This is a genomic window from Marinimicrobium hydrolyticum (assembly GCF_030848505.1).
Lineage (GTDB): Bacteria > Pseudomonadota > Gammaproteobacteria > Pseudomonadales > Cellvibrionaceae > JAVDDU01.
Window position 1 is genome coordinate 1 of the sequence record NZ_JAVDDU010000013.1, and the last position, 57,671, is coordinate 57,671.

Below are 57,671 nucleotides of genomic sequence, written 5' to 3' on the forward strand. Positions count from 1 at the left end.
CAAAAACCCTGGATCCCCGCTTTCGCGGGGATGACGAAGGATGACGAAGGATGACGTCACCCGCCTTACCCCGATATTCTCCCGCCCTGTCATTCCCGCGAACGCGGGAATCCATCTTGAGCAAGCGCTCCATTCGGACCCTGAGCCCCAAAAACCTCGATCCCCGCTTTCGCGAGGATGACGTCACTCGCCTTACCCTCCCATTCCCGTCATTCCCGCTATCTTCCGTCATTCCCGCGAAAGCGGGAATCCATAGCCCCACCGGGGGCGTTTCTCGCCATAGAAATTCCCATGCCTTCCCTATATCATAGCCGCCTCAACGTATAACCCCCTTAACAAGGACAAGCCCAGCGATGAAAGTAACGGTTTTTGGCACCGGCTATGTAGGCCTGGTACAGGGCGCCATATTGGCGGAAGTAGGACACAACGTAATTTGCGTGGACGTGGATGAGGCCAAAGTCGAGCGTCTCAAAAAAGGCGAAATCCCCATTTACGAGCCCGGCCTGGAACCGTTGGTCAAAGAAAACTTTGAAGCTGGCCGCCTGCAATTCACCACCGATGCCGCTGAAGGCGTCAAACACGGTGACGTACAGTTCATCGCCGTGGGCACCCCGCCGGACGAAGACGGCTCCGCCGACCTTAAATACGTCCTGGCCGTCGCGGGCACCATTGCCGAACACATGGACCGCCGTCAGATCATCATCGACAAATCCACCGTGCCCGTGGGTACCGCCGACAAAGTCACCGCCAAAGTCGCCTCAGTGCTCGAAGCGCGTGGCCGCAGCGACCTGGAATTTGACGTGGTCTCCAACCCCGAATTCCTCAAAGAAGGCTCCGCCGTCGCGGATTGCATGAAGCCCGATCGCATCATCATCGGCACCTCCAGCGCCTACGCCGAAGACGTAGTGCGCGAACTCTACGGCCCCTTCAACCGCAACCACGACAAAGTCATGGTCATGGACGTGCGCAGCGCCGAGCTGACCAAATACGCCGCCAACTGCATGCTGGCCACCAAAATCAGCTTTATGAACGAAATCGCCAACTTGGCGGAACTGCTGGGTGCAGACATCGAAGCTGTGCGCCAAGGCATCGGTAGCGACCCGCGCATCGGTTACCACTTTATCTACCCAGGCGTGGGCTACGGCGGCTCCTGCTTCCCCAAAGATGTGCAAGCACTGATTCAAGCGGCAGACCTGGTGGATTTTGACGCGAAAGTGCTCAAATCCGTGGAAGAGCGCAACCACCTCCAGAAGACCACCTTGTTCCAGAAAATCAACAAACACTACAAAGGCGACCTGGCCGGCAAAACCTTCGCCATCTGGGGCCTCTCCTTCAAACCCAACACCGACGACATGCGCGAAGCACCTGCCCGCGTATTGATGGAAGCCCTATGGGCCGCCGGCGCGAAAGTTCAGGCCTATGACCCCGAAGCCATGGAAGAAACCCAGCGCATCTACGGCCACCGGGACGACCTAAGCCTGTGCGGCACCAAAGAGGCCACCCTGAAGGGCGCTGACGCCCTGGCCATCGTTACCGAATGGCAGCTGTTCCGCGCGCCAGATTTTGACCTGATGAAAGAACACTTGAAAGAACCCACGGTCTTTGATGGACGCAACATGTACAGCCCCAAGCGCATGGCCGCGAAAGGCTTCACCTATTACTCTGTTGGCCGGCCTTCTTAAGCCATAGACACAGGGAGTACACTAGTGAAGGCAAGCGCACTTTGCTTGCCTTCACTCGCTCGGCCAGCAGGGAGCAGTAGTGGTATGAACGACGCAACACCGCAAGACCCGCAAGCCCAAGGCGCCCAAGCCGAAGGCGGCACCTGGTACCTGGTACAGTGCAAAGCCCGGGAGGCCTTCCGCGCCCAGGAGCATCTGGCCAACCAGGGCTTCGAGTGCTTTCTGCCCACCCATCCAGTCAAGCGCACCCAACGGCAAAAAACTCGCTGGGTCACTGAACCCCTATTCCCGCACTACTTGTTTATCCGCCTGACAGATGCCAGCAACTGGGGCGTCATCCGCTCCACGCGCGGCGTGGCTAAAGTGGTAAGTTTTAATGGTCAGCCCCGCCCAGTAGCGGACTCTCTGGTGGCCGCACTGCAACACCACTGCGCTCTTCTCAACGGGGAAGAACCCGCACCGCTGTTCAAGACGGGCGAAAAAGTCGTCATTACCGAAGGCTGCTTCCGGGAGCTGGAAGCCGTAGTCCAAGCCACCAAAGGCGAAGAGCGCGTGGTACTGCTGCTGACACTCCTGAACCGCCAACAGCAAATCGAAGTGCCCATAAGCACCATCGCCAGCCGTTAGCTTGTAAAAGCTGGACCCGACGAGGTAGGGTTAACTGATTACCACTGAGGTGAAGTATATGGTCCGCATTCCTACAAATAGACGGCAAAAATTGGCTTAAGGGCAACTAATCAGAGCAAGCACTGTATGAAAGCTGAAGAATTTGACGAAAAGTTCGAGGACAACGACGAAGACCTCTTGTAGGATCTCGATCTAAGCACCACAAGGCGTCCGAACCAGGTGCAGAAACCGGTCAATGTAGATGTGCCTGCTGAATAACCGTCGTCAAACCGCGCGCCGCCTAGGCTGCGCTCGCCAACGCCACGTTATTTCTGCCCCCACACACCGTCATTCCAGCCCCCACACCCCGTCATTCCCGCCCCCACATCCCGTCATTCCCGCCCCCACATCCCGTCATTCCCGCGAAAGCGGGAATCCATACCGAACAAAGCACTGGCCTTGCTGGTCACTCCAAAAAACCTGGATCCCCGCGTTCGCGAGGATGACGTTGGAGTGGATCCCCGCGTTCGCGAGGATGACGTTGGAGTAGATCCCCGCGTTCGCGAGGATGACAAGTGGGGGGGGCACTTACAGCGTTCATTCATGCCACATATGCCGTCATTCCCGCGAAAGCGGGAATCCATACCGAACAAAGCACTGGTCTTGCCGGTCACTCCAAAAAACCTGGATCCCCGCGTTCGCGAGTATGACGTTGGAGTGGATCCCCCGTTCGCGAGGATGACAAGTGGGGGGGCACTTACAGCGTTCATTCATGCCACATATGCCGTCATTCCCGCGAAGGCGGGAATCCATACCGAACAAAGCACTGGTCTTGCTGGTCACTCCAAAAAACCTGGATCCCCGCGTTCGCGAGTATGACGTTGGAGTAGATCCCCGCGTTCGCGAGGATGACGTTCTGGGTGTGGCATCAACTTCGCAGGATAACGTAATAAGCGCGCGGCATTGGGTTCGATTCTGGTTTGCCAAATCCCTCCAAAACCAATAACATGCTCGCGCACTTTTACGCCCCGTCACCGCGCTTAGTTGGCGCTGTTACAAGGTACTCACCCCAATGAATGTTACAGGGCTGTAATGACCGTCCAGATTCCTGTTTTTGTCATCAATTTGCCCGAGTCCACGGGTCGGCGCGCGTCCATCGAAAAGCAGGCCAGAGGCCTGGGCTTTAACCCACACTTTGTGGAAGCGGTGGACGGCCGGGCAGGGCACCACCCCCTGTTCGACCGGGTGAACCAAGAGAAGCGCATGCGCCTAAAAGGCCGCCCCTTCAAACCCGGCGAGCTGGGCGTGTGGGCCAGCCACTACCAGTTGTGGGAACAGTGCGTGCGAGAAAACCAAATCATGGTGATTCTGGAAGACGACGCACAACTAAAGCCAAATTTCCCCGAATTCCTCAAAAAAGGCGCCATTGTCGCGGAACAATTCCCCTACCTGCGACTCTACGAGAGCGATTTTGCCAGCAAGAAGCTGGCGACAGTGGAAGGCTTCCACATCCACCGCTACTGGCGCAGCCCACTGCGCGCCACGGGTTACCTACTGGCACCGGAAGCCGCCAAGGCTTTTTTGAGCAACGCGGATGAATGGGTCCTGCCCGTAGACGACTACATGGACCTGAGCTGGCTACACGGCGTGGATTGCCTGGGCCTAAAACCCGGCTGCATGCTGGAGCACACCGAATTTGAAAGCACCATCCAGACCCGCTCGGCCAAAGAGCGACTGGGCCTGATACATAAAATGCGCCGGGAAGCCTTCAGGCACTACCTGCGCTCTAAATACATCATGGACTTTGCCCGGCGGGCGTTCGATTCATAATTAGAAACAGGCTTTGAAAAACGTTATCGCGGCAGCGCCGGACGCCACAGCCGAATAGTTTTTCAACGGCTTAGCAGGGGCAGGGACCCACAGTAATGAAAATAACCGCTGTAAACGCCCAAAAACTCACCGAACATAGCTACTACAAGATCCTCTTTACGGTCCTGTTTGCGGCTTACCCCCTAGTGGCACTGACCACCTTTCGGGGGCATCGAGCTATTCCGATCCTACTGTTGTTGGTGGCGTTCGTCGCCCTGGCGCGCAAAGTCCGCGCCTGGCCCGCCGAACTCACCCAATGGGCCTGTGCTTTGGCGCTGCTCACGGCCCCTTTCTACCTGTCTTTTGCCTTTGGCGGCTTGGAAGCCCCCACCATGGAGCGGGTCAGCTACGGTTGGTTATTCCTGGCCATTGGTTCGGCGGCTTATGTGGCCAAACCCAGCCTAACCTGGTTCGGTGGTGCGTTAGTGATAGGTGCTTATGCCACATTGGCGATGCAACTGATCAGCGGCGGGGCTCGACCCTCGCTGGGCTTTAACCCCATTCCCTACGCAGAAGTCGCCGCCGCGTTTTTCTGCCTGTTGTGCGTGCTGGTAGTCCGCGTTAAAAGCCCGTGGCAAGTCATCGCCATAGTCTTCGGCCTGGTTGGCTGGCTAATCGTCATAACCCTTACACAAACCCGCGGCGCCATGCTGGCCATGCTGCCGGGGCTAGCATTTATTTTGGCGCACTTTGCCAAGCGCTTTGGCCCCAAAATCAGTGCCGGTGTCCTTCTTGGCCTGATCGCCCTCGGCTGGGTAGGGGATATGGCTAGCGGGCACATGGTTTCCCAGCGTTTTTTGTTGGCGGTTGAGGATGTACAGCAATACCGGGAAGAACCAAAAACCTTCAGCTCCACCGCTGTACGCCTGGAGCTGTGGCGCTCCGCGCTGATGGTGGCCCGGGAATACCCCATGGGCCTGGGCGAAGACGGCGCTCGGGAAACCGCCATCGAATGGTCCAAAGAAGGGCGCCTACAGCCCTACGTGCAACCGCAACTAAAAGTGGCCCACTTCCATTCCGACTACCTGCAACAACTGGCCGTCACGGGCTACATCGGCTTGATTGGCCTGCTGCTGTTCTACGGCTTGCTGCTGCGCCACTTTTACCAGCGCCGGGACGAGCTCCCAGGGGCCATGGGCTTGGTATTCGTCCTGTCGTACATGGTATCCGGCCTCACGGACGTGCCCCTCTACAACCGTTTGACCCTGTTCTCATTCTTCGTGGTCATCACCCTCTGTTTCGTCTGTAAACGGGCACCATCGGAGGCTAAAAACTCCCCTCTAAAAACTCTTAAGGGAAGCGTAGTTGAGCTTAAGGATCCAATGGAGCCTGTAGCTGAAGATGATTGGAAGGCGCTGTCTTGATCGCACGGCGATTGATTTGTTATGGCTTGCCCCCTAGAATGTACGGAGTTACCGTACGTTTGAGGTGAGCCATATGGACTCTGTTAGTGTAAACCGGTTCAGAGACAACCTAAAATCCTTTGTAGAACAAGCCGTTAGCAATCATACCCCCCTGAAAGTGACTCGTCGGTCCGGCGAAGCATTCGTGGTAATGAGTGCCGACGACTGGGAGCGGGACCAAGAAACCCTGTATGTGCTTCAGAATAGCAGCCTGATGCGCCAATTGGCGGAGTCGGCAGCGACCCACGCCCAAGGTACTGGATACACCCCCAAGGAAGATGAAATCAATGAGATCACTCGTCTTTGAAGGCAGCACTTGGGCTACTTATGAACAGCTCCGCGAAAAGGACAAGAAGCTGCACAAAGCACTTTGCAAGCTACTGAAAGAGATGCTTCGTAACGACCCTGCAACAGGTCTGGGGAAGCCTGAACAACTAAAGCACAGCCTTTCTAGTTTCTGGTCCCGCCGGCTTTCCCAAAAGGATCGTGTCATCTACAAATTTGACGATCACTATGTCTATATTTTCGCCATCGGAGGTCACTACGACCAAAAGCCATAACAACCCCAGATCAGTCCTTACGCACGTCCCACACTACAACCGCTTGACCCAGCTCTCATTCTTCGCAGTAAGCACCTTCTGTGTCGTCTCTAGCCGGGAATCCATCCGCACTCACCGTCATTCGCATGAAAACGCGAATCCATCGGCCCCCACCGTCATTCCCGCGAAAGAACGTCATCCTCGACTCCAATCGGGGACGGGAATCCATGAATGCCGTGACACAATCAACGCCAAAAACCTGGATCCCCGCATACGCGAGGATGACGAAAGAGAGCGTACGCAGGAACTTCGCTGCTCTCCGTCCCTCCCACGAAACGCGAACCCATTCACCCCCCACCGTCATTCCCGCGAAAGCGGGAATCCATGGAACCCAAACCCGATAACGAACCTAACCGCTAAGCCCCCAGTAAAACGTCGCCTCACGCGCCTTGAACCACCGGGTAAAACTGACTATTATCCGTTCACCCAATGAACGCTGACGCATAATCGCGCACAGCCCCCTTCTGGTGATGCCGCCCCGACAAGGTAGGGCGGTAGCGTGCCTGAAGCCCCTTCATAGCCCGCCCATGCTGACCGACGAATACCGCTATAAAGTCCTGAAACTCCTGGATGCCAACCCCAACCTAAGCCAACGCCAACTGGCGCGGGAGCTGGGTATCAGCGTCGGGAAGGTCAACTATTGCCTAAAGGCCTTGGTGGAGCGCGGCATGATCAAAGCCGCCAACTTCAAAAACAGCCAGAACAAAAAAGCCTACAGCTACCTGCTAACCCCCGAGGGGTTGGAGCACAAAGCCAAAGTGGCTGTGCGCTTCTTACGGCACAAAATGGCGGAGCACAAAAACCTGCAGGCAGAAATAGCCGCATTGAGGGAAGAGGTGGGCAATCTGGAGCCCGAAAGCCCCAGTAAGCAAGAGGCTGGGTGAGGTGGGCCGTACAGAATGACTACCCCAATAATGACAACGCAAACAACTTGTCATAGGCGCCTCTGGCGTCCATATTGTGCGTGTTAAAATGTGTAAACGGTCTGTAAAAGACGGTAGAATACGCAAAAACCGGACAAAGGGAGCTTGGGTTACACTTTTAGTGACGAAAGGTGCACTAGACGCTTCGTTGACCCGCTGTCCGGGTAAACACTCCCAACAAGGTCCAATCGCCTTAACACCCTATTTACAGAGCTCGACCCTTCTCCGACCCAATACGGAGCCAGGGCTCATAAATATTACAATAAAGCACCATCAGGAGCTGTCCCAGAATGACCTTTAAAGTAGGAACCACCCCGAACAGCCAGTGGCAGGCACTGGCTCCGTTGTTGGAAAGTTTGGGCTGGAACAAAAACCAAAAAGCCGACCCTGAAACCTGGTACCACGCGGACCCCACCAGCGCCAACACCAAAGACAAACACCTGCTGCTCCACACCCGCCCGGAAATCGCCATAGCACACGCGATGGAGCAGGGCGAAAGCCCCACCGAGGCCGTAGAAGAGTGGCGCACTGCTGAAGAACACTTGGTGGCGTTTTACAAACGCAACCGCGCCAATACCGTTGTGATAGAGGTAACCACAGCTCTGCAGGAGCCCAGAGAGTGCTTTGAAGCCATCCGAGATCAATTGGGCCTTAATGCAGACGGTGAATTACCGAAGCTGACCCCACCCACCAAACCACAGCCGTTAAACCAGCTGCTGGCGAACCAACTGATCCGCCAAAGCTGCGAACTGAGCCACCTGCTGGCCGAAGCCGAAGCTTGTACACTCCCCCTTACGGACGAAGTGGTGTCCTCCCCAACGGTCGAAATCCAGGAGCTTTACCAACAGCTTCGAAACGACGCGCGGGATAAGCTCGATGCCGAGGTAACCGCACTTAAAGCCGAACAGCTAGAGCTAAAAACCGCTCTGGAAGAGGCTAAGGACGAGGCAGAGCTAAATCTGCTACAGCTTTCCAAGGCTCAGGAACAACTGAATCAGCAAGCGAAAGAGATTGCTCAATACAAAGAGCAAATGGCACAACTACAGCAGGAGCGAAACGAGCTCCAGCAAGAAGTGACCACGCTAAAAAACGAGCAGACTGAGCTCAAGAAATCGCTGGAAGAGGCCAAGGAAGAGGGCGAGCTGACCCTGCATCAACTCTTTCAAGTGCAAGAACATCTAGAGAAGCATTACCTGGAAAACAAAGACTTGCAGAAGGCTATCGAGGAAAAAGACAGCAAGCTTACTTGGCTCAGAGCCGCCAAAAAAGACTTAGAAGGTTCCCTCAAAAAGAGTAGATCTGACAATCAAAAATTGAAAAAATCTCTGAGTCAGGCAGAGGTTGAGATTAAAGAACTTACAAACACGCTTGACACAGTCCACGGAAGTGCCTCTTGGAAACTTACAAAACCCCTTAGAGCAGCGGCCAAGCCTTTCTCCGGCAATAAACAGAGTGCCAAGAAGCTTGCTGTTTTGATCGAGCAGTCGCCGTATTTTGACGCCAACTGGTACCTAAAGCAGTATAAAGATGTAGCCGGAAGCAAATGGAACCCCGCTGAACACTACATAATGCACGGCGCTGAAGAGGGCCGAGACCCAAGCCCACTATTCTCGACCCGCAAATACCTTGAAGCCTATGTAGATGTGGCGGAAACGGGAACTAATCCGTTAGTTCACTTTGTCAAACACGGCGAGAGCGAAGGGCGAAACCCCAAGCCTTAACCCCTTCCGATCACACCCGGATAGCCAATCAAAATTCGAACGCTTTCTGCTACGGACTTTTCCATGCCTGTTTTAAACTCTCCTATAGATACCATTATTCATATCGGCGCCGGTCAGGGTGCAGAACTCAATGCTTATTTGGCGACCGATGCTAAACGTATCATCTTGGTGGAGCCTAACCCAGCGTTGGCCCTGCAGTTACGCCGGTCCACGCTAAATCAAAGTCGAGTTCAGGTTTTGGAGTTGGCCATCACCAACGACTTGGCACAAAGCCAGCTGTATGAATACAACCTACCGGAGGCCAGCGGCTTACACCCTGCCGATGGTCTTAAATCCCTCTTTCCAGGGCTGCGACAAATTAGTCAGCACACCGTGACCACCCAATTGCCTGAGCGCTTTATAGATGGCTGTAAGCTGCAAGGTGAAAACAATGCGCTAGTTATCCAGGCGCCCGGCTCAGAGCAGGTTGTTATCAGCGCGTTGATTGACTCAAACCAATTAGGCTTCTTTAAGCAATTGCAGGTAACCACTTCCGAGGGTTCGGTTGTTGGGGGAAAAAGTAATACCAAAGCAGTTGACAAGCTGCTTCGTGAAGGAGGTTTTGAGCTAACGAGCAAGTCCACTGAAAACCCGGATTGGCCAGTGCGCACGTATGTCCAGAATCCGGCTGCTAACAAGCTGAAGAAAAAAGAGGACGAAAATCAAGCACTTAAATTCAAACTAGAGGAAAGTGCAAAAGATCTGGAGTCTGCTAAATCTACACTAAGTAAGTTGGAAGCAGAGCTGAAAGAAGCAAGGAAAAATGTAGAGAAGTTAAAGCAAGACCGGGAACAACTAAAATCACAGCATGCAGAGAAACTTAAGAATCTGGAAGTACAGCTGGCCTCAGAGCGTACCGGCAAAGAACAGTTCAATGAGCTAAAGAAAACAGTAGAATATCTTTTCGGTCAACAGACTCTACAGTTGGAGCAAGCTGCTAATGCGCTAGGCCGACATGTTACCACCACAGTAAAAGGAACTGCTAAGGAGCTTGAAGCTGGCATCGCTCTTCACCATGAATTCGGACAAGATCTGCCTGCGCCTTCAGAGCGGGAAAATGAATTGTCTTCTGGCGTCGCCCTCCAGTTAACTCGTCGACTAAATTCGAAGCCCTATGATTTAGTTATCGAAATGGGAAGTGGTGTGACCACAACGTTCATCGCAAACGTGCTGCGTCGGCAGTGCAAGCGCAAACAAGCGGGCGATCAAGTCTCTGCTGATACGCAGGTGGCTCAGTACATTGAAGCCAGTGAGAATGACCTTCCCAGGCGCATAGTATGCTTCGAGCACATTCGCACCGAATACAACAGCTTGCAAGAGTCGCTAAAACATAGCGGTTTAAGCCCATTGGTCAGTTTGCGGTTCAGTCCTCTGGTCCCTTTTAGCCAACAGGGGCAAGAATATTTGTTCTATGATTGTGCAAGCTATTTGGAGCAAGTCGCAAAGCTTTTTGAGGGGCGTCAAGCACGTATATTTATTCTGCTCAATGGTGTTGCCCCCAATAGCCGAGTAGATGTATCTGCTGCTTTGCCGATGGTTTTACAGTATCTCTCCTCCCATGCGTTAGATCTAGTCATCACCGCAAAGGACTGCCATGCGGTAATGCAACAGTGGCAGCGGTTGTTGGAAGATCGTGGCTTGGAGTTTACTCCTGCTAGGGAGTTTGGTGGGGGGCAGACAAAATTAATTTCCGTGAATCCCTAGAGATTAGGGGTAATAGGTGAATGAATGAAATTGGATAAACCTCTAAATCTTGACTTTTCAGTGGGAGACACGGATGACTACGCAAGTGACAAAGCTAAAGAGCTAAAGAGTAAAATTGAAGACCGTGACAAGCAAATAGCGAAACTGCAAGCTATGCAGTATGGCTTGAATCATAGGGTAGAGGGCTCAAGCCACCTGCTCGGTGGGGCGTGGGTAGATAGAATATACAAGAAAAGAGATCTTACAGTTCTGGCTGATGATAGCGGTTCAGATAAGGGGTTCAAAAAACATCTTTACTCTACGGTTTATCAGGAGTTCATAAAGCCTGGGCATGTAGATACGATTCTTGAGGTCGGCCTTTTGTGTCACTCTGATCAAAGAGATTTAGGTGGAAATAGTTTCGATGTTGCGCCCTCGCTTGATATGTGGTGCCAATACCTGCCGGGAGCGAAAGTTTACGGGTTCGACATTCAGGACTTCTCGAAAGCAAAAGGCGATTGGCAAGCTGTTTTTCGGGGTGATCAATCGAGCCGGGATGATCTTCAGAAAGTGATCGAGAAAGAAAGCGCTTTCGATGTAATTATTGATGACGCGCTTCATGCATCTAAGCATCAGCAAGTAACCTTCTCGTTTCTGTTTCGCCACCTTAAAAGCGGCGGGGTATTCATTATTGAAGATTTACACTTTCAGCCTTTTGATGAGCCAGGGGAGACAAAAACGCTCGAGTTGCTTAGGCGTTTGAGCTGGGACGGGACCTGGGAGTCCAAGCACGCGACGGCGGGCGAAAGGGAGTATATCGAAAAGAACGTTAAAGAGGTTCTGTTTTTCGATAGTATGAAGTTGCCCCGAACGGAAAGTAGAGATGCGTTTTGCGTGATTAAAAAGCTTTAATATTCTAAAACGGGGCGCTTAGAAAAGTAATGAAATTTGCAGGTGAAAGACAAGTGAACTGGTTAAAGCTGGGAAATGCTGCGCTGAAGCGATCGGATTATACTTCGGCCGCCTCATGCTACGAGAATGCGCGAGCCCAAATGCCCGAACTGTCCAAGTATATCCAGTTTAATCTCGATTATCTTTTACCAAAGAGGCGGGAATTGCACGGGGGCTTGAAGAGTGAGCAATCACGTGAACTTCAGGTGCCAGATATGGGGCTACGCATTGTTGTATACACGTGTAACTTTGGCGGTTACGAAAGTGTAAAGGAACCACTCTCTGTCGATCCTGATGTAAGCTACATTCTTTTTACTGATAATCCAAACCTGGAATCAAACGTTTGGAACATTAAGTACATCGATACCAAAGGTATGTCTCCGTCAAGAGCTTCTAGGCTCCCTAAAATACTCGCTCATGCCTATCTCCCCCCGCACGATGTTAGCGTATACTTGGATTCTAGCCTTACGCTGAAAAGTTCAAACGTTTCAAGGGATATTCTGACGCATTTAAAAGGCTCAAATATTGCGTTATATCAACATTTTTCGCGAAATTGCACGTACCTGGAGATTGAGGAGTGTATATCTCTCGGAAAGGTGTCTAAGGCTTCGGCAAGAGTTTATGCTAAGGAAATAAAAGGCCAGGGCTTTCCTAAAAAGTTTGGGCTTCTGGAAAACGCATTTATTGTAAGAGAGAATACCCAAGCTACACGATTTTTGAACGAGTTATGGTTTGACCTGTACTGTAATGGGGAGCCGCGAGACCAGTTTTACCTAATGTATGCCCTGTGGCGAACTGAAACACCCTACTCTAAAATTGAAAACGCTACAAATTTTCGTGAATCTCCACATTTAAGCTTTACTTCCCACCGTGCTCGCGATGCAGAATTCCGTAAAGAAGATGGATTTAGGCTGAAAGATTTTGTCCCTAACCGATCATTTTTGAGAGAGCGTGTAGCTCGCGATAGTCATCAGTTGCAGAGCATCTTTGATCGTGTCGATGGATCGTTATTAGATGTCGATATTTTTGAAGGGAAACGTAAAAACCTATTTAAGTTTGCGATTCGAACGATTTCCGACATGGAAGCTCTAGGTTTTGAGGGTGCGCATCACCATCGCCGCCGACTTTCGACTTCGATACTTCGTGGTTATGACAACGTATTTGGTGCCTCCATTTCTAAAAAGATTGGGTACATCCCTAGTTCTGCTATGCCAACGGCAGCAGCTAACAACGTCCATGTGATGAAGATGTGCTCCGCTTTATTGTCTGAAGGTGGTCAGGTAGCAATTTATGCGGAAGAGGCGCCCAGTTCTTGCCGTTTAGAGCTTGATTTCGTACATGAATACTTTGGTGCGTCATCAAATCTCAAGCTCAACTTGTTCAAATCAGAAGGTTCGTCGGAAAAAACAGCAATGAAGCTTGTGTTGTCTGCGTTGGCTGATGGTTGCGACAGAATATTCACGAGGTCTATCGATGTGGCTATTCTCGCAGGCGTTGCGGATGTGCCCTTTGTTTTAGAGCTTCACAAAGAGATATCTGTTGACGCGTGGCATAAGTTGAGTTTCATCGTGCGTAGTCCTTCTTTTGAGGGCTTGGTTCTCATTACGGAGGCTCTAGCCAAGCGATTTCGAGGGTATCACCGAGAGCTTGATAGAAAGATATTTGTGTTTCCTGATGCTGCTGATGAACCAGGTTTGTCTAAGGCGCGATTTGAGTTGACTCCAGATCCGAAAGCTCAGTTGAACGTTGGTTATGTGGGTCACTTGTATCCCGGAAAGGGCGCGGAGCTTGCAGTAGAGTTGGCACGTAACATTCCCTATGTTCATTTTCACATGTTGGGTGGATTGCCCGAAGATGTGGCCCACTGGAAGAATGAAACCCTGGGTATGCCAAATATCACCTTCTACGGCCATTGTGCCCCATCAATGGTCCCTTCATTTATTGATGAGGTTGACGTAGCTATCGCACCGTTCCTGCGCCATGTGGGTGTCAACAATGGTAAGCATAATATCGCGTCCGTTTTTTCGCCGTTGAAAATATTCGAATATATGGCGCTGGGTAAGGCGATTGTGTGCTCAGATCTTCCGGTTATTCGAGAGGTTCTTGAACACAATGAGAACGCGCTGCTTTGCAGCCCCGATTCAGTGTCGGAATGGAAGGCAGCGTTCGACCTATTGCTTGCAGACGGTGAGACTAGGAGGCGCATCGCTTCAAAAGCTAAGTCGGATTTTCTGAATAGGTACACTTGGCAGAAAAGGGCCAATGAGATACTGAAAATAATCGTTCCGAAGGTATCTTTTAGCTCTGGATTACGTCCAGTAGTTTATTCTGAGATGTCTTCGTCAACGGGAAAAAGGCCGCTCATCAAGTGGTTTTTTGGCGGCGGGAAGCAATCTGGGTGGGCCTATGGAATTAACGCGAAACGTATCAGTAGTCAAATTCCAGATTGCGATCATATTTTCGATGATGAAGATTCAGATCTGATTCCAGATGTCGCTATTGCTTTCGATGTATTGATAAAAGAAACAGAAGAGTTCAAAAGTTGTGGCGCAAAACGAAAAGTTATGCGCGTGGGAGGGCCAAATCCTTTAAAGGTTCTTTCTGGTGGTGATGAAAGTATTCTAAAGCAAAAGTTAGAGGATGTTGACGCCATTATTTGTCTTTCACCACAGCTTCGGGATTACGTGAGTAGATTTCACGATGAGGTTTACTTTGTTCCTAATGGCATTGATTTGAATGTATTTAATCCCCAAGCACTGATGCCAAAAGAACGCAATAATGAGCTTATCGTTGGTATGTCAGCATCAATGAAAAACGAGTTTCAAAAAGATGTTAAAGGATACTATTATGCACTAGAGGCTTGCGAAAAAATAGGTGCTAAGTTGTTAGTTGTAGGTCGTGGCTTCAACCATGTGGCGCATGATAGGCTCATTCAAGACTACTATTCCAAAATTGATGTTCTGTTGCATCCGGTGGGACCGGGAAAAGAGGCTTCGTCGAATGTTATAATGGAGGCGTTAGCGCTGGGTGTTCCGGTGATTACTACCAGATATGCTGGTTTTCATGGTATCGCCCTGAAAGGCAGAAGAGATGCGATTGTTGTTGGGCGGAATGTTGTGGAACTAAAGAAAAGTTTAGAAGTGATCAAATCCAAGATTGAGGTGGTGCAGTTAATGAGGCGGGCGGGGTATGAGTTCGTCCAAACATATCATGATCTAACTCGGGTGGCGAAGTTGTATCAAAATATATTGATTTCTTAAGTTTCCAACACGTTTGGGTATGGTTTGTGTTGTGTTTAAGTGCTGGAGTTGGTTGGCTAATGATCTCGGTGGGATTGGATGGATGTATGCGCGATGAATTTGCATAGAGTTAGAGAGTTAAATCGAGCTAGAAAGTTTTCTGAGGTTCTCTCGATCATCGATAACAAGGATGCATTAAATAGTATTGAGTTGGCTACAGAGAGAGCATATGCGTTACGGCTGACGAAACGTCTGCATGAAGCTGAGGAGCTATTAACTAGCTTTCCATGGCAGTCTGAGAAGAATACCAAATTCCTCAAGGAGTTAGGCCATCTTTTTGTTTGTATGAAGAAGTTTGTTGAGGCTTCCGAGCTGCTAGATAGGCTAATAAATTTTTATGGTTTTGAGTCGCCTTCTGTGTATGTCGATTTCATCAAAACAAGTTTAGCAATGGGTCGCTCTGAGTCGGCAAATCAGTCGTTGACTTACGCGGTGAAAAAGTGGCCGGAAAACAAAAAAATTCTAGACTGCTATCAGTACTTTGTGCCAAGCACTAAACCAAAGCCCCCCCCTGTTGATCACGGTTACCCTGGCGATTTTCTTAAAAAGGTTTGTGACTTTCTATACTTTGGCTATCTTCCCTCGACCTATAATGCAAGAAAGCATGCTTCCTATTTTGAAGAGATATTGGCAGATGATACGCTTGAGGTGTTCGACCCCGATAATCCGGCGAGTATGAGGTTGATGCTCGAGACAATAATCAAAGAGAATGTAGATCGGTCTGGTTCAGAATGCTTTAGGGTAGGAGTTAGTTCTGGCTATGATTCCAGGCTTATTCTTTCAGCGTTGAGCAACGTGGTGGATTCAAATCGTATATTTCCGTTTACGATCGGTACCAGGGGAAACAAAGATATTACCCTTGCTCCAGTTTTGATTGGCCAATACTTCAAGCACTATAGATGTCAAATTACAGACGAGATTGCCGGCGCATCGATTGATGTACAAGATTCTGCGTCTGATTACGTCGAAGGAATGACGTTCGATGCAAAGGTTGCGAAACGGTCTGTTAAGTCGACTGGGTCATCATCGGATTCCACAAAAACTGACCACGAGTCGTTACGAATGAAAGGCGCCCCTAACTTCAATGGTTTTATGGGTGATCCACTATCTAGTTCTCATTTGCCGAAAATATCGTCCAATAGCTTTTCTGCAGCTAAGGAATATCATGCAAGAAAGTTTAGTCAGTACATAAAGGGTGATGTTAAGAATGGCATCGCATATGATGCGGGAATACTTCCTGCTTGGTATAAACCATCGGAGTCATTGGCGAATGAGCCATTGCTGGATCAAGATATTCTGTCCTACGATGATCAGTTAGATATTTTCTACCGGACGTATCAGTATATAAGGTTGCTTGCTCCTCAAGGGTGGACGGAATGGGAGTTGGCGAAATTTCCTCAGGCTATCAGGGACAGGCTCGTAGCAAGGCGAGACCGTATGATTTTGCCGTTCAATGACCCACGCTGGATTAGATCCTGCTTGCTTACTCCACTGGGATTGCGAAGAGAACAAAAATTTTACAAAAACTTTGCTGCAGAGGCCTACCCTGAGTATTTTCAGGATTTAGTGAATCCTAAAATTTTAAATGGTTACGACCTCTCTGGTGCCACCAATATGGATTGGGGGTACTTGTGGCTAAACATTCCCGAGTTTAAATTGTCGGTAATGAATGTTCTAGCTTCCTTGAAAGCCCGTGATCTTTGGTTTGATCCCTTCGTGGCTGTTGAGTTTGCGAATAGCAGGGTTAAGGGTTACCCCGCTTTGCTTAAAGGTTTGTGTGCTCTCGAGTTAAACTTGCGCGCAGGAACAATAAAATAAATCGCTGGTTTATTCAGTTTTTGACTCAGAATATGGATCGGAACTCAAGTAGAGACCGGCTCGCGTGGATCAATTCAGCGAGTTGAGTGTTACACTGAGTTCTCCCAAACAGTATAGAAGGAGAGTAGGCCTCTAAATGACCCTGATAGTTGGCGCTTTACCCCAAAGTGAATGGCAGCGACTTACACCGCTGTTGGAGCCTATGGGCTGGGATCACGAGGAAGCCCCAGCACCTGAGGAGCTGTGTTCGGGTGCTGGATGCCATTCCAATTTTACTGGTGAAGAAATCTATTTGCTGCTACACAGTCAACCAGAGCGTTGTATTGCCAACTCTTTGGATCAGGGTGCGGACCTGAGAGCGGCAGCCGCCTTGTGGCAGGCTTCGGCAGAGCAATTGCTGACTGTTTACCAGCGGCATCGAGACCGGGCGGTGCTGGTTGATGTTCAAAGTGCCTGTGAGGCGCCTCAAGCTTTGCTTGAGTGGTTGGTGAATCACCAGCCTGCGTTTAAAGCCCAGGCCAAACTTGCCGCACAGCAGTCGGTGCAATTGGGTTTCATCGATGATGGCGACTCGCTTGAGCACAACCTGAACTTACTAGTGGCTACTCAAGCTGTTTGGCAAAGTTCAAAAATACGTCGCCTGCTTGCGCAGATCGAGGTAAGCACTGTCCCACTTGCTAGTACCCCAGAACTCGTCGCCCCCAGAATTGATCTGATATCCACTCAATTACAGCTCCAAAATGCCCGAAAAAAACCCCTCGAATTGCGGCTTGAGGGCAAGCTGGAAGGTTTGAAAGAGGCGCACAAGGCTGAAAGCGCACGGTGGGAAGCTAGGCTCCAGAATATTGAGTTAAATTACGCTAAAGCTAAGCGGAAGGAGTCTGAGCTTTCCCTGCTCGCTGAGGAGCAGGCCAAAGCTTTAAATGAAGCTAACACTAAGCTCGCAGTGGCGGAGCAAGAACGGGGAACCAATAAAGGCAAAGCCGAGTACTTGTCAACTGCGATGGAGCGGTTCGCTCAGGATAAACATGAAGAGTTAGTGTCACTCCGTAAGATCATTGCGGGTAAAGAAGCGGCACTGCGCAAGAAGGAAGAGCGCCTTAGTCAATACGTTCTCGATAAACAGAAGCTGAAGTATGCAGAAAAGGAGGCTCAGCGCCAGTCAGCACTAATTGATACGTTAATGCGTGAGCGAGAACAGCTGCATGCCAAAGTGGTGTCTCTGCGCAATAGCTGGTTAAACTGGTTAACGTTTCCAGCGCGTTGGGTTTACCGGTCTGCGAAAAGGACGGGGCGGTTGTTTGGTGGCCGCGCTCATCAGCGTGCTGTGCGTGTCATTGAGCAGTCAGAGTTCTTCGACGCGGGCTGGTATGTCTTGCAGTATCCGGATGTGATTGAATCCGGTGCGAACCCCGCAGAGCACTATGCGCGTTATGGTGGCTTCGAAGGGCGGGACCCTGGCCCAGGGTTTTCTAGCTCCAAATATTTGAGTCGTTACCCGGATATTGCGGCATCAGGCATTAATCCGCTGGTGCACTACGAGCTACACGGCAAGCGTGAAGGACGGAGCCTCAAATAATGCTGCCTCAGCGGGTTCATAATGGTGTGATCAGTGGCGCCAAGGTGGTCGTCTGTGGATGGGAGTTGTCACACAACGCAGCCGGGCGAGCCGCCACGCTGGTTGAGCTGTATCAACGGGCTGGTGCTGCTGAGGTGGGTTTGATTGGCTGTATCTTCCCCAAATGGGGCAGCGAGCTTTGGCAGCCCCTCCAAGGTATGTCGCTGAAGCCTGACGTGCTCCACGTTATAGATACAGGCCAGTTTTTTCAGGAGGCTGAGGCCCTGGTACGGCGAAACCCAGCGGATATTGTGCATTTGTCTAAGCCTCGGCTTCCCAATATTGTTATTGGATTGTTGTATAAGTATTTGTGGAATGCCAAGGTCATCTCCGATATTGACGACGAAGAATTAGGGTTCGTTGGGGCAGACGAGCCTCTTACAGGACCATTGGCTGACAATGAACGCCCCGCGGATTTTACTGGCAAGCTGGCGACCCAATTTTCTGTCGGGCTTGCGTCTTGTTTTGACGGCATTACCGTCTCAAACCCCGCACTCCAAGCGGTATACGGTGGCGAGGTGATTCCCCATGCTCGGGATGAGCGCAGTTATGCCCCATCACTTGAGCGGCGCATAATGAATCGGGAGCTATTTGGTATTCCTCTGGATCGTAAAGTGGTTTTGTTTAGCGGTACGCCCCGCAAACACAAAGGCATTATGGATATTGCTCATTCTTTGGCGGAACTGGGGCGCCGCGACGTGCTATTTGTGGTGGTGGGCGATTTTCCTTTTTCAGACGTTAAAGACGAACTCAAAGCTATCAAAGGCGTAAATATAAAGTTTATTCCTGGGCAACCCTATTCAAATACCCCTGACGTGGTGTCCGTTGCGGACTGTGTGGTACTGGTTCAGGATGTGACTTCCCGTTCCGCGCAATTTCAGGCGCCAGCAAAATTAACCGATGCACTGGCGATGGGAGTTCAAGTGCTCGCTCAAGCCACGCCAGCGTTAAAGAATCTGCATGAAGCTGGAGCGTTCATTGATGTCAAGCCTGAAAACCTTACCAAAAAGTTAGCAACGGCGCTCGCCGACACTATGGAGGCCGATCAATCCGAGTCTCGCGAGTTGTTTTTAAAGCTGTTAAGTTCTTCGGCTGTTTCAGCCAATCTGAAAGCCTATGTTGATCAGCTCGATAACAAGTCAGTAGCTGTCGAAAACACCGATTGGAATCAGAGTTTTGAATCGTTCCGTTCATCTATTTTGGATCTTGAATCGGGTGGCACTGGTCGCTTATCTGGCGCCTTCGTGGATTTTTTGCAGCAATCGGCGTCTTCGCTGAGTTACCGTTGAGAGAAGGCATTGAGTAATATGACGAATCGGGTAGCCGATTGCTTTGACCACGTCTACGTCGTGAATTTGAAGCATGAGGCTGAGAACCGCTATAAGGTTGTAAAGCATCTGCAAGAGCATGGCATTCCATTTGAGTTGTTCGAGGCAGTAAACGGCTATCAGGGCGAGCCCCTAGAACGCTGGAAAACCTATTCGGCCAAACCGCTCGGTTCCCTGACGCGATTTCCAGAGTTTAACTCCAAGGAAGTGCGCCGTGGCAAGCACTACATCGAGTCAGCTGGGGCAGTTGGCTATATCTACACGTACATCTCTATCCTCGAGGATGCAAAACGGCGCCAGTACAAACGCATTCTGATTCTAGAAGACGATATTATTCTCGCCAAAGATTTCGATCAGGCCTTCTCTCGTTTTATTGCGTCTGTTGACCCTGACTGGAAGGTACTGCAATTGGGGGCGTCCCAGTATGGGTGGGGCAAGGTGGATGTCGAGGGCGCACAGGCCAATGGTTATTACTTCCCGCGGCGGCTTGCAACTTGCGGCTCTTTTGCCATTGCCATCGACCATCATGTGTTTGATGAGGTGATTGAGGCGGAAAGCAGTTTTGAATCGCCGTTTGACCATATCACTATGGGTGAGATCTACGAGAAGTACTTTGGCAAGTGCTTTGTGGCGTATCCAAACCTCATTATGCCAGATGTGGGCACCAGTTCGATACGCGGTGAGCGTTGCCAGTTTCAGCATGGGGAGCGGATGAAGTGGAACGTCAAAAACTTCGAGTTTCCGTCGTTTAAAGTCAGTTTGGCTGTAATCGTTCGCAGCGCTGCCCAGGGTATGGCCTTATATCAAGCGGTAAAACGAACGGAATTGCCGGTCACGCTGGCGCTCTATGGTTTATCCACCGATGGCCTTCGCCCCCTCCACAATGAATCGCATGCAAACCTTGATGATGCGACCGTGGCCTACGATCCTGAGCGCCATGGCGCAATGCCAGTATACGACTTTTATGCCCAGGTAACATTCGGGGGGTTTTTAGAGAGTTCAGATGTTATCGCACATTTGGAGCATTGCCTGGGACTGAGGTCGGAGGGAAGCCCCAAACTTAGAAATCTTGAACCTAGGCAGCTTCGGGCTGAGCGTGGCCGCATAAGCACAATCATTCCTTCTTACAAGCGCCCGGGTAACCTGTTTAGAGCCTTATCCTCGGTTGCCTCACAGGAATACCCAAATAAAGAGATTATTGTTGTATCCGACAATGGTGCTGAAAGCCATTTTAATCAAGAAACCCTGACAGTTGTGAACAAGGTGAGGGCCACGTACCCTGAGGTCTCGATACGGTATCTTGAGCACAGTGTAAACCGCAACGGAGCCGCTGCCCGAAATACCGGGCTGATGCATGCGAAGGGGGAATACATAACATTCCTGGATGACGACGATGAGTATCTACCAGGCCGGCTGAGTGAGTCCGTAGCTCGTCTGGAAGCGGTGAACGCGAATATCGGTGCCGTTTATTGTGGGTTTTTGGGCTGGAATTCTCGGGAGAACAGCCCGCAGCGTTACCTCGCGGGAGATTTGTCAGAATACATATTCACGCTGGAATACAAAAAACATTATCTACATACCAATACCGCGACCTATCGGCGTAGTTATATCGATATGATTAACGGCTTTGACGAGAGCTATCAGCGTCATCAGGACCTAGAATTTAACCTGCGCTACCTCTGCATCTCGGGCTTCGAGACGGTAGACCAATGTCTGGTTCGCTTAAACCCAGAGCCCTCTGATGTTAACAACAAAGTGTATGGTGATAAGTTTTTAGCCATAAAACAGAAATTTTTGACTGAATTTGAATGGTTGATTAAGTCATTGGATGAACCGATCCAACAGAGGGTGTACCGGGCGCATTGGGACGAGCTTTATCGGTATGCCGCCGACAAAGAGGAAACGCGCGAAGCCTTCCGTAGATCGCTTAATAGCGAACAACTTGAGCTTTTTAGAAGGCGGGATATTGGGGAATAGGCGTAGAGACTTTATGCAGACTGGAAACTTGGAAGTTTTATGATTGTAAATGTAGGCGGCTTCGGGCACACGGGCAATACGGCTTTGCTGGATTTTCTGATAGATACGGGTCATTTCGCGCCGATAGCTCGGGACTTTGGTGAAACCTCCATTCTGCGGGGTAATTGGTGCGTCGCAGGGATGCTAAAAGCCCTGGATAAAGGGGGCACTAAGGTCCGAGTGGAATTTTACTCAGATGCACTGTTGGGGATTATCAAAGAAGAGCACAAAGCATTCGCCCCTCCAGACATCAATGATTTCAAACGCAATGCCCGAGTAGTCAGTTTGTTCGGCGACGGTTACCGACTGTTAGTGGCCGAGCTTGTATCACAGTTTGAGGAGTCGCTGAACACGGGAGTTTCGCGTAGGGAATTCCTTCAAAGTGCTGTGGCTCCATTTTATGAGCGTCTGAGCGCGCTCGTTAGGTCAAAATCAGAAAACGATGTGACGTATGCGTTATCTCGCAATGATCCTGCTGGCTATGCTGTGGCCTTGTTGGATGCGGTTGATTGCGCATGTCACATTTCGATCATTCGAAATCCGGTAGATGTGGCTTACGAGTGGTGTAATTTCTATCACAAAACGGTCGATGAGCCGACCATTAGAAAGTTTGCCAATCAGTTTTGTAAAAAGATTGACCGGTTCACAAAAGAGTATGGTCAGCTAAGTGAAGCCAATAAACAAAAAGTGGTGATTGTTTCCTTTGAAAGTGTGGTGAGTTCAGTAGAAACCCGCAATGCGATTTGCCGCCTGCTGAATATCACACCGAATCAAAGTCAAGGAAAGTTCGATCCCATGGAGTCAAGTAAGAATATAGGTGTGGGGAATGCCTTGGATGAGCGATGGAAGACATACGTTAACAATGTCTGTGGGAAGAAATACAATCGATTTGTCGACCGGTTTGACGCATTAATGCTTCAAGCATAGGTGGTATTTTTTAAAACTTTTATCTGGGTATGCATATGAAAGTGCTGGATTGCACGCTTCGCGATGGTGGTTATTACAATAACTGGAATTTCACGACGGAGCTGGCCAACGATTATCTCAAAGCCATGCAAGCCGCTAGAGTGGATGTAGTAGAGCTGGGCTTAAGATCCTTGATCAACAAGGGGTTTAAGGGCCCAAACGCATTTACCACTGAGGCTTACCTGGATTCTCTAGACATCCCGGCGGGGCTCTCTGTAGCAGTGATGGTCAATGCAACCGAGTTGGTGGGTGAAGGTACCCAGAATAAAACGTTGGCGGCATTGTTTCCTTTTCCCGCATCAGAATCCAAAGTGGATGTAGTGCGCATTGCCTGTCACGTTCACGAATTCAAGGAGGCGTTACCCGCCTCGAAGTGGTTGAAAGACCGAGGCTTTGCTGTTGGCTTTAATTTGATGCAGGTGGCTGACCGTAGCCGTCAGGAGATTGAGGCGCTAGCTCAGGAGGCAAGCCAATACCCGCTCGACGTACTCTATTTTGCGGACAGCATGGGCAGTATGACGCCAGCGGATACCTTAAACATCTTGAACGCTTTTCGGGTGCACTGGTCCGGTCCGATGGGGGTTCATACCCATGACAACAAAGGGCTGGCACTTCAGAATACGTTGACTGCCTATAACGAAGGGGTTGAGTGGCTAGATGCCACTGTGACCGGTATGGGGCGCGGTCCAGGTAATGCGCGAACAGAGGAGCTGGTTATTGAGGCGGCGGAGATCCGCAACTCGGCGATGAACCTCGTTCCGTTAATGACTCTGATCCGCCAGTTTTTTCAGCCGTTGAAAGCCCAGTGCGGTTGGGGTTCCAATCCTTATTATTACCTATCGGGTAAGTACGGGATTCATCCGACTTACATTCAAGAGATGCTGGGCGATTCCCGCTACAGTGAAGAAGACGTTCTAGCTACCATCGAACACCTTAAGACCGAGGGCGGTAAGAAGTTCAGCTTCAATACTCTTGATGCAACCCGAAACTTTTATGTGGGGCAGCCCCGCGGCAGTTGGCGCCCAGCCGACTTGTTTGCTGGCCGCGAGGTGCTGCTTCTGGGCACTGGACCCGGCGTAGCGGAACACCGCAAAGCGCTGGAAGCCTATATTAAGCATGCCAAGCCAATTGTGGTGGCTATGAACACCCAATCAGCCGTTTCTCAGAGCTTGATTGATGTTCGAATTGCTTGTCACCCGGTCCGCTTGCTGGCGGACTGCGACCATTATGCTGAGTTACCTCAGCCACTGATTACGCCCGCCTCCATGCTTCGGGAAGACGTGAGGTGTGCTCTTGGAGATAAGAAGCTCTTGGATTATGGGCTGGCGGTTGAAGAAGGTTGTTTTAGCTTCAACGAATACTCGTGCGTATTGCCGTCTTCTCTGGTTGTTTGCTACGCGTTGGCGGTACTCACATCCGGTAACGCGACGCGGATCCTGATGGCTGGATTCGACGGTTATTCAGCGGACGACCCCCGTAATGCGGAAATGAATACAATTTTGGGGTTGTATCAGGACCAAGCTGAAGCAAAAGATCTGCTATCTATTACCGAGACCCGATATGATTTGCCCGCGAAAAGCGTTTACGGACTGGCTGGGTGAACGGTATGGGAATGAAAGTATTTTTGCCTTGCCGCAAAGGTAGCGAACGGGTTCCGCGTAAAAACATTAAGCCATTCGCCGGGTACCCTCATGGGTTGCTGGAGTTGAAGTTGCGTCAGTTGATTCAGGCAGAACGAATCGATGAAGTGATCTTGTCGACCAACGATGAGGACATACTTGAATACGCACGTACTTTGGGCAGTGAGAAACTAACGATTCATCATAGAGCGGACTCTTTGTGCACGAGTGCAACCAGTACCGACGAGCTGATGGCCCATGTGGTTGACTTGATTCCGGAGGGCCACATTCTTTGGACTCACGTAACGTCTCCGTTTGTTAATGCGACGTGCTATGACCAGATGATCAAATGCTACTTTGAGCAGCTTGATCATGGTTACGACTCCCTGATGTCTTCCACGCTCATTCGATCCTTTCTGTGGAACGACGGAGGCCCGATCAACTATGACAGGGCAGTCGAAAAATGGCCCAGAACCCAGACTTTGCCCGCCGTCCATGAGGTAAATAGCGCGGCATTCATAAATAGCGCCGAAAATTACCGGCGCTACGCAGATCGGATTGGGCAAAAGCCATTTTTGTTTTCTCTGGAATCGATAGTTGCCCATGACATTGATTGGGAGCCCGACTTTGTTCTAGCAGAGTCGATCGCTCAAACGGGGCTAGTCGAACTATGATTGACCGCTATCAAACAATAGTATTCGATTGTGACGGGGTTATTCTTAATTCTAACAAGGTCAAGACAGATGCGTTTTTCCAGGCAGCTTTGCCATACGGGGAGGAGCTGGCCAACGCGCTTGTTCGCTTTCATGTGGAGAACGGCGGAATTTCGCGCTATGTAAAGTTTAAACATTTTTTGGATGATATTGTTCCAGAAGGTGCGAAAGGGCCAGCGTTGAAAGAGCTGCTAATTAGCTATGCCCAGAAAGTGAGAGCGGGCTTGTTGGAGTGTGACGTGACTCCCGGGTTAGATGATCTGCGGCAGGCTTCAGGTCAGGCGCGTTGGCTAGTCGCTTCTGGCGGCGACCAAGGCGAGCTAAGAGAAGTGTTTGCGGAGCGCGGACTGGATACGCTGTTCGATGGAGGCATCTTCGGCAGCCCTGACGCCAAGGATGATATCCTCGCCCGAGAGCTGACTGAGCGGGAACAGAGTCCTGCCACTTTGTTTGTTGGGGATAGCCGATACGATCATGTTGTATCTCAAAAATTTGGGCTGGAATTTGTTTTTGTCACTCAGTGGACGGAGTTTTACGATTGGAAGTCGTATAGCGAAGAAAATGTAGTATTCACAGTAACTGAGCCATACTGCTTACTGCTGTAGTGGTTAAATAGGAAGCAGTATGGATTTTTTTATAGGTAGTGGTTCCTTTAAGTCAAAATTTGAATCTGGCGCTGGGCTCGCATCTCGACCTCAACTGTCGTTCGGACGCCAATTTGTGGTTGGTTCGAGTGAGCCGTTTAAGACCTTTAATTCATTGAATTTGTTGTTCAGTGGTGCGCGATTAACAAAGGATTCATTTCTTTCCCATTGGAACTTTGATCAGGCGAGTGATTCGGATGTATACGCGCATTATCAAAAACGAAACACGGATTTCAGTTTGGGCGTATTTTCACTTCTGGCTTGGTCTGAGGAAGAGTGGGAGCTCTCGCTCGACCGTTTGGCTCAATATACGGTATTTATTTGGACCTCTGGCGACGACTATCTAATAAGCAACTCTCTGGATTTGATGGTTAAGGTGCTTCACCTTTCCGGGTTCAGTGTTAAACGGTCTACACGAAGTACTGTTGAGGCTCTGGTGTATGGAACGACCTTTGGGTGTGCTACAGGGTTTGAAGGAATAACACTTTATCGTTCGCCGAAAGCATCTTTTCGCAGTGGCCAATTGAATATCGATGAATACCTATTTGTCAAAGAACTTTATTCAATTGACAAGAGGGATAAGTATGAAGATTATCTGGATGAGGCGATTGAATTTATAAGTGACGCGGCCCGCAATATTTGTCTGGACGCGTTCGGAGGAACAATTCTAACGGACTTGACTGGTGGTGTTGATAGTCGCCTTGTATTGTCGATTTTACTGCAATCTTCTCTAGAGCCTGAGGATATCAGTGTTTTCTGCTTAGGTTCTGATTCGAGAGCAGACAAAATTGTTGCTGACTATTTGGTCGAGCAGTATAACCTCTCGCCAGGTAAGTTCTTTAATGCGAAATCACCCGAGGGAAGCAGTTCAGCAGACTCCATCGAAAATGGAGTGCATCGGTTTTATGGAACGAAGCTGGCCGATTTTGGTGATTTTGGCGATGGGAAAATCATAGGGCAAACGAAGATAACTGGGTACTATGGCGAGTTGACTCGCCTGTTTTATGACTATATCCCAATGACGAATGAACGATTGGTTGATGAGTTTTTGTCCGTCGGAGGCCTCAATCGCTACATTTCTCAGGATGTTGTTGTTAGCTTGAGGAGCAAAATGCTCAACTTTTTTGTCAGCCTCGATAAGCTTGGTTTGACTTTTGATGATAAGTTGCATGCGCTATACCTTTTAAATAGAAATAAAGTTCATTTTGGTATGTCGGCACATCTCGCAGAGAAGACGAGGCAGGCATTTCACCCATTAAACTCTTCGCTTTTTGTCAAACTCTCTCTCCTTGTGTCTCGTGAGGAGCGTAAAGCAAATAAAGTAGCGTTCGATGTGATTGGGCGTTTGAGCCCTTCGCTGCAAATGGAGCCGATGGCTGAAAAAGTCTGGTCCAAATGTTTGTTGCCCTCCGGTTTTGATTATGAGTCATATCGTAACCGTTGTTTTATCAAAAATGGTGCGATGGCGCTTTCAGTTAATAGATACAAATATTCTCAGGCCAACCTTCTCCATCGGAAGGTTCCGAGAGTGTATGAGAATCCAAAATTTTCAGAGAGAATGCGAAAGCTCGGTGTTCAGTACCACTGGGCGATGCTTCCAGACGTGAAGTTGCGAGTCGAAAAGTACTTGAATCAAATCGATGCTGGTTCGCAAGCTGAAGGCATATCTGAGGTGTTGAATATAGTAAATATTAGGGAGCTTATTGGCTGCCTAAACTTTGAGGCTAATACCCATAGAGAAGTCGGTCCGAGCAATATCGAGGCCAAATTTTTGGTTAAAGCACTATCCGCACTAGCCTGGCTGCAGGGTAAGGAGGTATTTCCAGCTGTCAACTACCACTTTCATGTCCATAATTGATGAGACCTATGCATTAGATACTGACCTCAAACCGCGAGGGAATTACCGGCGAGTTTCGTCCATGAAAACCAATTCAAGTCCAACGTGATCTATTGAGAGTTGTGGATGTAAGAAAATGATCGCTAACTTAAGGGGCGTGGGTCGGCTCTTAAGTGCCGGCAATATACGGCAAAATTCGGTGCCCACCGGTTCCGCCCATGTGTTAACAAGTGCGCGGGATATAGGCCTGCTTCCCCGTTCGCAGTATACTGCGCCAAATGGCCGCTCTGAGCAACGCCCAACCGCTAAGTCCGGAAATTTTTAATTCTCATAAGACCTAATATACTCATGAATCAAAATGATTTGCCCGCCAGCTTTGATGAAGCTCTCAAGGTCATAGCAATCCAAAGGGAAGAGCTAGAGCAACAGGCCAAGCTGTTGAACGAGCTTAGAGTGAAGCTGGCTGCTCAAGATAAAGCCGTTTCGCACTCTGGTGCTGGACTGCTACAACGGTTTCGCCAGAGCCTACTGCGTAGGCCGACAGGCTCGGAGACTGTAAAGTCCAGTGGCTTGTTTGATGAAGAGTATTACCGCTCCCAGCTTCTTGGTCGCCCTGATCTCAAACGTGCCGAGAAAAACTTGCTTAATCATTATCTATCCGTGGGAGCTTTTGAAGGGCTAGACCCATGCGAACGCTTTGACTCTGACTGGTATCTAGAGGTTAACTCTGATGTTCGCACCGCGGGGCTCAACCCGTTGGTGCATTACCTCCAGTATGGTCAGCATGAGGGCCGCTTACCTTATCACGGTGCACAACAATCGATCTTTGGCGGTACGCCAAGACACACCTCAGACTTTAACGCTCGATTGTGGGGCGGTTTTTCTCATGTTGCAATGCCGGAGTTGGAAGCCTTGGCGGACCAAGGTCAGAACAGCCGGGCCGCTTGGTGTTTAGCTGCATGGTGTTACGCTCATGGTGATTTGCCCTCTGCATTGCAGCGTGTTCAGCAAAGTATTGAGAACGAGCCTCGAGGGGCGACGAAAAAAGCTTTGGTGGGGTTGGCTAAATGCTACACACTTTTGGAAGATTATAGTGGATTGGAAGCCCTGCTTACGGAGCCCGAGTCTGCGCGGGGATTAGGCAATATTTACCCTTATGTTCGAGCCAATCTGCTGAATGGGCAAGGGCGGCCGTTGGATTGCTGTGTTGCGTTAAATGACATCTTCAGTCGGGTGGGCCTCGTGGGGGTAGCCATGAAGGACGCTTCACTACCTTTGTCGCTATCTAATCTACAAGGAATTGCGGCGCCTGAAAGTATACATGGCAATGCTCCCGATGCACCGCTGATCAGCGTAGTTGTGCCTGCGTATAATGCTGGCGGCACGCTTCACATCGCCCTGGACGGACTTCTGGGCCAAAGTTGGACCAATCTTGAAATCATCGTTGTTGATGATGGAAGTTCCGACGATACCGCTCAGGTAGCTCAGTCTTACGAGAAAAAGGATCCACGAGTCCGCTACTTGCCCAACAGTCGAAATATGGGGGCTTATCCCACTCGAAACAACGGAATGAAAGCCGCGCGTGGGGATTTTGTGACCGTTCACGACAGCGACGATTGGTCTCACCCGCAAAAACTCGAGAGGCAAATGCAACCTCTGTTAAATGATGATAGCAAGGTGGCCACCATAAGCAGTTGGGTAAGGGTAGCGGCGGACATGCGTTTTGTCGGGCCTTGGTTGTTGAGTGACACATACGTTGAGAAGAATCATTCGTCTGTCGTTTTGCGCCGGGCTATTTTGGAGCAGATTGGCTACTGGGATGAAGTGAATGTTGCGGGAGATACTGAATTTTTGTGGCGTCTGGAGCACCACTTCGAGCATCACCGTATCGTGCACATCCTTCCATTTACACCCTTGTCGTTTGCGCTGGCAGACGATGCGTCACTCACCCGGACCAAAGCAACCCATGTGAAGACCATTCACTACGGACTGCGAAGAATATACCGGGAAGCGGCGAGCTGGTGGCATAGAAAAACAGACGGCCGACCGGTCCTTGAGAACGATAAAGAGCGACCCTTTCCAATCCCGCTGGGAATAGTGAGAGGCTCAGAGGCAGAATTCGATGCTGTACTGGTTGGGGACATGGCAGCAGAAGGCGAGGATCTCGAACGATTACTCAAAGAAGCGGCAGACGTTCTAAGTAAATATAAGAGTGTATGCTTATTTCATTGGCCTGGTTATGATTACAGACATGGAGCGCCTATTGCGGATGAAGTGTTCGAGCTGTGTCTTCGGCACCGTTTAAGCTTTGCTCATACTGGCCTCACTGTCAGTGCCGACAAGGTTGTGATCCTGGGGGGCGCATCAACCGATTATATGCCTACTCAAGGCGTGCGAATTGAGAACCTTGATGCCGTCGTAAATACTCAGGGAGACCTGTGTGGGCCTCAGGCAGAGCTCATGGAATATTTTGCGAAAGGAGGCGTTCAAGCTGGTGAAGATTAGCTGTGTGAGTTATTGGATGTCGCCGAAAGTCCGAGAGATGGAAGCTAAGCACACTACTCGAGTTGCTGATTGCTATCAGATAAAGGAGGTCGAAAATGAGTCACAAGCTGGTTGACCAGATAAATCAAGTGCGCTCTTCTTTTAAAAGGATTGAGGAGGAATACCAAGTTATTTGTGAGCCGATTCGAGCGATTCGAAAGGCGAAGATTCTGCCCCCGGAGGTAAGCGGGGTGGTTGAGGAAATTCGGAATTTTAAATTTTATCCCAAACTTACGCACGTTCCCAATGCCTTTTTTGAAAAGAGCCAATCGCACTCTTACCGCTTGCAAAGGGCTGCGCAGATAGGTGTTATTAACCGATCCAAAGAACTGCCGCCACGCGTTATAAGCAATAAGACCAAGGGGGCTCTATTTGCGAAGCGTGTAGGATTGCGTACGCCGGATTCAACTCTGCCAGTACCCTTGGAAAAAGTGGAGTTTACGTCTCCCAGAGTGATAAAGCCGCTTCACTCTGACGGTGGTAACTGTGTTTACGCCATACAACCCGCGCCCGACGGAACGCTTATCAACCGTTTTTCAGGAAAGACCTATGAGTCCGTTGGCGAGCTAAAGGATTCGATTCGCAATCATATGGCTAAGGTGGGTGTCAGTAAGGACATTTGGCTGCAAGAGGAGATGATTGTAGGTTCGAAAGGAGATCCTACCGAAACCATGGATGTTAAATTCTATACGTTCTATGGGCGAGTTGCCTTAGTGCTACAAGTGGACCGTTGGAGAGGCAAAAAGTATAGATTTTTCGATGCTGAAGGAACTATGGTTAACACCGGTAAGTACAGTGCAGATGGTGATATGACAGCGCTGTTTGATAAAAAGTTAGTAAAGCTTGCGAGCGAAATCAGTTTGAAAATTCCCTGGCCGCATATTCGGATTGATTTCTTGGTTTCGGATACGGATTTTCGTTTTGGCGAGTTTACTTGCCAGCCCGGTCAGGCCTCTATGTTTAATACGGAGTGGGATTCAGAATTGGGGAAATGCTATGTTGAAGCCCAATCTCGCCTGTATGAAGACTTTATCAAAGGCAAGCAGTTTACCGAGTATAACGAAATTATAAAGTGATTTTTGCGCCCATATTCTGGTGGTGCTACGTGGTATGTTGCTGTGTTGAATTTGTTCCCATAGAATCGATTAAGAATGAGGTTTTTACAATGGAATTGACGCAAGTCGCAGCCATTTTTAAAATTTTGGCTGCGAGGTTGAACACATGAGTGAGGTGGAGTTTGATCGGCCTGATGCTGATTCGTCTTTTTTGACCTTTGTCAGGAATGAGTTTCAAAAAAGGGGAACGCCGCTTAGAAAGAAATTGGCGAACAAACATTCTGCTGCCCAGGAAGTCCAAAAGCTCGGACTGAAGGTGCCTAAGAAGCTCAGAATCCTGGAGAATATCGAGGATTTAAAGCCGTGGCATTTGAAGCGACGTGCGGTTTTAAAGTATGGCCGTGGATGGTCGGCACGCGGAGTTATGCTGCTGGAACGCAAGGGGATCAACCGATACTTTGACCACCTCAGCCTGCAGAAATATGCGCTGCAAAGCATAAAAGAGCATCAAGCTCGAGTCGCTAAATCCTTCGGAAGCAAAGACCCGAACTGGATACTTGAGGAGCTGCTTGAGCCTACCCATGCATTCGGCGCCGTTCCTTACGATTACAAATTTTATGTATTCGGTGGGCAGATCGGCTTGATACTTCAAGTGGACAGGAATACGACACCACCAAAGCAAGCGTTGTTTGATGGTTCATTTAAGCCTCTCCATTTGGGCGTAGACTATCTTCTTACTGGCAAAAGTTGTCAGCCGGGACTGCCAATAGTTCCGCCTCACGCGACAGAGCTTATGTGGTGGGCGCTTAAGTTAGCATCCATTACAGATTCACCGTTCGTGAGTATTGATTTGTACGATACGCCCCAGGGGCCGGTGTTTGGAGAATTTACCTTTTCACCCGGTGCTACGCATAAACGCATGTTCACACTTTCTAAGCGCTTGATTGATTATTACGATGAGCTTTTCAACGCGGCGGAAAAACGGTTGGAAGAAGGTGTCGAAGTTAAGCGAGGCCAATTCGACACCGATATGGCGCGCTTTGTGGACCTTGTCGCTACAGCGGATTACAAAACCTTGGCGCGTACTTCAAAAATTCCTACAGAGTTGTATAAAACATGGAGTGGAGTGGCTTACAATCGAGGCAGTATTGGGGCACTGAGGCTTAGTGAGTACTTTCGCAATCGGGCTGAAGCTGCGGAGGATCAAACGGAAAAGGCGATTTATACGCACCTTTCGAGCGCATGGGAATCGATTCAAAAAGAGGTTAAGGCACATACCAGAAAGTACAAGGCTATGGCTGCAACACCGTGATACGCGCACCCACAAAGATTGTGGTTTGGGATTTTGTTTAGGGGGGCAGGGAATTGTTGACCGAATCAGAATTCATCAATAAGGCCTACCATTGGCTTGGCCGTAAAACCCGCCGATTACCCTTGGTCAATATTGAGGGCCGCCAGGTGCTCGCCAGCGGGTTATTTGACGCCGAATTCTATTGCCAGCAGTTGAAGGGTAGGGAAGATGAGGCGCAGGGTATAAGAGCGCCACTAAAACACTATTTACACACTGGTGGATTTGAAGGGCTTGACCCCGGCCCAAATTTTGACTCCGATTGGTACCTTGCCGTTTATCCTGACGTGCGCGCAGTGGGCCTGAATCCTCTTGTACATTACGTTCAGCACGGCCTCGCTGAAGGAAGGCTTCCCTCGCATGGCGCCAAGCCGCTTGAGCCACTAAACCGACTGGCACCCAATGCGGACCTCAACAAGAAACTCTGGGGTGGGTTTCATCATTTAGCGCTTCCCCAATTGCGCGCGCGGGCCAACGATCTTCACGACCACCAAGCGGCTTGGTATCTATCGGCGTGGGAATACGCTCAAGGCGATTTTGAAGGCGCCTTGCAATGGCTTCAAGTGGCTATAGCCCATGCCCCAGGGGATTTGGAGCGACGTCATTTAATCGGTCTGTCAAAATGCTACACGCTCTTGGGTGGTTATCCTGCGATTCAGGTGCTACTGCGAGAGTCCGCTTATGTAGATAAGCTGGGTAAAGCGTTCCCCTACATTCAAGCCAACGCACTGTATGAAAGTAGTGTGAATGCCGAACGAATGAGTGCTCTGAACAAGCTGTTTGCAAGTGCCGGCTTGGTGGGCGTTACCATGCGGGACTCGAATCGAGACTGGGGCTTGGGCAATTTGACCGCCGTTGAGCCGGTCCCGCCTTATGAATCAACCCAAATGCCCCTGGTGAGCATTGTGTTGCCCGCCTATAACGCAGGCAGAGCCTTGTGTATTGCTTTGGATAGCCTTCTGGCGCAAACCTGGACCAATCTTGAAATCATTGTTGTTGACGATGGCAGTACGGATGAAACCGCGGAGGTCGCACAAAGTTATACCACCAATGATTCGAGGGTGCGCCTAATCGTAAACAGCGAGAACCAGGGCGCCTACGCCAGCCGCAACAATGGTATGCGGGTCGCTGCAGGCGAGTTTGTAACTGTCCACGACGGCGATGATTGGTCACACCCGCAAAAGATTGAACGGCAAATGCAACCGTTACTGGAGAGCGCTGACCTGGTGGCAGTGGGTAGCAACTGGGTTAGGGTCACCAGGGACATGCGCTTTGTCGGGCCCTGGCTGCCCGGCGAGGAGTTTATGGAGCCCAACTTGTCTTCTTGGGTTATCCGCCGATCAGTGCTTGACGCTATCGGGTATTGGGATAAGGTCAATGTAGCCGCCGATAGTGAGTTTCTATGGCGTTTGGAGCATCACTATGGCCACAAGGCTATGACGGTTGTTCTGCCCGATTTGCCCCTTGCGTTCGCGCTGTCGGACGAGGCCAGTTTGACGCGGAGCAAGGCCGGCCATGTGAAGTCGGTATATTTTGGTTTGCGGCGCCTGTACCGGGAAGGGTGCCGCTGGTGGCACAGAAAGAGTGGCTGCCGGCCAGTGCTTGCCGAGCCCCGGCCTTTTCCCGTCCCGCTGGGGATCACACGTGACCGGGCGGACCAGTATGACTGCGTGATCGCTGCAAACTTCGCGGTAGACGGCCGTGTGCTCAACGCAACATTGAATCATTTAGAGGATGCTTGTAGGAAATACGACAACGTGTGCCTGCTCCACTGGCCGAACTATGAGGGCTGGCTCGATGCCCCCATCGCGGACGCCGTATTTGAGTTTTGTCAGGAGCATGGGCTACATTTTGCTCATTGGGGGCTGACCTTGACCGCCAGGAAAGTCGTGCTTGTGGACGAGGAGCTGTGGCATTACCGCCCGTCAGAAACCGTATGTTTGGAAGGTCTAGAGCGAGTGGAAAATACGGCTGGCGAGCTGTGCCAACCGCAGGAAGAGCTTTTGGACTATTTTGACTGCGGCCTAGAGAGTCATTGAATGGCTGGGCTTCCGTTCTTCAAATCATGGGAGCCTGAGTCCCTGTCGCGAGTGCTGAGAAAGCTCTACTGGCGCCTGCGCCTGCGTGGCCAGCGGCCGCCGGCGGGGTTTGATTCCCGGTGGTACCGACAGATGTATCAGGACGTTGCTTCGGCTAATCTTGATCCTGAAATCCATTACCTCCGTTTTGGCCGTCATGAGCGGCGAGACCCCAACCCAAGCTTCAGCGCTTCTGGGTATGTCCGGTTGGAGCCCAGTGCCGCCGAGGCGGTTGACCCTCTTGAACATTATTTAAGGGAAGGGCGCAAAGCGGGTTTGTTACCCTTGCCGGAATTCGAGGGGCTGCAACCTTTTCGCCAAGAGGCGCCCGTGTTGATGGTCTGTGGGCATCAGGCTGGCCGAGAATTGTACGGCGCCGAGCGCAGCCTTTTGGATGTATTGAAAAGCTTGAACGGTCTTGGTGTAAATCTGATTGTGACCCTGCCAAGCGCAGTCAATGAGCCTTACCTAAAGGCGATCGAAGCATTGGCCTGGAAGCTGGTAATTTTACCTTACGGTTGGTGGCGCGCGGGGAACCCGGCTATAGGCGCTACTCAAAAGAATTTTGAGCGTTTGTTGGTGAAATACACCGTGAACGCGGTATTGGCTAATACCCTGGTGTTACACGAACCGGTTTTGGCGGCACGCCGGTTGGATATCCCCGTGGCTATCTTTGTGCGGGAGCTGCCCGCTCATGACGAAGCATTGTGCCAGCTGTTAAATACAACCCCGGAAGCAATCGCCAACCGCGTTCGTGAGCTCGCAGACGTAGTGGTGTCCAACTCCAGCTTTACAGCGAAAAGCCTGGCACTGCCCAAGGCGGAAGTTGTCCCCAATGTGATTAGCATCGAACGTTTTCGCGGCTTAGCCACGCCGACAGAGCGGGGCGAGCCATTCACCGTTGTGATGATCAGTAGTAACCTCCCCAAAAAAGGGCTCGAGGATTTTGTGGCTCTGGCGTGGCGGCTTCAGCCTACCGGTATTCAATGCCGGCTGATAGGCCCTGAGAACTCTCATGTCGCTGTTTTACGTCAGCAACAGGAAGCTGGCGAGGTGCCACCGAATCTGCTTTTTGCTGGCTATGCCAGCAAACCCGAAGAGGCTCTTCTGCAAGGAGATGTGGTGGTGAACCTGTCCCACTTTGAGGAGTCTTTTGGGCGTACTGTTTTGGAGGCCATGGCGGCGGCCAGGCCGGTAGTGGCTTACCGATGGGGAGCGCTGCCCGAATTAGTAGAGCATAAAGTGACTGGTTGCCTGGCTCCACTGGGTGACGTGGAAGCAGTAGCAAACTATGTGCAAAAACTAGCGGAGCATAAAGCGCTCAGGCGAACATTTGGACGGGCAGGGCAGGAGAAGGCCCGTCGTTGTTACAGTCATAAAGCGTCGGCACAGGGGTTACGTAAAGTTTTGCGGCAGCTGAAAAGCTCCCGGTTAGAGCATCATTCGCCGGGGACCGCCTAGCACTCTTCTGGGCGGTTGAACTGCCATTTATAAGTTTAAAGTAGGAATAATGTGTGAAAATTGCCATAGCCGCCATCGTGAAAAACGAGGCGACCAGTTTGTTAGAATGGATCGCGTACCATCGTACAGTAGGGATTAAAGATTTTATCTTGGTTGACAATTACAGTTCCGACGGTACCTGGGAACTGCTGAAAGCTTTGCGCCGACGGGGTCTGGTACGGGCTACGCGCTTTCGAACTTTGGCGGGGCAAGCTCCCCAGCTGGATGCCTATCAACAGATACTGAATCGTTACGGACGAAAGTATGATGTGTTGGCATTTATCGATGCTGACGAGTATTTAGCGCCTACAGAAAAGCAAACTACGCTTACGTCCGATATTGAGGAGCTGTTTGCGGACGATGATGTTAGTGCCGTAGCGTTGAGCTGGGCTTGCTTTGGATCCTCCTCAGCGGTGTTTAAAGGCCGCGCCATGGTGCCGGAGCGCTTTACCCACCGCGCTCCCGAATCCTTTGCCACCAACCATCAGTACAAATCTTTGGTGCGACCCGATCGCGTTGTTCGTTTTCTGAACCCCCACCAAGTATGGCTCAGCCAAGGAAGTTACACTATGAGTGATGGGCGGACGCTGGTGCCACATGAGAATGGACTCCATGGATTTAGTCGTGATTTGTGCTGGGATCGCCTGCGGGTGAACCACTACGTGGTTAAGTCGCTGGAGGAATTTTTGGTGCGCAAGAGCCGGGTGGGGAGCGCGGCGATGCCCGGACGGGTAAAGCATAAGGAGTTTTTTCGCGGGCATGATAGGAATGATGAGCCTGACATAGGGCTGCAGATGCTTATGAAGCCTACTCGTGAGGAGTTTGAGCGGCTCTCCCAGAGTCTCGAGACTGCTACGCGCTGGGAGTCTTTTTTGGGGGAGCTGCGGAAGGCTTCTGGTATGGCGGCGTACGGAGCATACTTGTTGCGCCGCACCCGTCTTTATGGCTTCCAGAGGTTAAAGTACGGCCCCCTAGGAGCGAAGTACAGAATTGAGCAGGAAAAGGAATGAGTTGCCGTAGGATCCTCGCGACTACGCCCATATTCGCCCACTTGTCTGCCTGTGTCGTTTACATCGTCGGGAGAAACCGCTAGCATCCGTTCAACGGTTGAACGCGCAGCGAATCTGCCTCCACTAAATGATTAGAATTTGATCAATGAAGCCACTTCAGTTTATTAGCCTTTTGGACATTAAAGCACGCATGGGCCTAAAGTCCGAGGCATCCAAACTCTACCTGAGCTATCTCTGGTGGGTGCTGGAACCCATACTATGGGCGCTCGCCTTCTTCTTCGTTTTTGAAATATTGTTGGCCTTCGGCCGCGACCTGTTTTTCATTTTATGCGGCAAGGTGCCGTTTTTGTGGTTCAGCAAATCCGTGACCAACGGTTCCGGCAGCATCGTCTCCGGGAAGAGCCTGATTAACCAAACCAATGTGCCAAAGCATTTTTTTCCTTATGAAACGGTGCAGGGGATTCTGTATAAACAATGGCTCGTATTCCTAGTGCTTCTCGGGCTTGCGGTTATATTCGGTTATGCGCCTACATGGCACTGGCTGTGGCTAATTCCGCTGATCATCGTACAGTATTTGGTGATCTTGGCCGTTACGTTGCTTGGTGCGCTGTTGGTCAGCTATGTTCGGGATGTACGCATACTAATTAACATGAGTATGTTGTTTCTGATGTTTACCTCGGGGATATTCTGGGACCTCAGCCGCATATCGGACCCGATTAAGCGCGACTTACTAATAACCTGGAACCCTCTGGCGTATCTAATTGATGCCTACCGTAAGGTAATTATGTACAACACCATGTACGACGTAAGTCACTTGCTTGCCGTTGCAGGGGTGTTCTTCGGGGCTATTGTTCTACTTCATGTGATTTACCATTACAAAGGCCAGGCTATTGCGTCCAGGGTGATTAACTCATGAGTGACGGACAGATTCTATTATCGGCAAAAGACCTTGAGTTCGAATATTCGAGCCGAGTTTGGGGTTTTAAGCGTTTGACGTATCCAGTGCTCAAAGGCATGACTTTTGATGTCCGCCGTGGTGAAACTCTGGGTATTGTTGGCCGCAATGGCTGTGGTAAAAGCTCGCTGCTTCGTATTCTCAATGGTGTAATTGCCCCCACGGGTGGCACCTTAATTGAGCATAAGGGTATGACTCGCATTTTGCTCACTTTGGGGCTGGGTTTTGATGTTCATTTGACCGGGCGTGATAACGCCATGTTGAGCGCCATGCTTCAGGGCTACTCCAGGGAGCGCGCTCGCGCCTCGTTGGAAGATATTAAGGAGTTTTCGGAGTTGGGCGACTTTTTTGAGCGCCCCGTAAAAATGTACTCGTCGGGAATGCGCAGCCGACTTGGCTTTTCTACGGCGATGAAAACTGAAGTGGATTTGTTGTTGATTGATGAAACCCTGAGCGTCGGCGACCAAAACTTTAACCGCAAAGCCGAAAAAGCAATGATGGAGAAAATCAATAGCGATCAGACCGTAATATTCGTCAGCCACAGCGGCAAGCAGGTAAATAAGGTTTGCAGCCGGGCGATTTGGCTTGAAGATGGTCAGATCAAAGCTGAAGGAGACACCAAAAGCGTTGCCCGAGAGTACAAACAATTTATGGACGCTCTGAGCAAGCAGGGGGGGAAAACCGCGTGGGCGAGTTAAAACGCAAGGGTATTATCCTCGCTGGTGGTTCCGGCACCCGCTTGTACCCGCTTACTAAAGGCGCCAGCAAGCAGCTGATGCCCATCTATGATAAGCCCATGATTTACTACCCGTTAACCACTCTGATGTTTGCGGGCATACGGGACATCCTGATTATCACTACGCCTCATGACCTAGAGTCTTTCCAGCGCCTGCTGGGGGATGGTAGTCAGTGGGGGATCAATCTCCAGTACGTGGCACAACCCAGCCCGGACGGGCTCGCGCAAGCGTTTATATTGGGCGAGGAGTTTCTTGCCGGCCATCCCAGTGTATTGATCCTGGGCGACAATATATTTTACGGGCACGGTTTTCTGAGCTTGCTGCACAGCGCTGATCAGCGCAAGCAGGGTGCGACGGTCTTTGGTTACCATGTGGATACGCCGGAGGCCTACGGCGTGGCGGAGTTTGATGCTAAGGGACAGGTGGTTAGCTTAGAGGAAAAACCAGCGCAGCCCAAATCCAACTACGCCGTGACCGGGCTTTATTATTATGACAATCAGGTATGCGATATCGCCAAGAACCTGAAGCCTTCCGCACGCGGCGAATTGGAAATCACCGATATCAATATGCATTATCTGCGCAAGGGTGAACTTACCGTGGAGATCATGGGCCGGGGTTATGCCTGGTTGGATACGGGAACCCACGAGAATCTGCTCAGCGCTGCGCAATATGTGCAAAGCATTGAGAAACGCCAAGGGCTTAAAATTTCTTGCCCGGAAGAGGCCGCCTATCGCCAGGGATTCATTACCGATGAACAGTTGGAAAAACTGGCCACAGACCTACTGAAAAGTGGCTACGGCCAGTACCTGTTTAAGATTTTGAAAGATCCGCAACTCACCTGTGGCGAATTGAGTCGGCGGTCAGTGGACGAGCGATGAAAATTATTGAGACGTCGATACCCGATGTAAAAGTATTGGAGCCAAAGCGCTTTGGAGACGAGCGCGGGTTTTTCATGGAAATCTTTCGGGAGCAGTGGTTTCGCGAGCACGTGGCCGATGTTGGGTTTGTTCAGGATAACCACTCAAAATCCAAACAAGGTATTCTACGGGGGCTGCACTATCAGTTAGAGCAGCCTCAGGGAAAACTGGTTCGGGTGACATTCGGCGAGGTGTTTGACGTGGCGGTGGACCTTCGTGAAGACTCCGCGACCTTTGGTCAGTGGTACGGCACACACTTGAGTGCCGGGAACTACCGCCAAATGTGGGTGCCAGCCGGTTTTGCTCACGGGTTTCTGGTACTTTCAGGCGAGGCTGAATTTCTCTACAAGTGCACTGATTACTACCATCCCGATTCCGAACAAACCCTGCTTTGGAATGACCCAACCCTCGCTATTAATTGGCCTATCGATGGTATTGCACAGGTGATCCTATCCGAAAAAGATCGATACGGGGCGACTTGGATGGAAGCGAAGAAGTTCAAACCGACTGGATCCCCGCTTTCGCGGGGATGACGGGGTATTGTTGCCGAGCTCGGTGTACAGTCACGTAAGTTCTTCTCAATGCCGTCATCCCCGCGAAAGTGGGACGACAGGTTGGTACCGTCAGGTTCGTCATCCCCGCGAAGGCGGGACGACCGGTCGGTACGGTCAGTTTCGTCATCCCCGCGAAAGCGGGGATCCAGCTTGTTTGGAGTTCTCTATGAAACTATTGATTACCGGCGGAGCAGGCTTTATCGGTTCTGCTGTTGTGCGTCAGCTCATGGCTGAGAATGTTCACGAGCTTCTGGTTTTGGACGCGCTTACCTACGCGGGAAATCTGGAATCCATTCCCGGCTACGATCAGCACCCGCGGGTTAAATTCTCAAAAACTGACCTGCGCGATGCTGAGGCAACGCGAGCGGCGGTGCTGCGTTTCCAGCCGGATATCATTATGCACCTGGCCGCCGAATCCCATGTGGACCGTTCCATCGAAGGCCCGCGTGAATTCCTTGAAACCAACGTCATGGGCACTTTCAACCTTCTCCAGGCGGCGCGGGAGAGTTACGGCCAGCTGGACGAGCACCAACGCAAACGCTTCCGATTCCATCATATTTCAACCGACGAAGTGTATGGCGATTTGCACGGTACGGCTGATTTGTTTACTGAGAACACGCCTTACGCACCCAGCTCGCCTTATTCCGCCTCCAAAGCGGCGTCCGACCATTTGGTGCGGGCGTGGGACAGGACTTACGGTTTGCCGACGGTGCTCACCAACTGTTCCAATAACTACGGGTCCTACCATTTTCCCGAAAAACTGATTCCTCACATGATCCTCAATGCACTGGCGGGCAAGTTTCTCCCTGTATACGGCGATGGATCTCAAGTTCGAGATTGGTTGTATGTGGAAGACCATGCGCGTGCACTGATCGAAGTGGCGTTAAACGGTCGGGTAGGGGAGACCTACAACATTGGCGGACACAACGAAGTAAAGAATATTGACGTGGTGACCGCTATCTGCGGAATTCTTGAAGAGCTCGCGCCGGAGAGACCTGCGGGAGTCGACCGGTACGAGGAGTTAATCACTTACGTCCAGGATCGCCCTGGCCACGATATGCGCTACGCCATTGACGCTTCCAAGATTCAGCGCGAACTGGGCTGGCGGCCGCAGGAAACGTTTGAAACCGGTTTGCGTAAAACCGTGCAATGGTACTTAGAGAACCGCGCTTGGTGGGAGCGGGTAATGAGCGGCGAATATCAACTGACTAGACTCGGCCTTTGATATGAAAGTTCTGGTAACTGGCAGCGGTCAATTGGCTTGGGAGCTGTCACAGACAGTACCGGCAACTATTGAGCTAATTGAGGCTCCCCGAGGAGTGCTTGATATCACCGACAGAAGCGCGTGCCTGGAGCTACTTCAAAAGCATCAGCCCAACTGGGTGGTTAATACGGCAGCCTATACGGCCGTGGACCGGGCGGAACAGGAGCGAGAGAAAGCGTTTGCCGCAAATGAACAGGGTGCGGCCAATGTCGCCGAGGCATGCAAGCTAGTTGACGCCCGGCTGGTGCACGTCTCAACGGATTTTGTTTTTGATGGCCGCAGCAACACGCCTTACTTGCCTGAAGCGCCTGTAAACCCCCTGAGTGTGTACGGTAGCTCCAAACTTGCCGGTGAGCGGGCGGTTGCAAGCGCATTACCCAGTACTGTGATCGTACGTACCAGCTGGCTTTACTCATCTACCGGCGCAAACTTTGTGAAAACCATATTGCGCTTGATGGCTGAAAAGCCCGAGCTGAATGTGGTGGCCGATCAGGTGGGCTCGCCAACCTGGGCGCGCGGCTTAGCCAGCGTGTTGTGGCGTGGTGTTATGAACGATGTTGCCGGTGGTCGATACCATTGGAGCGATGCTGGCCCTACCACTTGGTATGACTTTGCGGTTGCGATTCAGGAGTTGGCGCTGGAGTTAAACATTTTGGATCAGTCGATTCCGGTTCGCGCAATCCCCACTAGTGCTTACCCAACGCCTGCTGCACGACCCGCCTACAGCGTACTCGATACGCAGCTCACTGAAAACGTGTTTGGAGTTGAGGCGGAAGGCTGGCGGAGTCAGTTAAAAGCAATGCTCTTGCAGCTTAAAGGTTAAACTGGTGGCTGCTTTTCTGCCGTCAAAATCATGTACCAGAGCGCGAGGGTGAGCTTTAAGGTTTTGTGGATCGGCCAGTAGCGTAACAAAAAGCCTGTTCGCTTTAAAAAGCCACCACATAAAGCGCCGTGGTAGCGTTTAAAGAATGCCCGTTCGGGTTCCCGTAGTTTCCCTCCGTAGTGCTCTTCAAAGGCCAATCCTTGACGTAATATTTGGGTGGCCACCTTTCGTCTGTGAGATAACTTCCTCTCTTCCGTAGATTCCGGGCGCAAACTTCCCAGCTGGTTGCTCTCGTGTTGCCGGTACAAAAGCGTGGGCTCTTCAATAATGCTCACCCGGCCAAGCGATGATGCGATCAAAGCCATCCACCAGTCGTGCATGACAATCCGATCGTCCCACTCCAGTAGCTCAATCAGCGCGCGATTAACGCACGCCGATGCGCCCTGAACGGTATTGTGAAACATTAATCGGGCGGGATTGCGGGCGTTGTTCGGCACCAGGCCATCCCGTTGCCAGAATGATTCGCGTTGGTCGGTTTCCGGTGTCCAAACGAATGCATCTGAAAAGATCAGGTGCGGAAGACCGGCGTCATTCATGCGCTTACAAAACAGTGCCGCTTTTCCCGGCAGCCAGATATCGTCTTGATCCGCAAGAAATACATAAGGCGCACGGGTGTACTGAATGGCTTCGATTACATTGTGAATCACCCCTTTGCCGGGGCCTTGCCGCACTTCCACGGGAATGACGGAGTCATTTGCTAGGGTTTGTATCAATGCCAAGGTTTGATCAGTGGAGCCATCGTCACTAATCAGCACCCGGCTCGGCGGCGGGTCTTGTTCGAGAATGCTGCGCACCTGCTCGACGATGTACTCCGCTCCGTTGTAGGTGCAGACCAATACTTCGTAGTCGCGTGCTGTGGATGCTGATTGGGGCGCAGACATAGACTGGCGTCGTTTATGGAAGTGAGTGGTGTGGCGTTGCGGGATTATAGCTCAGCCGTCGCGCAGGAGCGACCCACGCCGCTTCTGTGTTTATAGGGGTTTGCGGCGCAGGGTTTTGGTACCCAGAAGTTTGGTTTTCAGCCGTATCCAGGAAAAACGAAAGGCGCTGCTGATGTGCCAGAACATATGCTGGTTAATGGATTTGTGGCTGTCCCGCTTGCCCATGTGAACGGCTTTGACGTTAGGTAGATAGAGTACGCGCACACCACAGAGCTTTAGCGCGCGCCAGCAAATGTCTACGTCTTCGCAATATAGGTAGTAACGCTCGTCAAAGCCGCCCAGGGTTTCATAAAGCTCGGCTTTGAGGACCAGAAAAGCACCGGAGGCCCAATCCACGTGGCAGGGCTTTTTGAATCCTCGACGCTTTACGGTGGTTCGGGTGGATTTGAAAACCAGTGAACCGAAGAAGTCCCACAGATAGGGGAAGCTGCGTACCGAACCTTCTAGCACTTCGAATTCGTCGTCCTTGAATAGATTCGCAGCGGCCAGACGGGTGCAGTATTTTGGTAGGGTCGTCACTAATTCGTTGATGGCTTCTGGTGAAACTTTTACATCTGGGTTCAGCACCAGAAACCAGTCTTGCTTTTCCAGTCCCAAGTTCTCCTGACAATAGCGAAACACTTGGTTGTGGTTGGCTCCGAAGCCATGCGGGGTCGTATTTTGCAAATAGGTGATTTGATGCTGCTGGCAGTAGTCCGCTAGGGCTTGGTCCGGTAGGTTGGCCAGAATAACCACGCGTACATGACCGCCTTGCAGCCGGTGCGGCAGAAGGTCGTTGATGATGTCCGACGTATGGTTGTGGGAAACAATGGAAATGTACAAAGCCACGCGGTTACCTGGTCTCTGGTTGTTCAGGATTTTGTGGCCTAGGCGCACAGCGAGTGCCCAGAATGCTGAGCCATAGTGTTAGTGTGCGCAGAAGGTTCTTTCGCACCGGGCGCCATTTGAGCAAAAACCCCAGGCGTTGTAAAACGCTGGATGTGATGGCGGTTGCATAAGCCTTAAAAAAATCGCTCTGCGGTGATGGTAATTCCTGGGCATAGAGTTGCGCGAACGCCAGTGCTTGGCGGAGCACAATCCCTGAAGCGGCCCTTTTTTGCTTGAGCCGTTCGATGGGGCCACCGGAATGGGTTCGTTGCGCCTGTACGCCAACTTGGTTGCCGGCGTGTTGACGATAGAGCAGGGTGGGTTGCTCAACAACCGACACCTCACCCGTACCTGCCGCAATCAACCCCAGCCACCAGTCATGCATGGCAATATCCGGGTGTGGTTTCAGTGCTTGAATCAATGCTTGGTTTACACAGGCGGAGGCGCCTTGCACGGCGTTGTGGAAGGCCAGTTTTTGCGGATCGTGCGCATTCTCCGGTTTTAAGCCGTCAGCTTCCCAAAGACTCGTTTTCAGCTTTTGGCCTGGGCGCCATACCCAGGCATTGGAAAAAATCAGATGGGGCGCTGAGGTTTCGCGCATTTGCTCGCAAAACAGCGGCGCTTTGTTGTCCATCCACATGTCGTCCTGATCCGCCAAAAACACATAGTTAGCACGGGTGTGTTTCAAGGCGCTGAGCATATTTTGAATAATGCCCTTGCCTGGGCCCTGGATGATGCGTACGGGGACCGTGCTGGAGTGGGCTTGCGCTTCGATTACGGCCAAGGTGTCATCCGTGGAACCGTCGTCGCTGATGATCACGCCCGCAGGCGCGGGCTGCTGCGCCAGAATACTGCTGAGTTGTTCACCGATAAACAGCGCTCCATTATAGGTGCAGATGACCACTTCGTAATCCGGCGCTGTGGTGGAATGACTCGGCATGGTGGCGGACATAGTGGTGGGAAGTTTCGCTGTTTTTTGGCGGTTTGGGTGTCAGCATTGCAGGGCGGAATGATAGCATACCCACACCTGAAGCCGGGACCGACTTCGACGTGAATTACACACCATGAAAACACTCATAACGGGCGCTAATGGCTTTGTCGGCGCGGCGCTAAAACAAAAACTCAGCGCTGAAGCTGAACACCAAGTGGTGTCAGTCATACGGCGGCACTCCAGTACGGAAGCAGTACCCTCAGCCGATACGCTGCAAGTCGCGGATTTAAGCACGGAATCGCTGCCGAAAGGCTCTATGGTGGATGTGGATGCCGTGGTCCACACCGCCGCGCGCGTGCACATTATGAAAGATAGTGCGAATGACCCTTTGGCGGAATCCCTGCGAGTGAACCGTGATGCCACGCTGCGGCTTGCTCGCCAGGCGGCCACGGAAGGCGTTAAGCGCTTTGTATTCATCAGTACCGCCAAGGTACACGGTGAGGCCTCCGAGCCCGGCCGTGCGTTTACCGAACAAGACGCCCCCGCACCGGAGGATCCCTACGCCGTTTCCAAATACGAGGCGGAGAAGGGGCTCCGGGAGCTTGGCTTGCGTTACGGTATGGATATCGTGATTGTGCGCCCACCGCTGGTTTACGGGCCGGGTGTGAAAGCGAATTTTAAGGCTATGATGCACTGGGTGCGCCGAGGAGTGCCTTTGCCATTGGGGGCCGTAAACAATAGCCGTAGTCTTGTGAGCCTGGACAATCTGGTGGATTTGATTGCCCTTTGCCTGCGCCATCCCGCCGCTGCCAATCAGGTGTTTTTGGCGGCCGACGGGGAAGATGTTTCCACCACGGAACTATTGCGCTTGCTGGCGCAGTCCATGGACAAGTCAGCGAGGTTGATCCCGGTACCAGTGGGAGTTTTGTTGGGTGCGGGTAAGCTTTTGGGGAAAGAGCCCGTGCTGCGGCGCCTGTGCGGTAATTTTCAAGTTCGTCCAGATAATGCTCGGCGACTTTTGAACTGGCAAGCGCCTCTAAGTTTGCAGGCTGGCTTGGAGCGTACAGTCCAGGCCTTTCTAACGGAGAATTCATAGAAAATGCTGTGGTTTGTTCTGGCAGTGCTTGTTCTGATTAGTTGGGGCCTAACCGCTGGGTTGCGCCGCTATGCCCACTCACGCTGGTTGGACATGCCGAACGAGCGCAGCTCCCACGTGGAGCCGACGCCTCATGGTGGTGGCTTGGCGGTGGTGGTCACGTTTTTTCTGGGTTTGGTGGCGTTATTCTTTCTGGGTGAGCTGCCGTTGTCAGTGCTTGTTGGCTTCCTTGGGGCAGGCGCGCTTGTGGCGGCGGTGGGATTTTGGGATGACCACACGCAATTACCTGCACGTTGGCGCCTCTTGGCACACTTCGCTGCCTCTACTTGGGGTGTTTTCTGGCTGGGTGGCTTACCAGCTTTAACTTTGTTGGGTTTTTACATCGATTTCGGGCTTGTGGGTGATCTTTTGCTCGTGATTCTGCTGGTTTGGCTGCTCAACCTGTACAACTTTATGGACGGAATTGATGGCATCGCTGGGATGGAAGCTCTTACAGTGACTATCGCTGGCGCATGGTTGGCTCTGATCGCCGTGCCGGATGCATCGGTGTATCTGCCTCTGGCCCTGGCGGCGTCGGTGCTGGGTTTTCTAGTCTGGAATTACCCGCCGGCCAAAATTTTTATGGGCGATGTGGGCAGCGCTTTTATTGGGCTGGTCTTGGGGCTGCTAATGGTGACTTCCAGCCAGCAGGATGAACGATTGTTCTGGGCTTGGTTGATCCTGTTGGGCACGTTCATAGTTGACGCTACGGTCACCCTGGTCACTCGCGTGCTTCATGGTGAGGTGTTTTATGAAGCCCATCGAAGTCATGCGTACCAGTATCTGTCCCGCAAGCTGCGCCAGCATAAGCCTGTGACCCTGCTGTATGGCGCAGTCAATCTGGTTTGGTTGTTTCCCGTAGCGCTCATGGTGACCTTGGGCTACCTGGACGGCCTCGTAGGGCTGATGCTGGCCTACGCACCCTTGGCAATACTGGCATTGTACTTCAAGGCGGGAAATGCCCGAAGGCAGGAGGTGTAACTACTGGATCCCCGCGTTCGCGGGGATGACGAGCCGCAGAAACGGCATTGTTATTCCCGTCACTCCCGTCATTCCCGTCATTCCCGTCACTCCCGTCATTCCCGTCACTCCCGTCACTCCCGTCACTCCCGTCACTCCCGTCACTCCCGTCACTCCCGTCACTCCCGTCACTCCCGTCATTCCCGTCATTCCCGCGGACGCGGGAATCCATAGTGGGGCTTGTTAATGTCATAGGTGGGGCTGGATCCCCACGTTCGCTGGGATGACGAGTGGGGTGGTTATTTCTTTTCATTTCGGCTCCGCACCCTGCCGTCATTCCCGCGAAGGCGGGAATCCATAGTGGGGCTTGTTAATGTCATAGGTGGGGCTGGATCCCCGCGTTCGCGAGGATGACGAAAGCGGAGTGTTGGGGCTATCATTTCTAACATTCCCAGCCGAGATGGAAATCCATTACTTTTAGGATCTACAAGGACGTACCAAATAATGCCTAAGCAACCCTGCATCTATATCCTCGCCAGTAAACGAAACGGGACGCTTTATGTGGGCGTCACTAGCGATCTAATCAAGAGAATATGGGAGCACAAAAACGATCTCGCTGATGGTTTTACATGCAGATACCATGTACATCAACTCGTTTACTACGAGTTAACGGAGGACATGATGGCGGCTATCACCCGTGAAAAACAGCTTAAAAAATGGAATAGATCCTGGAAGATCGAGCTGATTGAGAGGGAAAACCCAGAGTGGCGAGATTTGTATTTGGACTTGGTGGGGCTGGATCCCCGCGTTCGCGGGGAAGACGTGTAATGAGGTGCGTACGGCTTCGGCCTCCCCGTCATTTCAGTATTGTCCCGTCATTCCAGCTGCGCTGTTGTCGCGCCGCGCAGTCATTCAGCACCGTGCTGTGTTCCGGCACCGCTACTGTCATTCCCGCGCACGCGGGAATCCGTGGTGAGGGAGGCGCAAATCGTTTGTTGGAACTGGATCCCCGCGTGCGCGGGGATGACGAGGAAGAAGGGGTATTACGCCCGGCCTGTCATTTTCATGCCGTCATTCCCGCGAACGCGGGAATCCATGTTGATGATTGGCACAATACTATCGTGGGTGTTGGATCCCCGCGTTCGCGGGGATGACGAGTAGGGGGGCGGGGTGGAGCTAATTGATTACCCTAAGCTTGGCCGAATCCCGGCGTTTTTGGCTCCAGACTAAATCCTCGATTTGGCCTTTATGGTACCCGGTAGGGGCTTTGGTGAGTAGCTCTTGAACCAGGTCGCATTTGTAGTTGTGGCAGGCTACATCCATTTCATCAAGCATGAGCTTGGTTTCTTCCCAAGTCAGGCTGTGCTCTTCGGCGCGCATAATGCGTGGGTGCTGGGTGCCGGCTACGGTGTCGCCTATCAGTAATTCTTCAAACAGTTTTTCACCGGGGCGTAAACCGGTGTAATCAATGCTGATGTCGCCGTTGGGGTTCTTCTCGCTCCGGACTTTCAAGCCGGAGAGGTGGATCATGCGCTTGGCCAGGTCGACGATTTTCACCGGCTCACCCATATCCAGTACGAACACATCGCCGCCGGTGCCCATGGCGCCCGCTTGAATCACCAGTTCGGCCGCTTCGGTGATGGTCATAAAGTAGCGAATAATGTCCGGATGGGTGACGGTGACCGGGCCGCCGGCCTTAATTTGCTGGCGGAATAGGGACACCACTGAGCCGGAGGAGCCCAGCACGTTGCCAAACCGAACCATGGTAAAGCGGGTGCCACTTTGACGCTGGGCCAGACCCTGCAGGGCCAGTTCCGCCATGCGCTTGGAGGCGCCCATGATGTTGGTGGGGCGTACGGCTTTGTCGGTGGAGATCAGTACAAAGGATTCGACCCCGGCGCGAATGGCGGCTTCGGCGCAGTACCAGGTGCCGTACAGGTTGTTGCGCACGCCTTCGACGATGTTGTGTTCCACCAAGGGCACATGCTTGTACGCGGCGGCGTGGTATACGGTCTGCACACCGAAGGAGCGCATGATGGTTTCCACACGGTGTTCTTTTTGCACTGAACCGAGAATACTGACCAGCTTGGTGTGGTGATTGCTGGCACACAGCAACTGTTGTAACTCCTGCTCTATGGTATAGAGGCTGAATTCATTCAGCTCAAACAGCACCAGGACTTTAGGGGCCTGCTGTATGATCTGGCGGCACAGCTCGCTACCGATGGAGCCACCGGCGCCGGTGACCATAACCACCTTGTCGGTGATACAGGCGTTCAACAGTTCGGGATTGGGTTGCACCGGGTCACGGCCCAAGAGGTCGTCAATTTCAACGTCTTTGATGTGCTCAATACGGGCCTTGCCACTGAGAATGTCGGGAATCGCGGGCACCGTTTGTACGGATACCGGGAGGGCCTCCAGGCGCTTGATCACTTGCGAGCGGCGAGAATTCGGGGTGCTGCCCAGTGCTAGTAGCACCTTGTAGGCGCCATGTGTGCGCACCAGGGTTTCCAGCATGGATGGCGGGTGAATCTTGATGTTGGCCAGGGAGTTACCCTGCAAGTTGGGCTTGTCATCCACAAAGGCGGCTACGCGGTAGGCGGTCCCCTGTAGGGCCAGGGTCAGTTGGTGGCCGGTATAGCCCGCGCCGTACACGATCACCGGCTCCTTGCGGATGTTGCCTTGGCGGCTCAGGAGCATAACAATGCTACGTACCAGCAGGCGCGGTGAGCCAATCAGAACTAGCGCGATGGTGAGGTAAATAACCGGTACCGAGCGGGGCAGTTTGGAGCCGGCAAAAAAGCTGCTCAGTGCCAGGACGATGCTGGAGATACAGACACAGGCGACGATGGTTAACATCGCCGGGGTGCTCATGTAGCGCAATATGGCGCGGTACATGCCCAACTTTATAAATACCGCCAGGCTAACGGCCAGCGTTATGGGCAGGACGATGTATTCTTTGTCGAAAAAAGGAGAGTTCAGGGTGCCTAGGCGGAGAAATACGGCCAGATAAAAAGCGGTGACAATGGCAATAGTGTCATAGACCAACGAAATGATTCGCTTGGTCGTCCGCGAAGACTCAAAAAGAGCGTCCAACATGCTGGTGTTAACCTCAGTAAACTCTGCTTTCCATTAGATGTAGAATCCTGCTTGGCATCAGATTCTACCTACTGAGCCAACCCGCTTAAGTATAAAGCAAGTCGCTGGAATTTGCTGGGTATTTTGCAGAATTAAACGCCGCTAACCGGCAAGCTCCGTGTGGGTGAGACCCCGTTGCTGGGCACTTTATCCCCAGCGTATTTAGTCCGTTTTACGGAGGGGGTTGCCGTAGAGGAATCGGGACTGAAAACTTGGATTAAGTCAGTTGATTTCGTCATCCTCGCGAACGCGCGAATCCATGAGAATGCCACTTTCATCGTCATCCCCGCGAAAGCGGGGATCCATTCCTAGTTGGGTGCCTGTGTCCATGGATTCCCGCGTTCGCGGGAATGACGGCTTAGGGCGGATGACGGCTTGGAGCGGAAATGACGGCTTAGGGCGGGAATGACGGCTTGGAGCGGAAATGACGGCTTAGGGCGGGAATGACGGCTTGGAGCGGGAATGACGCTTGGGGCGAGAACGCTTGGGGCGGGAATGACGGGGTATTACTAACATTTGGAAACGACGGAAAGATAATGCAACTTTCATCGTCATCCCCGCGAAAGCGGGGATCCATTCCTAGTTGGGTGCCTGTGTCCATGGATTCCCGCGTTCGCGGGAATGACGGCTTGGAGCGGGAATGACGCTTAGGGCGGGAATGACGGCTTGGAGTGGGAATGACGCTTGGGGCGAGAATGACGGCTTGGAGCCGGAATGACGCGCTATTTTTGCCCGAAAATCCGCACCTGGTTTCGTCCGCCTTCTTTAGCGGCGTACAGGGCCTCGTCCGCCTGTTGGAGCCACTGCATGTAGTTTTCGGGTTTGTCGGTCAGGGGCGCTATGCCCATGCTAATGGTGTACTGAATGGGGGCGACTTCGGTCTCGACGGTGGAGTTCTCAATGGTTTCACGAATACGCTCGCAGATGACCAGCGCGCCCTCAGCGTTGGTTTCCGGCAGGATGATGCCGAACTCCTCGCCGCCGTAGCGGCCGGCCCGGTCCACGGAGCGCAGGCTGGCGCGCATGACATCGGCCGTGTGTTTGATGACTTCATCGCCGGCCAGGTGGCCGTAAGTGTCATTCACCGGTTTAAAGTGGTCAATATCGAACATGACCAGCGCGGTTTCATGGCCGTAGCGGCGGTAGCGTTCAAACTCAGCGTCAATGTAGTTTTCCCAGGTGCCGCGGTTGAGCAGGCCGGTCAAGCGGTCGGTCATGCTTAGGCGGCCCAGCTCTTCGTTGGCTTGTTCCAAGGCCATGCGGCCGCTGGCGATGTCGGTGACGTCGTAGATCATCAGGCAGATCTTGTTCACGACGCCGTTCGTGCCAGAGAGCGGGCTGATGGTCAGATTCTGGTACATAAACGCTTCGGTGCCCGTAATGGGGCGGGTATTGCGGAAGCGGAAGAGGTAAGGCCGTTGCTCCCAGGAGGTGAAAGCCCGGGTGTTGAGCATAACCACCGATTCTACCTTACGTTTCAACCAGTTTTGGGGGAGATCGGGGAAGAAGTCGAACAATACCTGGTTACGAATGTTGGAAATGGTCACGCCGCTGTGGCTTTCCATAAAGCCATTCCAGGCCTGGACTTTGTAATCCAAGTCCAACACCACCAGCCCCACCTCGACGGATTCCAGCATGTCGACAAGCCAGTGAAACTCGTGTGCGTCTGTGTGGGATTCGCTCACTTTTATTCCCCTGTGTACTGCAGAATTTCAGTCAATTTGGGTAGGGAGTCTTCCGTAAACAGTACCATTAGATCGCAATCAATCGCGTAGCCCTCTGCCGCGTAGTTGATTTCGATGGCCAGAAGCTGCTCCTGCTTTTGGCTGTGGTGTTCCACTAAATGGGAAATTTGGCGGTGTTTGCCCAGTACCGTGGGGTGCCCCAGGCCCAAGTGTAGGCCCATTTGATCACTCATACCCTTGAGGAAGGCCCCGAATAGAATGCTGGACATATCCATCAGCACTTCCACTTCCATGGAGGCGGTTTCGTCCATTTCGTAGTTCAGCAGCCGGGCCATATCTTCAAAGTTGGAGTCAGCAAACAGCAGCAGGGCTTCTCCGGCCACACCGGAACCGGTAAAGCCCTGGCAGACAGCGGAATAGGTGTCTTGAGTGGCGGCCGCCGCCAGTGCCATGCTCAGCTCAGAGCGGGCGATTTTGTTGACCTTGGGCACCGGGAGTTTAATGAATACATTCAGCAAACGGGCCAGCAGGTCCGCAGCGCGCCCCATGGCGACGTTGGCGGTTTCCTGAAGGTAGTCGTGCAGGTCAATCTCGCCGGAGGATTCTGTTGACACGGCGCTGCCGGGTTCGGCCTCGCCGGGGCGGTAGAGCCCGTAGTCCGACATCAATTTGGCCACAATGGCCTGAGTGGTGGGCTTTTTAATGAAGTCGATGGCGCCCATTTTCAGCACCCGCTCCTTGGCCTGGGGCTGAATATCGCCGGAAACGACCACGGTCAACACTTGCAGGTCTTCGGCCTTAATGGCTTTGAGCACACCATAGCCGTCCAACTCGGGCATATTGAGGTCGAGAAACAGAATCTCCCCGGCCCCAGCGCGTACTTTCTCTAGGGCTTCGTTGCCATCCGCGGCGAAGGTAATGCGAACATCCCAGTCCTCGGGCAGGGCTTTGGCCATTTGCTTGCGGGCTAAGCCAGAATCATCACAGATTAGTACCTGAGTGGGCATTGGCGTTTAAGCTCTTTATGGAAACATCATTGATTGTTGGGGTTGTTTTTATTGACGTCCCTATACAATAAGTATATCAGCTGGCACGGGAAGCCGCACATAGGTTAGGGGTTTGGGTCGCTTTTCTGTGAAATCAACCCTTAGAATTTCTCGCTGGCGGACACTAAGCGCGAAATAGGGGCTGCGCAAGAAAGTACTTGTGCGCGGATAGACGGATTTGGTAAAGTTCGCGCCTCAAAACAGGACTATAGCTCAGTTGGTTAGAGCGCTACCTTGACATGGTAGAGGTCGGCGGTTCGAGTCCGCCTAGTCCTACCAGTTTTCGGCTTCAGTGCCGCGCGAAAACCCCACGCAAGTGGGGTTTTTTGTTTTTGGAGTCGGTTTACCCGTCATTCCCGCGCGAGCGGCAATCCTCGGGTGTTAGTGGCGTTCGTCATTCCCGCGCAGGCGGGAATCCATAGGAGTTAGATACTGATGTATCAAACTGGATCCCCGCCTGCGCGGGGATGACCACGAATTTAACGTGATGCCACGGATTAACGGGACGAGAAGTGCTCTTTAGGGCAGCGGAGAACCAGCGGTTGTTGAGATTGCGATGGCTTCCGAGTAAAAAAGCCCGCACGAGTCGGGCTTGAAGTTGAGTAGGAGTGCCCAAAAAGCGTGTGCCGCACAGATTGATCCCTGTATTTACGCCTATTTTTCTCCTCAGAATTTATATCCTACCGCTAAGGCGGTCGTGCCTAAGGCGTTGCCGTAGAATTCCGAACCGATGGATTCCAGCGTTATGTACAGACCCTTCTGATCGCCCATGGGGGTAAAGCGCAACCCAAGGCCCAGGGCTAAACTTCCTGCACTATCGTGCTCCCTTGAGCCTGGAACCTCTTCGCTTAATAGCGCAATACCCACCTTTCCGTAAAGCCGAAAAATCCCGGTTCCGAAACTACTCCCCAAATCCGCCCCGGCAAAGGCATGAGTAAAGTCATCGGCAAAACCGATCTTGGCATTGAGCCCGACCACCGAATTGACATCGAAGCCGAAGTCGACCCCGGCAGATCCTTCGGCAGAGCAGTGAGCGCAGTCAACAAGTTCTGTAGAGGCCGCTAGCGCGCCAACATAGGCCCCTTGCTGGGCTTGAGTAGAGAAGGATAGAGCGATAAGGGCGAAGAAAAGTAACGTTTTCATGGCGCAACCATCTGCTGAGAGTGAAAATCCGCCGCCATTATAGGGCGATGGAGGATGAGGGTGCCAACCTGGATGGTGTTGGTGTGACGATAAAATTGGTGGGCGACTTAATCAAGTCATGGGCAATCGTACGAAAATGGGCCGATATGCCACTTTCCGAACAGAAAAATTCCCCATATAATTCAGGCGCTTATTTTTCGGTTAGCGTGTTTGTTTTTGGTGCTTTGGATTTCCGGTATTCGCGGGCTATCAACAGCTTAACGGGTTTCCGGCGCATTCTTGATGCGGTAGAGGCCAGCGGTGCCGCGTAAAACCCCACGCAAGTGGGGTTTTTTGTTTTGGGGTAAAAAAAGCCCGCACGAGGCGGGCTGGAAGTTGAGAAGGAGTGCCCAAAGGGCGGGTATTCAAGGCAGACTTGGCTATGAAACATGACCGGGGCGTCGTCAAAATGGCTCAAAGGCACATCTACTGCTGATGAACTCCGCTTTCGGCCATTGTCTCTGCATGGCCCGCCTCGAAAGCGTTTTCGATCGTTTGCTAACTAAAATGCATATTGCTGAGTTTTTGCACCTGAGCCATACGGTTGTAACCATCCCAATGATCAATTCGGGCTTCGCGCCACCCGGCCAGCCATTGCTGGCGAACTTGTCCACTTTCATGTGGACACAGGCTCCGGGAGCGGCCATCACTACCGGCTTGATAGCCTTTTCCGAATGCGCGTTCAGTCAGGTTACGTTTTTGACGTTTCATCAGTGAGTGCACCTCTTATGGCAGTTGATCTAGTGTCGTCCAGCAATTTGGACCCGCGGAAGGAGTAAGCTGCCGGACGGGGTAAGAGCGCCGCGCCCCGGGGGTTGGGGGTTCCCGGAGTGGCGGCGCGGTAAAGCACTGCATATGCCTCGCTGGCTGTTACACTTGCCTGTGTTTGGAACCAGCAACGACATTCCTTTGAAGAGGCAATTGCAGTACACCAACATTGAGTCGGTTTGGGAACGAATTTATTTTTATAGCCAGGCGCCTGCATATGGCCCAAAGCTCTAGCAATGGGTTTGACAAAATGAACCTGCCGTAACCACAAGGCCTCTGGCTCAATTGAGCGTGAATGCAACTGAATAGGAATCCATGGTGAGCCAGCAACATCCGTATTTCGCAACGTGCCCTAAGGGTCTTGAAGGTCTTCTGATGGAGGAGTTGGCGACGTTAGGCGCCACTCAGAGACGGGAAACCGTGGCCGGCGTCTACTTCGATGGCGATCTAGCCTTAGCCTACCGGGTTTGCCTCTGGTCCAGGCTCGCCAATAAGGTGCTTTTACCCTTGGCCAGCTTTGACGTAAGCAGTCAGGAAGATCTTTACGAAGGTGCCCACAGCGTTGCCTGGGAGGAGCATCTTGGCCCTCAGAGCACGCTGTTGGTGGACTTTATTGGTTCCAGCGATGCCATTCGCAACACCCAATTTGGGGCGGTCAAAATCAAGGATGCGGTGGTGGACCGCTTGCGGGACTTTGCCGGCTCGCGGCCTTCCGTGAGTAAGCAGAATCCCGATCTGCGTATCAACGCTCGGTTGAGCAAAAACAAAGTGGTGGTCAGCCTGGACTTGTCTGGGGAAAGTCTGCACCGGCGCGGATACCGGCTTAAACAGGGCAGTGCGCCCTTGAAGGAGAACTTAGCGGCTGGAATCCTAATGCGCGCCGGTTGGCCGGAATTGGCCCGCCAGGGCGCACCCTTGTTGGACCCTATGTGCGGTTCCGGTACCCTGCTGATCGAAGCGGCCCATATGGCCGCCGACATAGCGCCGGGTCTGGGGCGGGCGAGTTTTGGCTTTGAGCGCTGGCTCAATCACCGCAATGATATTTGGCTGGAGTTGCGGGAAGAGGCCATCGAACGCCGCCGCCGGGGGATGGCGGCTGAGCGGCCGGAAATTCGCGGTTACGACGCGGACCTCAAAGTGATTCGCGCAGCAGAAGACAACATTGTAAGAGCTGAGCTGGACGACTGGCTCAGAGTCAGTCGCAAAGAATTGGCGGCGTTTAAAAAGCCCACCCACACCACGTTCGATTCCGGCCTGATCGTTACTAACCCGCCTTATGGAGAACGGCTGGGCGAAATTGAATCCCTTAAGTTGCTGTACGGCCATTTGGGAGAGCGCCTGCGCACGGAATTTGCCGGTTGGCGGGCAGCCGTGTTCACCGGCAACCCGGAGCTGGGCAAACAGATGGGTCTACGGGCTGAGAGAAAGTACAAAATGTTCAATGGGGCCTTGCCGACGGAGCTGTTGCTGTTCTCAATCAATGAAGCCGCCTTTGTCAAAGCCGGTCCGCTCCAAGAGCCATCAGATCGAAAGGGAGCCGAGACGGAAGCTGCACAGCTTACCCCCGGCGCCCAAATGCTGGCTAACCGGTTGCGCAAAAACCTGAAGCAGTTGGACAAATGGGCGCGCAAAGAATCTATTCAGTGCTACCGATTGTACGATGCCGATATGCCGGAATACGCGGCAGCGGTGGATTTGTATTGGGGCGTGGAAACAGGGCGGCGCGGCGAGCCCTTGTTGTACGCCCATGTGCAGGAGTACACGGCACCCAAGTCTGTGGATGAACGCCGCGCCGAACAACGCTTTGCGGAAATTAAAGCCGCTTTGCCGCAGGTGCTGGAAATTCCATCCGAGCGGATCGTTTACAAACAGAGGCGCCGTAACAAAGGCACCAGCCAATACGAAAAACTGGCCGACCGCCCCAGTGGTGAACTCATTACCGTGCGTGAGGGCGAAGCGAACCTACAAATCAACTTGTGGCAATACTTGGATACTGGGTTGTTTTTGGATCACCGCCCCGTGCGACGAATGATTGCGCAGCAGGCCAAAGGCAAAAGCTTTTTGAATTTGTTTTGCTACACCGCCAGTGCCAGCATGCATGCCGCTTTAGGCGGCGCCCGTTTTACACTCAGTGTGGATATGTCGCCTACCTATTTGAACTGGGCGCGCAAGAATTTGGCGCTCAATGGTTTAAGTGAGGGGCGTAATCGTTTGGAGCAGGCTGATTGCATTAAATGGTTGGAAACCAATACCCAGCAGTTCGACTTAGTGTTCCTGGATCCGCCGAGTTTTTCTAACTCGAAAAAAATGCCCGATGTGTTGGATATTCAGCGCGATCATGTATCTCTGATTCACAAGAGCATGAAGGCGGTGGCACAAGGTGGTTCGCTGATTTTTTCCACCAACTTGCGCACGTTCAAAATGGATCAGGCCTCTCTTCAGGATTATGAGCTGCAGGATATTAGCGCGCAAACCCTCGATCCGGATTTCAAACGCAATCCAAAGATTCATCAATGTTGGATGATTCGCCACTAGCCGTCATTTAATCCCGACGGATTTAATGCCCGCATGCTGCGCTGTATGACAAGGACGTCGCCTCGGTTTTTTTCTCACTTTTTTCTGTTAAGCTGGACGACCCAGAAGCGGTAGGCTTGGGCCAATTCGTTGACGGACAGAGAGGGAATTTGTCATGGATATTCAGCGTCATATCAAAACGTGTGCCTGGATTTTAGCGGTCGGGTTGATCATGCAAACAGCGGCTTGCGGGACCATCATCCATCCCGAGCGTCGCGGTCAGGAAGGTGGGCGACTGGATCCCGCCATCGTCGCACTTAATGCCGTT

Annotated in this window: 47 protein-coding genes and 1 tRNA gene (1 of these 48 running past the window's edge); 40 read left to right on the forward strand and 8 right to left on the reverse strand. The window is 51.8% G+C overall.

Annotated elements, in window-relative coordinates; translation table 11 throughout:
- Window positions 1–353 precede the first annotated feature (353 nt).
- The 32 genes from RBH33_RS16490 to rfbD all read left to right on the forward strand — a co-directional run bounded on the left by RBH33_RS16490 (window position 354) and on the right by rfbD (window position 42,119).
- Window positions 354–1,682 (forward strand): UDP-glucose dehydrogenase family protein, encoded by a 1,329-nt coding sequence (locus tag RBH33_RS16490; protein WP_306733318.1) that lies wholly within the window; start codon window positions 354–356, stop codon window positions 1,680–1,682.
- 84 nt (window positions 1,683–1,766) lie between these two features.
- Window positions 1,767–2,309: a transcription/translation regulatory transformer protein RfaH gene (gene rfaH, locus RBH33_RS16495; RefSeq protein ID WP_306733319.1), complete on the forward strand. Its 543-nt coding sequence runs from the start codon at window positions 1,767–1,769 to the stop codon at window positions 2,307–2,309.
- A 1,071-nt stretch (window positions 2,310–3,380) separates the two neighbouring features.
- A complete protein-coding gene (locus RBH33_RS16500; RefSeq protein ID WP_306733320.1) occupies window positions 3,381–4,118 on the forward strand; it encodes a glycosyltransferase family 25 protein in 738 nt (245 codons plus the stop codon).
- Window positions 4,119–4,213: 95 nt separating this feature from the next.
- On the forward strand, window positions 4,214–5,521 hold the full coding sequence (locus RBH33_RS16505) for an O-antigen ligase family protein (protein ID WP_306733321.1): 1,308 nt from the start codon (window positions 4,214–4,216) through the stop codon (window positions 5,519–5,521).
- 73 nt (window positions 5,522–5,594) lie between these two features.
- Window positions 5,595–5,867 carry a type II toxin-antitoxin system Phd/YefM family antitoxin gene (locus tag RBH33_RS16510; protein WP_306733322.1) on the forward strand — a complete coding sequence of 91 codons (273 nt, stop codon included), beginning with the start codon at window positions 5,595–5,597 and terminating at the stop codon, window positions 5,865–5,867.
- Complete coding sequence (locus tag RBH33_RS16515; protein ID WP_306733323.1) at window positions 5,848–6,120, forward strand: Txe/YoeB family addiction module toxin; 273 nt, start codon at window positions 5,848–5,850, stop codon at window positions 6,118–6,120. The genes RBH33_RS16510 and RBH33_RS16515 overlap by 20 nt, the downstream gene beginning before the upstream one ends.
- Window positions 6,121–6,686: 566 nt before the next feature.
- On the forward strand, window positions 6,687–7,043 hold the full coding sequence (locus tag RBH33_RS16520; RefSeq protein ID WP_306733324.1) for a MarR family EPS-associated transcriptional regulator: 357 nt from the start codon (window positions 6,687–6,689) through the stop codon (window positions 7,041–7,043).
- Between the two features lie 329 nt (window positions 7,044–7,372).
- A complete protein-coding gene (locus RBH33_RS16525) occupies window positions 7,373–8,803 on the forward strand; it encodes a hypothetical protein (RefSeq protein ID WP_306733325.1) in 1,431 nt (476 codons plus the stop codon).
- 63 nt (window positions 8,804–8,866) lie between these two features.
- Complete coding sequence (locus tag RBH33_RS16530; protein WP_306733326.1) at window positions 8,867–10,546, forward strand: hypothetical protein; 1,680 nt, start codon at window positions 8,867–8,869, stop codon at window positions 10,544–10,546.
- 24 nt (window positions 10,547–10,570) lie between these two features.
- Complete coding sequence (locus tag RBH33_RS16535; protein WP_306733327.1) at window positions 10,571–11,437, forward strand: class I SAM-dependent methyltransferase; 867 nt, start codon at window positions 10,571–10,573, stop codon at window positions 11,435–11,437.
- A gap of 29 nt (window positions 11,438–11,466) precedes the next feature.
- A complete protein-coding gene (locus RBH33_RS16540; protein WP_306733328.1) occupies window positions 11,467–14,736 on the forward strand; it encodes a glycosyltransferase in 3,270 nt (1,089 codons plus the stop codon).
- Window positions 14,737–14,829: 93 nt separating this feature from the next.
- A complete protein-coding gene (locus RBH33_RS16545; RefSeq protein ID WP_306733329.1) occupies window positions 14,830–16,593 on the forward strand; it encodes a hypothetical protein in 1,764 nt (587 codons plus the stop codon).
- Window positions 16,594–16,963: 370 nt separating this feature from the next.
- The gene (locus tag RBH33_RS16550; protein ID WP_306733330.1) at window positions 16,964–18,172 is read left to right on the forward strand and encodes a hypothetical protein; all 1,209 of its coding nucleotides are present in this window, start codon (window positions 16,964–16,966) and stop codon (window positions 18,170–18,172) included.
- Between the two features lie 134 nt (window positions 18,173–18,306).
- Window positions 18,307–19,500, forward strand: a complete 1,194-nt coding sequence (locus tag RBH33_RS16555) for a glycosyltransferase (RefSeq protein WP_306733331.1) — start codon at window positions 18,307–18,309, stop codon at window positions 19,498–19,500.
- An 18-nt stretch (window positions 19,501–19,518) separates the two neighbouring features.
- On the forward strand, window positions 19,519–21,516 hold the full coding sequence (locus RBH33_RS16560) for a glycosyltransferase (protein WP_306733332.1): 1,998 nt from the start codon (window positions 19,519–19,521) through the stop codon (window positions 21,514–21,516).
- 39 nt (window positions 21,517–21,555) lie between these two features.
- Entirely contained in the window at window positions 21,556–22,482 is a 927-nt protein-coding gene (locus tag RBH33_RS16565) for a hypothetical protein (RefSeq protein WP_306733333.1), read from the forward strand.
- A 35-nt stretch (window positions 22,483–22,517) separates the two neighbouring features.
- Window positions 22,518–24,122: an aldolase catalytic domain-containing protein gene (locus RBH33_RS16570; protein WP_306733334.1), complete on the forward strand. Its 1,605-nt coding sequence runs from the start codon at window positions 22,518–22,520 to the stop codon at window positions 24,120–24,122.
- An 11-nt stretch (window positions 24,123–24,133) separates the two neighbouring features.
- On the forward strand, window positions 24,134–24,814 hold the full coding sequence (locus tag RBH33_RS16575) for an acylneuraminate cytidylyltransferase family protein (protein WP_306733335.1): 681 nt from the start codon (window positions 24,134–24,136) through the stop codon (window positions 24,812–24,814).
- The gene (locus RBH33_RS16580; RefSeq protein WP_306733336.1) at window positions 24,811–25,458 is read left to right on the forward strand and encodes an HAD family hydrolase; all 648 of its coding nucleotides are present in this window, start codon (window positions 24,811–24,813) and stop codon (window positions 25,456–25,458) included. The genes RBH33_RS16575 and RBH33_RS16580 overlap by 4 nt, the downstream gene beginning before the upstream one ends.
- Before the next feature lie 19 nt (window positions 25,459–25,477).
- Window positions 25,478–27,355 carry a hypothetical protein gene (locus RBH33_RS16585; protein WP_306733337.1) on the forward strand — a complete coding sequence of 626 codons (1,878 nt, stop codon included), beginning with the start codon at window positions 25,478–25,480 and terminating at the stop codon, window positions 27,353–27,355.
- 327 nt (window positions 27,356–27,682) lie between these two features.
- Window positions 27,683–29,839, forward strand: coding sequence for a glycosyltransferase family 2 protein (locus RBH33_RS16590; protein ID WP_306733338.1), 2,157 nt, complete (start codon window positions 27,683–27,685; stop codon window positions 29,837–29,839).
- 95 nt (window positions 29,840–29,934) lie between these two features.
- Window positions 29,935–30,954, forward strand: a complete 1,020-nt coding sequence (locus tag RBH33_RS16595; protein ID WP_306733339.1) for an ATP-grasp fold amidoligase family protein — start codon at window positions 29,935–29,937, stop codon at window positions 30,952–30,954.
- 145 nt (window positions 30,955–31,099) lie between these two features.
- Window positions 31,100–32,245, forward strand: coding sequence for an ATP-grasp fold amidoligase family protein (locus RBH33_RS16600; RefSeq protein ID WP_306733340.1), 1,146 nt, complete (start codon window positions 31,100–31,102; stop codon window positions 32,243–32,245).
- A 53-nt stretch (window positions 32,246–32,298) separates the two neighbouring features.
- On the forward strand, window positions 32,299–34,320 hold the full coding sequence (locus RBH33_RS16605) for a glycosyltransferase family A protein (RefSeq protein ID WP_306733341.1): 2,022 nt from the start codon (window positions 32,299–32,301) through the stop codon (window positions 34,318–34,320).
- A complete protein-coding gene (locus tag RBH33_RS16610; protein WP_306733342.1) occupies window positions 34,321–35,820 on the forward strand; it encodes a glycosyltransferase family 4 protein in 1,500 nt (499 codons plus the stop codon).
- Window positions 35,821–35,873: 53 nt separating this feature from the next.
- Complete coding sequence (locus RBH33_RS16615) at window positions 35,874–36,869, forward strand: glycosyltransferase family 2 protein (RefSeq protein WP_306733343.1); 996 nt, start codon at window positions 35,874–35,876, stop codon at window positions 36,867–36,869.
- A 145-nt stretch (window positions 36,870–37,014) separates the two neighbouring features.
- Complete coding sequence (locus RBH33_RS16620; RefSeq protein ID WP_306733344.1) at window positions 37,015–37,785, forward strand: ABC transporter permease; 771 nt, start codon at window positions 37,015–37,017, stop codon at window positions 37,783–37,785.
- Complete coding sequence (locus tag RBH33_RS16625; protein ID WP_306733345.1) at window positions 37,782–38,522, forward strand: ABC transporter ATP-binding protein; 741 nt, start codon at window positions 37,782–37,784, stop codon at window positions 38,520–38,522. The genes RBH33_RS16620 and RBH33_RS16625 overlap by 4 nt, the downstream gene beginning before the upstream one ends.
- Window positions 38,510–39,439 carry a glucose-1-phosphate thymidylyltransferase RfbA gene (rfbA, locus tag RBH33_RS16630; protein WP_306733346.1) on the forward strand — a complete coding sequence of 310 codons (930 nt, stop codon included), beginning with the start codon at window positions 38,510–38,512 and terminating at the stop codon, window positions 39,437–39,439. Before RBH33_RS16625 ends, rfbA begins: the two co-directional genes overlap by 13 nt.
- Window positions 39,436–40,011, forward strand: a complete 576-nt coding sequence (gene rfbC / locus RBH33_RS16635) for a dTDP-4-dehydrorhamnose 3,5-epimerase (protein ID WP_306733347.1) — start codon at window positions 39,436–39,438, stop codon at window positions 40,009–40,011. The genes rfbA and rfbC overlap by 4 nt, the downstream gene beginning before the upstream one ends.
- Before the next feature lie 187 nt (window positions 40,012–40,198).
- A complete protein-coding gene (gene rfbB, locus RBH33_RS16640) occupies window positions 40,199–41,257 on the forward strand; it encodes a dTDP-glucose 4,6-dehydratase (RefSeq protein WP_306733348.1) in 1,059 nt (352 codons plus the stop codon).
- Window position 41,258: 1 nt separating this feature from the next.
- Window positions 41,259–42,119 (forward strand): dTDP-4-dehydrorhamnose reductase, encoded by an 861-nt coding sequence (gene rfbD / locus RBH33_RS16645; protein WP_306733349.1) that lies wholly within the window; start codon window positions 41,259–41,261, stop codon window positions 42,117–42,119.
- Here rfbD and RBH33_RS16650 read toward each other — a convergent pair.
- The 3 genes from RBH33_RS16650 to RBH33_RS16660 all read right to left on the reverse strand — a co-directional run bounded on the left by RBH33_RS16650 (window position 42,116) and on the right by RBH33_RS16660 (window position 44,939).
- Window positions 42,116–43,060 (reverse strand): glycosyltransferase family 2 protein, encoded by a 945-nt coding sequence (locus RBH33_RS16650; protein WP_306733350.1) that lies wholly within the window; start codon window positions 43,058–43,060, stop codon window positions 42,116–42,118. The genes rfbD and RBH33_RS16650 overlap by 4 nt on opposite strands.
- Window positions 43,061–43,150: 90 nt before the next feature.
- The gene (locus RBH33_RS16655) at window positions 43,151–43,948 is read right to left on the reverse strand and encodes a glycosyltransferase (RefSeq protein WP_306733351.1); all 798 of its coding nucleotides are present in this window, start codon (window positions 43,946–43,948) and stop codon (window positions 43,151–43,153) included.
- 4 nt (window positions 43,949–43,952) lie between these two features.
- On the reverse strand, window positions 43,953–44,939 hold the full coding sequence (locus RBH33_RS16660) for a glycosyltransferase family 2 protein (RefSeq protein ID WP_306733352.1): 987 nt from the start codon (window positions 44,937–44,939) through the stop codon (window positions 43,953–43,955).
- Between the two features lie 112 nt (window positions 44,940–45,051).
- Between RBH33_RS16660 and RBH33_RS16665 the strand changes: the two genes are divergently transcribed.
- The 4 genes from RBH33_RS16665 (at window position 45,052) to RBH33_RS16680 (ending at window position 47,841) form a co-directional block, all read left to right on the forward strand.
- On the forward strand, window positions 45,052–46,014 hold the full coding sequence (locus RBH33_RS16665) for a UDP-glucose 4-epimerase family protein (protein WP_306733353.1): 963 nt from the start codon (window positions 45,052–45,054) through the stop codon (window positions 46,012–46,014).
- A gap of 3 nt (window positions 46,015–46,017) precedes the next feature.
- Window positions 46,018–47,034 carry an MraY family glycosyltransferase gene (locus RBH33_RS16670; RefSeq protein WP_306733354.1) on the forward strand — a complete coding sequence of 339 codons (1,017 nt, stop codon included), beginning with the start codon at window positions 46,018–46,020 and terminating at the stop codon, window positions 47,032–47,034.
- Window positions 47,035–47,059: 25 nt separating this feature from the next.
- On the forward strand, window positions 47,060–47,260 hold the full coding sequence (locus RBH33_RS16675) for a hypothetical protein (protein WP_306733355.1): 201 nt from the start codon (window positions 47,060–47,062) through the stop codon (window positions 47,258–47,260).
- A 257-nt stretch (window positions 47,261–47,517) separates the two neighbouring features.
- A complete protein-coding gene (locus tag RBH33_RS16680; protein ID WP_306733356.1) occupies window positions 47,518–47,841 on the forward strand; it encodes a GIY-YIG nuclease family protein in 324 nt (107 codons plus the stop codon).
- Between the two features lie 348 nt (window positions 47,842–48,189).
- Here RBH33_RS16680 and RBH33_RS16685 read toward each other — a convergent pair whose 3' ends face one another.
- From RBH33_RS16685 to RBH33_RS16695, 3 genes are all read right to left on the reverse strand, one after another.
- Window positions 48,190–50,109: a polysaccharide biosynthesis protein gene (locus RBH33_RS16685; protein ID WP_306733357.1), complete on the reverse strand. Its 1,920-nt coding sequence runs from the start codon at window positions 50,107–50,109 to the stop codon at window positions 48,190–48,192.
- A 761-nt stretch (window positions 50,110–50,870) separates the two neighbouring features.
- Window positions 50,871–51,833: a GGDEF domain-containing protein gene (locus tag RBH33_RS16690; protein ID WP_306733358.1), complete on the reverse strand. Its 963-nt coding sequence runs from the start codon at window positions 51,831–51,833 to the stop codon at window positions 50,871–50,873.
- 2 nt (window positions 51,834–51,835) lie between these two features.
- Entirely contained in the window at window positions 51,836–52,840 is a 1,005-nt protein-coding gene (locus RBH33_RS16695; RefSeq protein WP_306733359.1) for a response regulator, read from the reverse strand.
- 241 nt (window positions 52,841–53,081) lie between these two features.
- On the opposite strand from RBH33_RS16695, the gene RBH33_RS16700 reads away from it, so the two are divergent.
- Window positions 53,082–53,158, forward strand: a tRNA-Val gene (locus RBH33_RS16700).
- A 387-nt stretch (window positions 53,159–53,545) separates the two neighbouring features.
- Here the strand turns inward: RBH33_RS16700 and RBH33_RS16705 are convergent.
- Entirely contained in the window at window positions 53,546–54,022 is a 477-nt protein-coding gene (locus RBH33_RS16705; RefSeq protein WP_306733360.1) for an outer membrane beta-barrel protein, read from the reverse strand.
- A 20-nt stretch (window positions 54,023–54,042) separates the two neighbouring features.
- Here RBH33_RS16705 and RBH33_RS16710 point away from each other — a divergent pair, with 20 nt between their 5' ends.
- Window positions 54,043–54,333 carry a hypothetical protein gene (locus tag RBH33_RS16710; RefSeq protein ID WP_306733361.1) on the forward strand — a complete coding sequence of 97 codons (291 nt, stop codon included), beginning with the start codon at window positions 54,043–54,045 and terminating at the stop codon, window positions 54,331–54,333.
- Between the two features lie 226 nt (window positions 54,334–54,559).
- Here RBH33_RS16710 and rmf read toward each other — a convergent pair whose 3' ends face one another.
- Window positions 54,560–54,772, reverse strand: coding sequence for a ribosome modulation factor (gene rmf / locus RBH33_RS16715; RefSeq protein WP_306733362.1), 213 nt, complete (start codon window positions 54,770–54,772; stop codon window positions 54,560–54,562).
- Window positions 54,773–55,144: 372 nt separating this feature from the next.
- On the opposite strand from rmf, the gene rlmKL reads away from it, so the two are divergent.
- Together rlmKL and RBH33_RS16725 are read left to right on the forward strand one after the other, a co-directional pair.
- Window positions 55,145–57,364, forward strand: coding sequence for a bifunctional 23S rRNA (guanine(2069)-N(7))-methyltransferase RlmK/23S rRNA (guanine(2445)-N(2))-methyltransferase RlmL (gene rlmKL, locus RBH33_RS16720; RefSeq protein ID WP_306733363.1), 2,220 nt, complete (start codon window positions 55,145–55,147; stop codon window positions 57,362–57,364).
- 154 nt (window positions 57,365–57,518) lie between these two features.
- A protein-coding gene (locus tag RBH33_RS16725; protein ID WP_306733364.1) for a hypothetical protein crosses the window boundary here: on the forward strand, window positions 57,519–57,671 show its 5' portion. It continues 291 nt past the right edge of the window; the window shows 153 of its 444 coding nt (coding positions 1–153); the start codon lies at window positions 57,519–57,521; its stop codon lies beyond the right edge, outside the window.

Bases quoted from the DNA above. Each gene is read 5' to 3' on its own strand.
- rfbB (WP_306733348.1), top strand. From the start codon at position 40,199: ATGAAACTATTGATTACCGGCGGAGCAGGCTTTATCGGTTCTGCTGTT.
- rmf (WP_306733362.1), bottom strand. From the start codon at position 54,772: ATGAAACGTCAAAAACGTAACCTGACTGAACGCGCATTCGGAAAAGGC.
- RBH33_RS16695 (WP_306733359.1), bottom strand. From the start codon at position 52,840: ATGCCCACTCAGGTACTAATCTGTGATGATTCTGGCTTAGCCCGCAAG.
- RBH33_RS16600 (WP_306733340.1), top strand. From the start codon at position 31,100: ATGAGTGAGGTGGAGTTTGATCGGCCTGATGCTGATTCGTCTTTTTTG.
- RBH33_RS16585 (WP_306733337.1), top strand. From the start codon at position 25,478: ATGGATTTTTTTATAGGTAGTGGTTCCTTTAAGTCAAAATTTGAATCT.
- RBH33_RS16505 (WP_306733321.1), top strand. From the start codon at position 4,214: ATGAAAATAACCGCTGTAAACGCCCAAAAACTCACCGAACATAGCTAC.
- RBH33_RS16525 (WP_306733325.1), top strand. From the start codon at position 7,373: ATGACCTTTAAAGTAGGAACCACCCCGAACAGCCAGTGGCAGGCACTG.
- RBH33_RS16515 (WP_306733323.1), top strand. From the start codon at position 5,848: ATGAGATCACTCGTCTTTGAAGGCAGCACTTGGGCTACTTATGAACAG.
- rlmKL (WP_306733363.1), top strand. From the start codon at position 55,145: ATGGTGAGCCAGCAACATCCGTATTTCGCAACGTGCCCTAAGGGTCTT.
- RBH33_RS16510 (WP_306733322.1), top strand. From the start codon at position 5,595: ATGGACTCTGTTAGTGTAAACCGGTTCAGAGACAACCTAAAATCCTTT.
- RBH33_RS16560 (WP_306733332.1), top strand. From the start codon at position 19,519: ATGACGAATCGGGTAGCCGATTGCTTTGACCACGTCTACGTCGTGAAT.
- RBH33_RS16625 (WP_306733345.1), top strand. From the start codon at position 37,782: ATGAGTGACGGACAGATTCTATTATCGGCAAAAGACCTTGAGTTCGAA.
- rfbC (WP_306733347.1), top strand. From the start codon at position 39,436: ATGAAAATTATTGAGACGTCGATACCCGATGTAAAAGTATTGGAGCCA.
- RBH33_RS16520 (WP_306733324.1), top strand. From the start codon at position 6,687: ATGCTGACCGACGAATACCGCTATAAAGTCCTGAAACTCCTGGATGCC.
- RBH33_RS16685 (WP_306733357.1), bottom strand. From the start codon at position 50,109: ATGTTGGACGCTCTTTTTGAGTCTTCGCGGACGACCAAGCGAATCATT.
- RBH33_RS16580 (WP_306733336.1), top strand. From the start codon at position 24,811: ATGATTGACCGCTATCAAACAATAGTATTCGATTGTGACGGGGTTATT.
- RBH33_RS16675 (WP_306733355.1), top strand. From the start codon at position 47,060: ATGACGAGCCGCAGAAACGGCATTGTTATTCCCGTCACTCCCGTCATT.
- RBH33_RS16540 (WP_306733328.1), top strand. From the start codon at position 11,467: ATGAAATTTGCAGGTGAAAGACAAGTGAACTGGTTAAAGCTGGGAAAT.
- RBH33_RS16660 (WP_306733352.1), bottom strand. From the start codon at position 44,939: ATGTCCGCCACCATGCCGAGTCATTCCACCACAGCGCCGGATTACGAA.
- rfaH (WP_306733319.1), top strand. From the start codon at position 1,767: ATGAACGACGCAACACCGCAAGACCCGCAAGCCCAAGGCGCCCAAGCC.
- RBH33_RS16500 (WP_306733320.1), top strand. From the start codon at position 3,381: ATGACCGTCCAGATTCCTGTTTTTGTCATCAATTTGCCCGAGTCCACG.
- RBH33_RS16595 (WP_306733339.1), top strand. From the start codon at position 29,935: ATGAGTCACAAGCTGGTTGACCAGATAAATCAAGTGCGCTCTTCTTTT.
- RBH33_RS16665 (WP_306733353.1), top strand. From the start codon at position 45,052: ATGAAAACACTCATAACGGGCGCTAATGGCTTTGTCGGCGCGGCGCTA.
- RBH33_RS16590 (WP_306733338.1), top strand. From the start codon at position 27,683: ATGAATCAAAATGATTTGCCCGCCAGCTTTGATGAAGCTCTCAAGGTC.
- RBH33_RS16545 (WP_306733329.1), top strand. From the start codon at position 14,830: ATGAATTTGCATAGAGTTAGAGAGTTAAATCGAGCTAGAAAGTTTTCT.
- RBH33_RS16490 (WP_306733318.1), top strand. From the start codon at position 354: ATGAAAGTAACGGTTTTTGGCACCGGCTATGTAGGCCTGGTACAGGGC.
- RBH33_RS16680 (WP_306733356.1), top strand. From the start codon at position 47,518: ATGCCTAAGCAACCCTGCATCTATATCCTCGCCAGTAAACGAAACGGG.
- RBH33_RS16705 (WP_306733360.1), bottom strand. From the start codon at position 54,022: ATGAAAACGTTACTTTTCTTCGCCCTTATCGCTCTATCCTTCTCTACT.
- RBH33_RS16565 (WP_306733333.1), top strand. From the start codon at position 21,556: ATGATTGTAAATGTAGGCGGCTTCGGGCACACGGGCAATACGGCTTTG.
- RBH33_RS16620 (WP_306733344.1), top strand. From the start codon at position 37,015: ATGAAGCCACTTCAGTTTATTAGCCTTTTGGACATTAAAGCACGCATG.
- RBH33_RS16575 (WP_306733335.1), top strand. From the start codon at position 24,134: ATGAAAGTATTTTTGCCTTGCCGCAAAGGTAGCGAACGGGTTCCGCGT.
- RBH33_RS16610 (WP_306733342.1), top strand. From the start codon at position 34,321: ATGGCTGGGCTTCCGTTCTTCAAATCATGGGAGCCTGAGTCCCTGTCG.
- RBH33_RS16670 (WP_306733354.1), top strand. From the start codon at position 46,018: ATGCTGTGGTTTGTTCTGGCAGTGCTTGTTCTGATTAGTTGGGGCCTA.
- RBH33_RS16650 (WP_306733350.1), bottom strand. From the start codon at position 43,060: ATGTCTGCGCCCCAATCAGCATCCACAGCACGCGACTACGAAGTATTG.
- RBH33_RS16530 (WP_306733326.1), top strand. From the start codon at position 8,867: ATGCCTGTTTTAAACTCTCCTATAGATACCATTATTCATATCGGCGCC.
- RBH33_RS16535 (WP_306733327.1), top strand. From the start codon at position 10,571: ATGAAATTGGATAAACCTCTAAATCTTGACTTTTCAGTGGGAGACACG.
- rfbD (WP_306733349.1), top strand. From the start codon at position 41,259: ATGAAAGTTCTGGTAACTGGCAGCGGTCAATTGGCTTGGGAGCTGTCA.
- RBH33_RS16570 (WP_306733334.1), top strand. From the start codon at position 22,518: ATGAAAGTGCTGGATTGCACGCTTCGCGATGGTGGTTATTACAATAAC.